54 protein-coding genes, 4 pseudogenes and 2 riboswitches (1 of these 60 running past the window's edge) are annotated in these 57671 nt (G+C 35.2%); of the genes and pseudogenes, 35 read left to right on the plus strand and 23 right to left on the minus strand.

The window, feature by feature from the left end; all coding sequences use genetic code 11:
• Window positions 1–207: 207 nt before the first annotated feature.
• A complete protein-coding gene (gene pepF / locus ACTQ5K_RS00005; protein ID WP_441993115.1) occupies window positions 208–2016 on the minus strand; it encodes an oligoendopeptidase F in 1809 nt (602 codons plus the stop codon).
• Between the two features lie 263 nt (window positions 2017–2279).
• Between pepF and ACTQ5K_RS00010 the strand changes: the two genes are divergently transcribed.
• The 5 genes from ACTQ5K_RS00010 to ACTQ5K_RS00030 all read left to right on the plus strand — a co-directional run bounded on the left by ACTQ5K_RS00010 (window position 2280) and on the right by ACTQ5K_RS00030 (window position 5907).
• The gene (locus tag ACTQ5K_RS00010; protein WP_349204639.1) at window positions 2280–2801 is read left to right on the plus strand and encodes a VanZ family protein; all 522 of its coding nucleotides are present in this window, start codon (window positions 2280–2282) and stop codon (window positions 2799–2801) included.
• A 181-nt stretch (window positions 2802–2982) separates the two neighbouring features.
• The gene (locus ACTQ5K_RS00015; protein ID WP_031537246.1) at window positions 2983–3525 is read left to right on the plus strand and encodes a GNAT family N-acetyltransferase; all 543 of its coding nucleotides are present in this window, start codon (window positions 2983–2985) and stop codon (window positions 3523–3525) included.
• 588 nt (window positions 3526–4113) lie between these two features.
• Entirely contained in the window at window positions 4114–4686 is a 573-nt protein-coding gene (locus ACTQ5K_RS00020; RefSeq protein WP_031537245.1) for a hypothetical protein, read from the plus strand.
• A gap of 156 nt (window positions 4687–4842) precedes the next feature.
• Complete coding sequence (locus tag ACTQ5K_RS00025; RefSeq protein ID WP_235251604.1) at window positions 4843–5694, plus strand: Cof-type HAD-IIB family hydrolase; 852 nt, start codon at window positions 4843–4845, stop codon at window positions 5692–5694.
• A gap of 84 nt (window positions 5695–5778) precedes the next feature.
• Complete coding sequence (locus tag ACTQ5K_RS00030; protein WP_441993118.1) at window positions 5779–5907, plus strand: hypothetical protein; 129 nt, start codon at window positions 5779–5781, stop codon at window positions 5905–5907.
• Between the two features lie 353 nt (window positions 5908–6260).
• On the opposite strand, the gene ACTQ5K_RS00035 is transcribed toward ACTQ5K_RS00030, so the two are convergent.
• The gene (locus tag ACTQ5K_RS00035) at window positions 6261–6680 is read right to left on the minus strand and encodes a VOC family protein (RefSeq protein WP_031540474.1); all 420 of its coding nucleotides are present in this window, start codon (window positions 6678–6680) and stop codon (window positions 6261–6263) included.
• Between the two features lie 241 nt (window positions 6681–6921).
• Between ACTQ5K_RS00035 and ACTQ5K_RS00040 the strand changes: the two genes are divergently transcribed.
• On the plus strand, window positions 6922–8178 hold the full coding sequence (locus ACTQ5K_RS00040) for an ATP-binding protein (RefSeq protein ID WP_441993120.1): 1257 nt from the start codon (window positions 6922–6924) through the stop codon (window positions 8176–8178).
• An 18-nt stretch (window positions 8179–8196) separates the two neighbouring features.
• Here the strand turns inward: ACTQ5K_RS00040 and ACTQ5K_RS00045 are convergent, their stop codons facing one another.
• Window positions 8197–8490, minus strand: a complete 294-nt coding sequence (locus tag ACTQ5K_RS00045) for a hypothetical protein (protein WP_349205500.1) — start codon at window positions 8488–8490, stop codon at window positions 8197–8199.
• Between the two features lie 218 nt (window positions 8491–8708).
• Between ACTQ5K_RS00045 and ACTQ5K_RS00050 the strand changes: the two genes are divergently transcribed.
• The 3 genes from ACTQ5K_RS00050 (at window position 8709) to ACTQ5K_RS00060 (ending at window position 11239) form a co-directional block, all read left to right on the plus strand.
• The gene (locus ACTQ5K_RS00050; RefSeq protein ID WP_154708667.1) at window positions 8709–10058 is read left to right on the plus strand and encodes a UDP-glucose dehydrogenase family protein; all 1350 of its coding nucleotides are present in this window, start codon (window positions 8709–8711) and stop codon (window positions 10056–10058) included.
• A gap of 187 nt (window positions 10059–10245) precedes the next feature.
• Window positions 10246–10872, plus strand: a complete 627-nt coding sequence (locus tag ACTQ5K_RS00055; RefSeq protein ID WP_441993123.1) for an N-acetylmuramoyl-L-alanine amidase — start codon at window positions 10246–10248, stop codon at window positions 10870–10872.
• Window positions 10865–11239 (plus strand): hypothetical protein, encoded by a 375-nt coding sequence (locus tag ACTQ5K_RS00060; RefSeq protein WP_268817862.1) that lies wholly within the window; start codon window positions 10865–10867, stop codon window positions 11237–11239. The genes ACTQ5K_RS00055 and ACTQ5K_RS00060 overlap by 8 nt, the downstream gene beginning before the upstream one ends.
• Window positions 11240–11352: 113 nt before the next feature.
• On the opposite strand, the pseudogene ACTQ5K_RS00065 reads toward ACTQ5K_RS00060, so the two are convergent.
• Window positions 11353–11490, minus strand: a pseudogene (locus ACTQ5K_RS00065) (ATP-binding protein); the annotation flags it as partial.
• 112 nt (window positions 11491–11602) lie between these two features.
• Here ACTQ5K_RS00065 and ACTQ5K_RS00070 point away from each other — a divergent pair.
• Window positions 11603–14728 (plus strand): alpha-mannosidase, encoded by a 3126-nt coding sequence (locus tag ACTQ5K_RS00070; RefSeq protein WP_441131962.1) that lies wholly within the window; start codon window positions 11603–11605, stop codon window positions 14726–14728.
• 352 nt (window positions 14729–15080) lie between these two features.
• Here the strand turns inward: ACTQ5K_RS00070 and ACTQ5K_RS00075 are convergent, their stop codons facing one another.
• Window positions 15081–15212 (minus strand): hypothetical protein, encoded by a 132-nt coding sequence (locus ACTQ5K_RS00075; protein ID WP_268817857.1) that lies wholly within the window; start codon window positions 15210–15212, stop codon window positions 15081–15083.
• Between the two features lie 352 nt (window positions 15213–15564).
• Complete coding sequence (locus tag ACTQ5K_RS00080) at window positions 15565–16995, minus strand: alanine/glycine:cation symporter family protein (RefSeq protein WP_441131963.1); 1431 nt, start codon at window positions 16993–16995, stop codon at window positions 15565–15567.
• Window positions 16996–17399: 404 nt separating this feature from the next.
• On the opposite strand from ACTQ5K_RS00080, the gene ACTQ5K_RS00085 reads away from it, so the two are divergent.
• Together ACTQ5K_RS00085 and ACTQ5K_RS00090 are read left to right on the plus strand one after the other, a co-directional pair.
• Window positions 17400–18014, plus strand: a complete 615-nt coding sequence (locus tag ACTQ5K_RS00085; RefSeq protein ID WP_154708671.1) for a nitroreductase family protein — start codon at window positions 17400–17402, stop codon at window positions 18012–18014.
• 122 nt (window positions 18015–18136) lie between these two features.
• Window positions 18137–18961, plus strand: coding sequence for an aldo/keto reductase (locus ACTQ5K_RS00090; RefSeq protein WP_235251602.1), 825 nt, complete (start codon window positions 18137–18139; stop codon window positions 18959–18961).
• Between the two features lie 149 nt (window positions 18962–19110).
• On the opposite strand, the gene ACTQ5K_RS00095 is transcribed toward ACTQ5K_RS00090, so the two are convergent.
• Window positions 19111–19833 (minus strand): 3-ketoacyl-ACP reductase, encoded by a 723-nt coding sequence (locus ACTQ5K_RS00095; protein ID WP_235251601.1) that lies wholly within the window; start codon window positions 19831–19833, stop codon window positions 19111–19113.
• 183 nt (window positions 19834–20016) lie between these two features.
• On the opposite strand from ACTQ5K_RS00095, the gene ACTQ5K_RS00100 reads away from it, so the two are divergent.
• The 3 genes from ACTQ5K_RS00100 (at window position 20017) to ACTQ5K_RS00110 (ending at window position 21608) form a co-directional block, all read left to right on the plus strand.
• Window positions 20017–20469: a hypothetical protein gene (locus ACTQ5K_RS00100; RefSeq protein ID WP_251627664.1), complete on the plus strand. Its 453-nt coding sequence runs from the start codon at window positions 20017–20019 to the stop codon at window positions 20467–20469.
• Between the two features lie 46 nt (window positions 20470–20515).
• Window positions 20516–21196, plus strand: coding sequence for a YdeI/OmpD-associated family protein (locus ACTQ5K_RS00105; protein ID WP_251627662.1), 681 nt, complete (start codon window positions 20516–20518; stop codon window positions 21194–21196).
• A gap of 211 nt (window positions 21197–21407) precedes the next feature.
• Window positions 21408–21608, plus strand: coding sequence for an ABC transporter permease subunit (locus tag ACTQ5K_RS00110; protein WP_441131979.1), 201 nt, complete (start codon window positions 21408–21410; stop codon window positions 21606–21608).
• An 84-nt stretch (window positions 21609–21692) separates the two neighbouring features.
• On the opposite strand, the gene ACTQ5K_RS00115 is transcribed toward ACTQ5K_RS00110, so the two are convergent.
• The 6 genes and pseudogenes from ACTQ5K_RS00115 to ACTQ5K_RS00140 all read right to left on the minus strand — a co-directional run bounded on the left by ACTQ5K_RS00115 (window position 21693) and on the right by ACTQ5K_RS00140 (window position 24117).
• Window positions 21693–21875 carry a hypothetical protein gene (locus tag ACTQ5K_RS00115; protein WP_154708676.1) on the minus strand — a complete coding sequence of 61 codons (183 nt, stop codon included), beginning with the start codon at window positions 21873–21875 and terminating at the stop codon, window positions 21693–21695.
• On the minus strand, window positions 21872–22018 hold the full coding sequence (locus tag ACTQ5K_RS00120) for a hypothetical protein (RefSeq protein WP_235252792.1): 147 nt from the start codon (window positions 22016–22018) through the stop codon (window positions 21872–21874). The genes ACTQ5K_RS00115 and ACTQ5K_RS00120 overlap by 4 nt, the downstream gene beginning before the upstream one ends.
• A gap of 136 nt (window positions 22019–22154) precedes the next feature.
• A pseudogene (locus tag ACTQ5K_RS00125) lies at window positions 22155–22684 on the minus strand (UbiA family prenyltransferase).
• On the minus strand, window positions 22671–23165 hold the full coding sequence (locus ACTQ5K_RS00130; protein WP_328284038.1) for a hypothetical protein: 495 nt from the start codon (window positions 23163–23165) through the stop codon (window positions 22671–22673). Before ACTQ5K_RS00130 ends, ACTQ5K_RS00125 begins: the two are co-directional and overlap by 14 nt.
• Before the next feature lie 63 nt (window positions 23166–23228).
• Window positions 23229–23591, minus strand: a pseudogene (locus ACTQ5K_RS00135) (UbiD family decarboxylase domain-containing protein); the annotation flags it as partial.
• A complete protein-coding gene (locus ACTQ5K_RS00140) occupies window positions 23476–24117 on the minus strand; it encodes a UbiD family decarboxylase domain-containing protein (protein WP_235252794.1) in 642 nt (213 codons plus the stop codon). The pseudogene ACTQ5K_RS00135 and the gene ACTQ5K_RS00140, both read right to left, overlap by 116 nt.
• A gap of 216 nt (window positions 24118–24333) precedes the next feature.
• Here ACTQ5K_RS00140 and ACTQ5K_RS00145 point away from each other — a divergent pair, with 216 nt between their 5' ends.
• A complete protein-coding gene (locus ACTQ5K_RS00145) occupies window positions 24334–24627 on the plus strand; it encodes a hypothetical protein (RefSeq protein WP_251627658.1) in 294 nt (97 codons plus the stop codon).
• Here ACTQ5K_RS00145 and ACTQ5K_RS00150 read toward each other — a convergent pair.
• Complete coding sequence (locus tag ACTQ5K_RS00150; protein ID WP_251627656.1) at window positions 24620–25861, minus strand: MFS transporter; 1242 nt, start codon at window positions 25859–25861, stop codon at window positions 24620–24622. The genes ACTQ5K_RS00145 and ACTQ5K_RS00150 overlap by 8 nt on opposite strands.
• 53 nt (window positions 25862–25914) lie before the next feature.
• A complete protein-coding gene (locus tag ACTQ5K_RS00155; RefSeq protein WP_251627654.1) occupies window positions 25915–26388 on the minus strand; it encodes a hypothetical protein in 474 nt (157 codons plus the stop codon).
• A gap of 187 nt (window positions 26389–26575) precedes the next feature.
• Here ACTQ5K_RS00155 and ACTQ5K_RS00160 point away from each other — a divergent pair, with 187 nt between their 5' ends.
• The 4 genes from ACTQ5K_RS00160 (at window position 26576) to ACTQ5K_RS00175 (ending at window position 32233) form a co-directional block, all read left to right on the plus strand.
• Window positions 26576–27766 (plus strand): MalY/PatB family protein, encoded by a 1191-nt coding sequence (locus ACTQ5K_RS00160; protein WP_441993130.1) that lies wholly within the window; start codon window positions 26576–26578, stop codon window positions 27764–27766.
• Between the two features lie 421 nt (window positions 27767–28187).
• Window positions 28188–29543: a polysaccharide pyruvyl transferase family protein gene (locus ACTQ5K_RS00165; RefSeq protein ID WP_441993132.1), complete on the plus strand. Its 1356-nt coding sequence runs from the start codon at window positions 28188–28190 to the stop codon at window positions 29541–29543.
• Window positions 29544–29812: 269 nt separating this feature from the next.
• Window positions 29813–31165, plus strand: a complete 1353-nt coding sequence (locus ACTQ5K_RS00170) for a polysaccharide pyruvyl transferase family protein (RefSeq protein WP_441993275.1) — start codon at window positions 29813–29815, stop codon at window positions 31163–31165.
• Window positions 31166–31372: 207 nt separating this feature from the next.
• On the plus strand, window positions 31373–32233 hold the full coding sequence (locus tag ACTQ5K_RS00175) for a hypothetical protein (protein WP_031540444.1): 861 nt from the start codon (window positions 31373–31375) through the stop codon (window positions 32231–32233).
• A 134-nt stretch (window positions 32234–32367) separates the two neighbouring features.
• On the opposite strand, the gene ACTQ5K_RS00180 is transcribed toward ACTQ5K_RS00175, so the two are convergent.
• The 4 genes from ACTQ5K_RS00180 to ACTQ5K_RS00195 all read right to left on the minus strand — a co-directional run bounded on the left by ACTQ5K_RS00180 (window position 32368) and on the right by ACTQ5K_RS00195 (window position 36876).
• Entirely contained in the window at window positions 32368–34311 is a 1944-nt protein-coding gene (locus ACTQ5K_RS00180; protein WP_441993134.1) for an FtsX-like permease family protein, read from the minus strand.
• Window positions 34298–35062 (minus strand): ABC transporter ATP-binding protein, encoded by a 765-nt coding sequence (locus tag ACTQ5K_RS00185; RefSeq protein WP_441993136.1) that lies wholly within the window; start codon window positions 35060–35062, stop codon window positions 34298–34300. The genes ACTQ5K_RS00180 and ACTQ5K_RS00185 overlap by 14 nt, the downstream gene beginning before the upstream one ends.
• 126 nt (window positions 35063–35188) lie before the next feature.
• The gene (locus ACTQ5K_RS00190; protein ID WP_441993138.1) at window positions 35189–36190 is read right to left on the minus strand and encodes a sensor histidine kinase; all 1002 of its coding nucleotides are present in this window, start codon (window positions 36188–36190) and stop codon (window positions 35189–35191) included.
• Complete coding sequence (locus tag ACTQ5K_RS00195) at window positions 36187–36876, minus strand: response regulator transcription factor (RefSeq protein WP_441993277.1); 690 nt, start codon at window positions 36874–36876, stop codon at window positions 36187–36189. The genes ACTQ5K_RS00190 and ACTQ5K_RS00195 overlap by 4 nt, the downstream gene beginning before the upstream one ends.
• Before the next feature lie 693 nt (window positions 36877–37569).
• On the opposite strand from ACTQ5K_RS00195, the pseudogene ACTQ5K_RS00200 reads away from it, so the two are divergent.
• From ACTQ5K_RS00200 to ACTQ5K_RS00230, 7 genes and pseudogenes are all read left to right on the plus strand, one after another.
• Window positions 37570–37890: pseudogene (locus ACTQ5K_RS00200) on the plus strand (methyl-accepting chemotaxis protein); the annotation flags it as partial.
• A 145-nt stretch (window positions 37891–38035) separates the two neighbouring features.
• Window positions 38036–38137, plus strand: a riboswitch (purine riboswitch).
• A gap of 165 nt (window positions 38138–38302) precedes the next feature.
• Entirely contained in the window at window positions 38303–38911 is a 609-nt protein-coding gene (locus ACTQ5K_RS00205) for a xanthine phosphoribosyltransferase (protein WP_031540438.1), read from the plus strand.
• Window position 38912: 1 nt separating this feature from the next.
• Entirely contained in the window at window positions 38913–40220 is a 1308-nt protein-coding gene (locus tag ACTQ5K_RS00210) for a nucleobase:cation symporter-2 family protein (RefSeq protein WP_031540437.1), read from the plus strand.
• Window positions 40221–40513: 293 nt separating this feature from the next.
• Window positions 40514–41341: a 3-deoxy-8-phosphooctulonate synthase gene (gene kdsA, locus ACTQ5K_RS00215; RefSeq protein WP_031540436.1), complete on the plus strand. Its 828-nt coding sequence runs from the start codon at window positions 40514–40516 to the stop codon at window positions 41339–41341.
• 17 nt (window positions 41342–41358) lie between these two features.
• Window positions 41359–42342, plus strand: coding sequence for a KpsF/GutQ family sugar-phosphate isomerase (locus tag ACTQ5K_RS00220; protein WP_031540435.1), 984 nt, complete (start codon window positions 41359–41361; stop codon window positions 42340–42342).
• Window positions 42343–42350: 8 nt separating this feature from the next.
• The gene (locus ACTQ5K_RS00225) at window positions 42351–42872 is read left to right on the plus strand and encodes a KdsC family phosphatase (RefSeq protein ID WP_031540434.1); all 522 of its coding nucleotides are present in this window, start codon (window positions 42351–42353) and stop codon (window positions 42870–42872) included.
• Window positions 42873–43310: 438 nt separating this feature from the next.
• Window positions 43311–44492 carry a NupC/NupG family nucleoside CNT transporter gene (locus tag ACTQ5K_RS00230; protein ID WP_441993142.1) on the plus strand — a complete coding sequence of 394 codons (1182 nt, stop codon included), beginning with the start codon at window positions 43311–43313 and terminating at the stop codon, window positions 44490–44492.
• Window positions 44493–44548: 56 nt separating this feature from the next.
• Here the strand turns inward: ACTQ5K_RS00230 and ACTQ5K_RS00235 are convergent, their stop codons facing one another.
• The 3 genes from ACTQ5K_RS00235 to ACTQ5K_RS00245 all read right to left on the minus strand — a co-directional run bounded on the left by ACTQ5K_RS00235 (window position 44549) and on the right by ACTQ5K_RS00245 (window position 46007).
• Window positions 44549–45139, minus strand: a complete 591-nt coding sequence (locus ACTQ5K_RS00235; protein WP_109767432.1) for a DUF421 domain-containing protein — start codon at window positions 45137–45139, stop codon at window positions 44549–44551.
• Window positions 45140–45322: 183 nt separating this feature from the next.
• The gene (locus ACTQ5K_RS00240; protein ID WP_031540431.1) at window positions 45323–45727 is read right to left on the minus strand and encodes a YkvA family protein; all 405 of its coding nucleotides are present in this window, start codon (window positions 45725–45727) and stop codon (window positions 45323–45325) included.
• Window positions 45728–45824: 97 nt separating this feature from the next.
• A complete protein-coding gene (locus tag ACTQ5K_RS00245) occupies window positions 45825–46007 on the minus strand; it encodes a hypothetical protein (protein ID WP_235250406.1) in 183 nt (60 codons plus the stop codon).
• Window positions 46008–46044: 37 nt separating this feature from the next.
• Window positions 46045–46161: riboswitch (cyclic di-GMP riboswitch) on the minus strand.
• A gap of 503 nt (window positions 46162–46664) precedes the next feature.
• Between ACTQ5K_RS00245 and ACTQ5K_RS00250 the strand changes: the two genes are divergently transcribed.
• The 5 genes from ACTQ5K_RS00250 to ACTQ5K_RS00270 all read left to right on the plus strand — a co-directional run bounded on the left by ACTQ5K_RS00250 (window position 46665) and on the right by ACTQ5K_RS00270 (window position 51523).
• Window positions 46665–48359, plus strand: a complete 1695-nt coding sequence (locus tag ACTQ5K_RS00250; RefSeq protein WP_031540429.1) for a spore germination protein — start codon at window positions 46665–46667, stop codon at window positions 48357–48359.
• On the plus strand, window positions 48356–49567 hold the full coding sequence (locus tag ACTQ5K_RS00255) for a Ger(x)C family spore germination protein (protein WP_251627645.1): 1212 nt from the start codon (window positions 48356–48358) through the stop codon (window positions 49565–49567). Before ACTQ5K_RS00250 ends, ACTQ5K_RS00255 begins: the two co-directional genes overlap by 4 nt.
• Window positions 49567–50676 (plus strand): GerAB/ArcD/ProY family transporter, encoded by a 1110-nt coding sequence (locus ACTQ5K_RS00260; RefSeq protein ID WP_031540427.1) that lies wholly within the window; start codon window positions 49567–49569, stop codon window positions 50674–50676. Before ACTQ5K_RS00255 ends, ACTQ5K_RS00260 begins: the two co-directional genes overlap by 1 nt.
• Window positions 50677–50775: 99 nt before the next feature.
• Window positions 50776–51252, plus strand: a complete 477-nt coding sequence (locus tag ACTQ5K_RS00265) for a hypothetical protein (protein WP_031540426.1) — start codon at window positions 50776–50778, stop codon at window positions 51250–51252.
• A gap of 118 nt (window positions 51253–51370) precedes the next feature.
• Entirely contained in the window at window positions 51371–51523 is a 153-nt protein-coding gene (locus ACTQ5K_RS00270; protein ID WP_155986809.1) for a hypothetical protein, read from the plus strand.
• A 194-nt stretch (window positions 51524–51717) separates the two neighbouring features.
• Here ACTQ5K_RS00270 and ACTQ5K_RS00275 read toward each other — a convergent pair whose 3' ends face one another.
• Window positions 51718–53352 (minus strand): PucR family transcriptional regulator, encoded by a 1635-nt coding sequence (locus ACTQ5K_RS00275; protein WP_251627643.1) that lies wholly within the window; start codon window positions 53350–53352, stop codon window positions 51718–51720.
• 185 nt (window positions 53353–53537) lie between these two features.
• Between ACTQ5K_RS00275 and ACTQ5K_RS00280 the strand changes: the two genes are divergently transcribed.
• From ACTQ5K_RS00280 to preA, 3 genes are all read left to right on the plus strand, one after another.
• Window positions 53538–54914, plus strand: a complete 1377-nt coding sequence (locus tag ACTQ5K_RS00280) for an aspartate aminotransferase family protein (protein WP_031540423.1) — start codon at window positions 53538–53540, stop codon at window positions 54912–54914.
• Between the two features lie 407 nt (window positions 54915–55321).
• Window positions 55322–56695 carry an NAD(P)-dependent oxidoreductase gene (locus tag ACTQ5K_RS00285; RefSeq protein WP_109767400.1) on the plus strand — a complete coding sequence of 458 codons (1374 nt, stop codon included), beginning with the start codon at window positions 55322–55324 and terminating at the stop codon, window positions 56693–56695.
• Window positions 56696–56710: 15 nt separating this feature from the next.
• Window positions 56711–57671 carry the 5' portion of an NAD-dependent dihydropyrimidine dehydrogenase subunit PreA gene (gene preA / locus ACTQ5K_RS00290; RefSeq protein WP_441993148.1) on the plus strand. Its footprint extends 326 nt past the window's final position, so the window shows 961 of its 1287 coding nt (coding positions 1–961); its start codon is at window positions 56711–56713; its stop codon lies beyond the right edge, outside the window.

Below are 57671 nucleotides of genomic sequence, written 5' to 3' on the forward strand. Positions count from 1 at the left end.
AAGTGCCTGAACTATTTCCAGTAAAGAACCAATATCAAATTAATGAAAAAGTGTTAAATTTAATATGGATAGGTGTTTTATATATGTCTCATTTGGCTAGGTCAGTTCATTTCTCCTCCTTTTTTTTATGTTCGCCTGTTGCTCCTTCATGAAGTGAAATGTAAGAACAGGCTCGTTATATTAAATATAGCTCAATATTCGAAAGTATTAATAACTAGCCTCTAATTCATCTATTAAGCTTCCAACATAGGCAATTGCTTTTTGGATTGGTTCTGGTGTGGACATGTCGACATTCGCTAATTTCATTAGTTCAAATGGTTTTAAGGTGCCTCCAGCTTTTAGAACCGTTAACCAGCGATCAACTGCTGGTTTTCCTTCCTCTTCAATCATTTGAGAGACAGCAGTTGATGCTGTTAGGCCCGCAGAGTAAGTATATGGATAAAGCCCCATATAATAATGTGGTTGGCGCATCCACGTTAGCCCAGCACCTTCATCTATTTCCACGCTATCTCCCCAGAATGACTTTAAGACTGCGAGGTTTTGCTCACATAAAACTTTTGCTGTGATTGGCATTCCTTGCTCTGCTAACTCATAGATTCTTCTTTGTAATGCACCCTCAAGTATATGGGTAACGAAATTATGATAATATGTGCCTAGCGATTGAAGGATTACCCATCTTCTGATTTGGGCATTAGTAGATTTTTTTATAATATGCTTACTCAAAAGCATTTCATTCATTGTAGATGGTGCCTCGACAAAGTAACGGGATGGTCGAGTATTGGAGATAATTTGATTTCTTCCAGCAAGAACGAAATGTCCTGCATGTCCAAGTTCATGGGCAAGTGTAAAAGTATTTCGCATGGAATTATGCCATGTCATTAATATATATGGATGTGCACCATACGGGCTGGAGCAGAAGGCGCCAGAACGTTTCCCATGGTTATCGGCTAAATCTACCCAACGATCCTTTAAACCTTTTTCCATAATCTCCATATACTCTGGACCCATCACATCAAGTGCCTCTAAAATAAGCTTAGATGCTTCTTCATAGGTGATTTCAGGATCATAGGTTGTATCAAGCGGTGCCTTTAGGTCACAATAATGAATTTTATCTAAACCTAAAATGCGTTCTTTTAATCTCGCATATCTCTGCATATGTGGTGCTAATTCTGTGAGAATGGTGTCCAGCTGGTTATGGTACATTTCTTTTGTCACTTGCTGTTCTTGTAAAAGCATATCGGTTACAGATTCATAGTTACGTAGACGAGATTCGATTACTTGTTTTTTCACTTCTGTTCCATAGGTAGCTGCATACGTATTTTTATAGCGATTTAGCCCTGCGGTAAAAGAGTCGTATGCTTTTCTTCTAATCTCTTTATCAGCAGATTCTTCATACTTTTCAAAGGAATTGAATGTTAACGGATATTCAGTCCCATTATTTGTAACAAAAGAAGAGAATTCCATATCGGATGTTTTGCTTCTTTGATATATCATATAAGGGGAACCATGGATTTCGCCAAAGGCCGCTAATACTTCTTCTGCTTCTGGTGATAACATATGAGGCTTTGCTTCCATTAGGTCATTTAGTGTTTTGGAGAAAACCTGCAATTCTTCTTCAGATTGCATATATGTATTTATTTCATCATTTGATAGTGTAAGAATTTCAGAATCAATAAACGAAAGGCTTGAACTCACTTTTGCATAGAGTGAAGAAACAATCGCATCGTTCTCTTGATATACAGGATTTAATCCATCTGTAGATTGATTAAGATTTGCATAGGTAATAGCTCTCGTTAATCTTTCATTTAGTGCATCTCGCGCTTTTAAGCATTCCAATAACATTGTAGCATTCTGATGAAACTTGCCTTTAAATTGAGTAACAGTAGGAATACTCTCTTCAATCGATGCTATTTCTTCTTTCCATCCTTCTTCTGTTTCAAATAAATCACGTAGGTCCCAAGTATGTTCTAAAGGAACTTCTGAACGGTAAAGCGTCTTTTCCATCTCTGTATTCATTTTTCATTCTCCTTCTCTAACAAACTATTTCGTTATTCGAAACGATTAGTTTGATTATACAATAAACCTATTAAAAGTGGGAATATTTTGTTTATTTAATCATTACATTGTTATTAAATAAGAAAGGAAGGAAAAAAATGCTACTCTTTACTAGAAGAATAATTGTATAATGGAAAAAACATCTTACTATTTCACTAAATTTTACAATTTTTTAATAAAGTGAATGGCTGAAAATTGATTATATAAAAAGGAATGAATGTAAATTGCCCCTGAAAATTTCCCGTAAAAAAAGATTTTATCTATTAGTGTTTATTTGTATTGCTTCTATGCTCGTTATTTTTTTCATCTCCCATATGCCATATCAGGAACAAGATATTAAGCCATTTTTACGAGATAAAGTGGATCTTTCTAATATCCCATTACCATCTATTCAATTTGAGTACGATGGTCAGATTGTTTCCACTGATGCAGATCCATATGGCTTTATAGAATTTCTATTTCGTAAAGCAGGACATGTTATCGGCTATTGTTTATTAAGCCTTCTTCTTTTTATAACACTCATGCATACAAGGGTAGAACGAAAATGGGTATATGTAATAAGTGGCGCCCTTGCCCTCCTTTATGCAATCTCAGATGAATGGCATCAAAGCTTTGTGCCTGGTAGAACAGGACATTGGCAGGACGCCATTATTATTGATGGAATGGGAGTAGTTTTGGGATTACTTGTTGGATACATTTGTACATCTTTAATAAAACGTAAGGGTACAAACGGACGGTTCTTTTAGATGGTAGCAACTAGAACGACCTTAAATCCTGAAGTGGTATAGAATTCAAATTTAGTTTTTGGAAAGAAAATAATAAGATGGCGTGGAAAAAAAGTCGACATTCAAGTAATCATCATAATCTGGAGTTTGTCATCGATTGAGCGATCCATTGGAGGTAATGAAGAGAGAGGAGCTGGTAACATTGTATCAAGATAAAGAATTGATAGTAAGACCAATTAAAGAGGAGGATCTCCATCGTCTTTGGACATTGGCATTCAAAGAGGAGTCACCTGAATGGAAAAAATGGGATGCTCCGTATTATGCACATAAAGCGATAACCTACGAAGAATTCTTAACAAAAAAGGACCGCTACCTAGAGAGAGAAGATTACTGGGCCATTGTTGTAGAAGGAGAGTTGATTGGCACTGTCGGCTATTATTGGGAACATGAGCCATCCAAATGGCTAGAGATGGGAATTGTTATTTATGCTCCGAATTATTGGAGCGGTGGATATGGAACAAGAGTAATAAAGCTTTGGATCGACCATTTATTTAAGAAAATGCCTTTAGTCCGGGTCGGGTATACAACATGGTCTGGCAATGAGCGGATGATTAAGATTGGAGAAAAGCTTGGTATGACGATGGAAGGACGAATGAGAAAGTGCCGTTATTATAATGGAGTATACTATGATTCAATTCGTATGGGAATTTTAAGGGAAGAATGGGAAGAGAATCAAGTAATATAATTCTAATATAGGGAAAAGATGCATAAAATTATGTACTGCTAATCATGTACTACATTCATTTTAGGAGTATAATGGAAGTAAATAATAATGGATAAAGGCAAATTGTTTAAAAGTATAGGCAGCAATGGAATCGAATAAGCATGGAAAATGAATGAATGGAGTGAGGTCCATGAAGAAAAAGGGTGAGTACGTATTTTTCTGCCAGCATTGTGGATTGCCTCAACGTATTCCAGCATTTGTGTTAAAAACGTACTTATGTGATGACATGGTAAAGCAATACTATTGTCACAATTGTAGCCGTGAAAATGTAATTCCTCCCTATATAAAAAAACTTAAATCTGAGCTCTAAGGGTATTTTTTTAAAAGCCAAGTGTATTAAACGCTTGGCTTTTGCTTTTTAAGACAAACTTGCAAGTTATATAAGCAATTCCATTATTTATGAGTATTTGTCGATATATTGTACAAACTATTTAAGGAGGAACATTATAATTTGTTGGTTAGTGAAGGAAACAATTTTTTTAACCTTATTATGAAGATGGTTACTAACCCCCCTCTTATAATGGAAACTTTAAGTAGGAGATGAATGAAGTGAACTACAAAGAAATTTGGGAAAAAATTAATGAACAGAATGACATATTACATTCTTTATACATTTCTTATTGGGATAAATTTTCGGATTATACGACATGGCAATTTTGGCTCATTGTTATTTCTTTAATTTTCCCATTAATCATTCTGTTTATAGCTATTGATAGAAGAAGATTATTTGAAATATTGTTCTTTGGCTATACTGTTCATTTACTTTGGGCATACATAGATCTTACTCTTAGCAGAGGGAATTTCTTAACACATACATACTTTCTATTTCCGCTTGTTCCTAATGCGTTAAATATTACAGGTTCTTTTCTTCCAGTAGGATATATATTAGTATATCAATATGCGACAAATCATCAGAAAAACTTTTATATACTAACAATACTATTAAGTGCTCTAAATGCTTTTGTTTTTGCCAATATTGAAGAAGCAATTGGATTAGTGACTTTTCATAGAGGAGTGAATGCCTTTCATTTATTCCTTTTGGATTTAGTGATAGTGTTTGTATCATTCTGGTTTACTAAATTACTGTTGAAATTTAGGATTAATAAGAGTGAAGAGATGTAATAAATGAGCATGTGTTTTACAGCACATGCTTATTTTTTTGCAAAAATTCTAGTGCAGAGAAAGGTTTTAAGCAATCGAAATGCTAAATCGATGCATTTGAGCAAAAATGTAACGAGGTGTATACTTGCGAGTAAGAGTATTAAAGGGGGATTTATTTTGTTACAAAAACCAAAGGCTATTTTTCTAGATATGGATGGTACGATTTTAAATCATCAGAATCAGGTAAGTCTGAAGACAAAAGAGATTATTGATGATTTACGAAAGGAGGGTTTCTTCGTTTTTATAGCAACAGGAAGATCCTTTGACGAAATTACATCTGTCGTACCAGAAGGATTTGAAGTAGATGGTTATGTTACTTCCAACGGCATGGCTGGATATATAGGAAAAGAGCCGATTTTTCAACATACACTACCTTTACAATTAGTTGAAACCATTATTGAAAAGGCAAGAGAGTATAAAGTATATTATGAGCTTTTCCCATATGGAGCTTCTCGTATAACATTAAATCAAGATAAGGAGTATGTTATGCACGAAATCAGGGAACCGAAGCCGGAAAGTGTTGGGATCAATGAATGGCTTTCTCGAAAAGAAGCAATTAATGGAAAAATAGATTGGAAGGATACAATAGAGGGAAGCAAATTTTCGAAGTTTTATTTCTTTGCTCGAACGAAAGAACATATTAACCAGTGGAAGCAAGTATTAGAAGAATTAAGAAAGGAAGTCGACTTTACTGCTTCTACATCCTCTGGACATAATGTAGAAGTAATGGTTGCAAATGTAAATAAAGCAACAGGCATTAAACAAATGCTAGAGAAGTTTAGTCTATCAGCGAAAGAGACGATGGGAATTGGAGATAGTGATAATGACATCCAAATGCTGCAATTCGTTTCCATGCCAGTTGCTATGCAAAATGCACCAGAACACATTAAAGAAATAGCAAAAGAAATAACAGAGTTAACTTGTGATGAAGATGGAGTTTGTCATTTCCTCACATCTAAATTTAAGTAACGAATAAATTGCTTGTTTTTACCATATTAGTCATAGCTCCATTTGGAAAACCTATTTAGAGGCAAACAGAAAGGAGTGTTAAAAATGACGAAAAAATATAACAATGGAAGTAAGAATCAATACTCACCAAAGGGAAATCAAACTAGTGTTAGTGACGATAACAGTAAAGGGAATAAACGGAATAAAGATCAAAGTGATAAAACAGAAGACTAAGAGGCTGGGACAAAAGCATCTCAACTAACAATACACACGAACACTTACAAAATTATTTGTGTAAATGTTCGTGTGTATTATTTTGAAAAAAGGTTTAGAAACGAAGTGGAATGGAGCGGAGGACACTCGACTCCTGCGGGAAATAGAGGAAAGGCTGAGACCCCGCAGGCGTGCCGAGGAGGATCAGCTTACTCCCCGGCGCATCGTGCGTCTGTAGCGCAATGGAACGACTTAGTTTTTACACTTAACTATATAAAAAAAATAAAGTAGCTTTATTTAAGAGCTGGATTAAAGATTGTTCGTCTTTAAAGATTAATTATTTAGTTTAGTCCCAGCCTCTTTTATATAATTGGTTAAAAAATAGTATTTTGTAATTTTTGAATATTTGCACTGTGAAATGGGGAATTGATTGGTTCATCCACCACACTAAATGGATTTCCATCTAGATCAAAGAAATCAAAGTATTTCATTCCACCAAAATCCTTTATTTCTGTCGTTTTCACACCGTTTTTATTCAAATACTCATATACCTCTTCAATATGATCTACAATAAAATTAAAGTAGGAATTTTTTTCTTCATTTTTTACTATAAATTCAGAGGATTGCGGTATATCCACTTGAATTAATGCAAGCTGAGTGGAACCGCTTGGAAAATAAAATCCGACCCCTTCTTCCCAGCTATCAATTTTCTTTACACCTAGCATTTTTTCATACCATTTACTTGCTTTCTCTAAGTCTGTAACGGGGATAAAAATACTTCCAATTCTAAACATAACTTTCTGTCTCCCTTCTAGATTTATGATATTTATGTTGATGGAAATTTCTTAATTATGTTAAATCGAATAAATATCTTTCATTCTATTATACAATAGGAAAAATGGAGAAATGTTTTTTGGGGAAATTTAAGAGCGCTCTGAATTTGTCGAGGATTAACTTGGTATTTTTAAAGGAATTTAGCGGAAAAGCTCGAATAATTAAGTAGCTAAATCTACTTAGAAGGGCTGGTTACTAATATTGTTAGCTTTTCCGACCGTTGAACAATTATCTTATCATTTGTTAGTGATTATCTTACCAATCGTTTGGTATCTATTAGTTAGTAAAGAAGAAATTTCACAGCGAAAAAAAATAATGTCAAATTTTTCTTTCAGCCTTTTTTTGATGCTTGTTCTCAGTATGGTGCATCCAATTGAGATTGGAGAGGGAGTTTATTATGATCTTAAAGTAGTTCCCATTCTATTAGCATTTGTCTATGGTGGCTTAAACACGAGTATCCTTTTAACCTTAATTTTAATAGGATATAAATTTTTTATGTTAGGGAATGCTTTTTATATGAATTTCTTTAATTACACTATTGCTGCTACCATTATTCTTATTTTAAAAAATAAATTGGTGACGCTTACCTTTAAAAAGAAATGGATAATAATTATGAGTGTTTACTGGCTAAGCGCCCTAACTCGAATTATAAATATATTCATTACCAATCAATTAGCCCAACTTCCTTTTACTTTGGTTTATACGTTTTCTACTTGGGGGGCATTATATATTGTTATCATCATGATCCAATATAATGAAGAGAAAATTCTTAATCAAACTAAAATTCAAATGGCGGAACGAGTAAATGCAGTAAGTCAATTGGCTGCATCTGTTGCACATGAGGTAAGAAACCCGATGACATCTGTGAAGGGATTTCTGCAACTAATACGTGGAGACAATAATTTATCTGAAAAACAAAGAAAATACATAGAAATATCGTTAGGAGAATTGGAACGTACAGAAACGATCATCAATGATTATTTATCAATGGCAAAACCTGTTTCGAGAGAAGAAGAGGACAATTTAAATATTACAGCTGAACTGAGGAGCATTATTGAAGTAATAACTTCTTATACAAATAATCATACTATTATCATCGATGCGGTGATCTCTAACCACCTCTATTGTAAAGGGAAAAGGAATGAATTTAGGCAGGCGATGATTAATATGATGAAAAATAGTGTAGAAGCTATGAATGGGAACGGTATATTAGCAGTCCGTGCATATGCTTTTGGAGAAAAAATTTATATTGAAATTGAAGACAATGGAATAGGAATGACGAGTAAACAGGTGAAACAATTAGGAACACCGTATTATTCTACCAAAGATAAAGGAACAGGTATTGGCCTTACCTTGGTATATCGTATTATAAGAGATATGAAGGGAGAAATAACGGTTGTCAGCAAAAAAGGACAAGGTACAATGTTTAGAATTGCCTTAGCAAAAGCAATCGCTTGATAAAGTGTGTCGATTCTTTTAATTAGAATCGACATTTTTATTATATTTTCTAATTAACTCGATGATAAAAAAGTCAATCCAAGAAATAATCGGAATGAATAGTGGCAGTACATAGATAGAAGTATGTCCTAATCCAAATAATTTAGCCTCTTCATTACATAAATAATATATCAGCGTAGATCCCACTAAAAAGACTGAATTCCAACAAAAAGCAATCAATAATGCTACCCATTTATTTTTTGTTTGTATAAAGGTAAGAATAGAGAGGATAGCAGAAATGAAGAAGGATATAAAAATGAAGATACTAACCAATAGATTCCCTCCAAATCTTTCATATTAGATGTATTTTAACATAAGTTACTTTTGATGATAGGTGAAAAATTTACATTACTTTACTAAAAATATAAAAAAGATTAAAAGAGAATAAATAGTAAAGCAATATACTAAAGATATTCTGAATAGAATTGCCTTTTTATTGATTAATATAGAGCAAGTTTGGTCTCTAATTTTTTACATAAGGAGATTGTAGAATGAATATCACAGTGGCAGGTACAGGATATGTTGGATTAGTGACAGGTGTTTGTTTAGCAGAAGTTGGTCACCAAGTTACGTGTGTGGATCCATCCCAAGAGAAAATCGTTCTATTAAACTTAGGGATTTCGCCGATTTATGAGCCGGAATTAGATGGATTAATAGAAAAAAATACGAATGCAGGGAAATTAACATTTACCACAGATTATGAACAGGCTTATGCTCAATCAGATGTTATTTTCATTGGCGTTGGAACACCAGAGAATGAAGATGGGTCAGCTAATTTACATTATGTATTCCAAGTTGTAAAGCAAATTGCCGAAAGTATAACCCGTGATTGTCTGATTGTCATTAAATCAACGGTTCCAATTGGAACAAATGACCGGTTGGAAACCTATATTAAGCATCATTTAAAACATAAAGTTGCTGTTGAAGTTGCTTCAAATCCAGAATTTCTTGCACAAGGAAGTGCGATTAAAGATACATTATATGCCTCTCGGATAGTAATTGGGGTAGAGAGTAAGCGGGCAAAAGACATATTAACTTCTATTTATGAACCATTTAAACAACCAATTTTAACGATGAATCGTCGCAGTGCTGAAATGGTTAAATATGCATCAAATGATTTCCTTGCATTAAAGATTTCTTTCATCAATGATATTGCCAATCTATGCGAGGTAGTTGGAGCAAATATCGATGACGTTACAAGTGGGATGAGCTATGATGAGCGTATAGGAAAAAAATTCTTAAATCCTGGTATTGGGTACGGTGGTTCGTGTTTTCCAAAGGATACTAAAGCTTTACATTGGCTCGCTGAAGAAGAAGGTTATGTCTTGCGTACAGTGAAGGCAGCGATAGAGGTAAATGAAAAGCAAAAATTCAAGCTAATTTCAAAAGCGAGGACCGAGTTTTCATCCTTCCATGGGCTAAAAGTGGCTGTGCTCGGACTAACTTTTAAGCCTGGAACAGATGATTTACGAGAAGCTCCTTCTATTCCTAATGTGCGGTTATTATTAAATGAAGGCGCAAAGGTACATGTATATGATCCAGTTGGAGCAGAGAACTTTAAAAAACTCTTTCCTACTGACGTAGTTTACGAAAAAATACCAGAGAAGGCACTTGAAGGGGCAGACATTTGCTTCATTTTTACCGAATGGGAAGAAATTAAGGCGATTGATTTAACCATTATTAAGGAGAAGATGAACGAACCGTTTGTTTTTGATGGGCGTAATTGTTTTCCACTGGAGGAAGCAAGAGAGGTAGGCATTAATTATTTCTCCATCGGTCGACCACATGTAAAAGGGATGAGGGCTGGAGGCAGAGATGGGGATGGCTTCCTTGTTTCATAGTCTACTTGATAAAATATATTCAATTTGCAAAGGATTCTCCAGGTTCGTTGAGAGTCCTTTTTTTTGACTAATTTAACTGTAAAATTGCTTAGCTGCACGTAGTAAGGATCCTATATATCGTCATAGGAACAGATGACAGCGTTTGTCATAAAATAAATCATAACACCAAAATAGGGAGTGAAGAAGAATGGTGAAAATCTTTATCGATCCAGGACATGGTGGGACTGATTCAGGAGCAGTAGGTAATGGGTTACAAGAAAAAGCATTAACATTAACTATTGCTAAAAAAATAGAAACTTTATTAAAAAGTTATGAAGACGTTAGTGTAAGAATGAGCCGCACTAATGATACTACTTTATCATTAACGCAACGTACGAATGCAGCAAATACATGGGGAGCTGACTTCTTTCTATCCATTCATATTAATGCTGGAGGAGGTTCTGGCTACGAGGATTACCGTTATAATACTTTATCTGCAACTAGCAATGCTGGGAAAATCCAAGCAGCTATCCATACAGCTGTAATGAATGAACTAAAAGCTTTTGGTGTCTTTGATCGCGGGGTTAAATCAGCAAATTTCCATGTGCTAAGGGAGAGTAATATGAACGCCATGCTAACGGAAAACCTCTTTATTGATACGAAAGCGGATGCTGATTTGCTTAAAAGAAATGATGTGTTAGACGCTATAGCTCGTGGACATGTAACAGGTATTGCGAAAGCATATAATCTTAAAGTGAAAGCGACTCAACCAACTCAATCAACGCAACCAGCTCCAAAGCCTGCGACTACTTCGTCTACCATCTATTATGTATGATGCACATATACAAGGAATCGGCTGGCAAGGGTGGAAAAAAGATGGTCAAACAGCTGGAACCACTGGAGAATCAAAAAGGCTAGAAGCGTTAACTGTTAGATTGGTAAATACAGATGCTGAATTAGAGATGCAAGGACATGTACAAGGGAAGGGCTGGACAACGTTAAGAGGTAATGGCGAAGTAATTGGAACAATCGGTTTGGGGTTGCGTATGGAAGCTATTCGAATAAAAGTTACAGGTTTAAATGTTCAATACAGAGTCCATGTGGAATACGAAGGATGGACAGAGTGGAAAAGAAATGGAGAGGACGCAGGTACGACAGGACAGAGTAAACGAATTGAGGCAATAGAAATCAAGTTTGTTTAGGAAATCTACAATAATGTTCATTTGAATAGGAAATCGAATGAATGAAGGATAAACCCCCTAGAAAATTTGTTTTATTTATTTTCTAGGGTGAATGTATAATGATTAGCAGCTACTTAGTAATGTGATTTTGGTAAAGTAATCGTAAATGTTGTGCCAACATCAACTTCGCTAGCTACACTAATGGTTCCTTGATGACTTTCAATTATTTGAAAGCTAATCATTAGACCAATGCCCGTTCCCTTTGCTTTGGTTTCCTTCCATTTCAAATCTCTCTCTTTTAAATATACAGGTTGACTATCCTACTGATTATAAGATAATGAGTGTAGTCGAAATTTTAGGAATTATCTTACAAGGAGGTATTCTATGTTCTGGACAGAGAAAAAATTAGAAGCAAGAATAAAGGAACTAGATAAATATCGTTATCGAGATTCCATTTTCTTAGAGTCCTTTCATATACAATTAGATGAAGAAGGAAAAATTGGTGCAAGACCACCGGAAGATGGGGAATGGACAACCATTAACGTAGGAGCTAACTGGGCAGGAAGGGATCAATATGCTTGGTTAAAGACAGAAGTTGCGATTCCTGCGAGCTGGAGGGATAGAAAAGTACTAGGATATTTTGACTTTGGTATAACAGATGGAGGGACCAATTCAGGATTTGAATCATTGTTATATGTGAACCAGGAAACGTACCAAGGAGTAGATGCTAACCATCGAGAAGTTTTTCTTAAGAAAACGCATTGTGGAACAAATGTAAGCCTGATTTTTCGGCTATGGTCTGGCTTAGAGGGAGGCGGAATTCCTCAAGTTCAAGAGAATAAGATCAAGACTGCCAAGATTGGCTGGCTTGATGAAGCAACAGATGATTTATATTATACGGCAAAAGCAGTGATTCAAACGATACAAATTTTAGATAATAACCGTGCGGAATACCAAGCCCTTCTTACTTCATTAAATCAAGCTTTTATGGAAATAGACTGGGTGGAGCCAGGTTCTGCTGTATTCTATGAATCTATCAACAAAGCAAATAATATTTTGAATAATGCCTTAGATAAAATGGAAAAGCAATCTGCTGTCACAATCCATGCCATTGGCCACACACATATTGATGTAGCATGGTTATGGCGATTGAAGCATACACGAGAAAAAGCAGCGCGTTCTTTCTCAACAGTACTGCGCTTAATGGAGCAATATCCAGAATACATATTTATGCAATCACAGCCACAGCTTTATGCCTATATCAAAGAGGATTATCCAGAAATTTATGCTCAATTAAAGGATAGAGTGGCAGAGGGCAGATGGGAGCCAGAAGGTGGAATGTGGCTTGAACCTGACTGTAATTTGCCATCTGGGGAATCTTTCGTCCGACAATTATTACACGGAACAAGGTTTTTAAAAGAAGAGTTTGGTGTAACAAGTAAGTATCTATGGTTGCCAGATGTTTTTGGTTATAGCTGGTCATTGCCGCAGATTTTAAAGCAATCAGGTATTGAGACTTTTATGACGACAAAGATTAGCTGGAATCAGTATAATCGGATGCCACATGATACATTTCAATGGCGAGGTATTGATGGAACGGAAATTTTAACTCATTTTGTAACAACTCCCTATCCGAACAGCAGAGGCTGGGCTTATGACTACAATGGAGAAATGCAAGCAGATGTCGTTCAAGGTGTTTGGGATAACTATAAAGACAAAAATATTACGCAAGATTTACTGATGTCCTATGGCTATGGAGATGGTGGGGGCGGAGTAAACCGAGATATGCTGGAAATGCGGAGAAGATTTGACCGAATTCCTGGTCTTCCTCATGTGAAATCAACAAAAGCGGGCGATTATTTTGAAGCGCTTCATGAAAAAGTGAATAGCACAGATGAGTACGTCCACACATGGGATGGCGAGCTTTATTTAGAATTTCACCGCGGAACCTATACAAGCCAAGCCTATAATAAAAGAAGTAATCGAAAAAAGGAATTATTGTACCGGGAAACAGAGTTGCTAAGTGTTTTAGCAAGTGTGTTTACAGAGGATTGGTCCTCTTATCCACAGGAATCTCTTCATAAAGGCTGGACAATTTTATTGCGAAATCAATTCCATGATATCATTCCTGGCTCATCCATTCGGGAAGTGTATGAGGATAGCATTCTAGAATATGAAGAAGCAAAGAAACTTGCATATGAAGTGCAAGAAAAAGTTTCAAACAGCATAGTAGATAAGAACGCCTTCCAATATACAGTGATGAATGATTCCTCTTGGACACGTTCTGGAATAGTAGAAATTCCGGTTAAGGACGGCTTGGAAGAGGGGCAATGGGTATCAGAACAGGAAAAAGTACTACAAGCTGAAAAAGTGAATGAGAAATGGCTTGTACAAATGAAAGATGTTCCATCCCATGGACTAGCTAATATTGCCTTTATATCTGGTAATATTGGAGGACAGGATAAACAATCCTCTTTTGTGATAAATGAATCTGGGATTGAATCATGTTTTTATAAAATTAGTTGGAATGAAAAAGGACAATTAAGTCGTATTTTTGATAAAAAGGCACATAGAGAGATCTTAAAAGCAAAGCAAACAGGGAACGTACTGCAAGTTTTTGAAGACAAACCTTTGAGATGGGAAGCCTGGGATATAGACATTTTCTATCAAGAAAAGCATAAAGAGATTTCAGCCCTTGAAAATATTGAAGTGGTAGAGAATAACTCCTTACGTGCAGTAATACGGTTTATGTGGACGTATCATCATTCTAAAATAGTGCAGGAGCTTATTCTTTATTCAGAAAATCCGAGAATGGATTTTAAGACAGAGGTTGATTGGCATGAACAACATCAGCTATTAAAGGTTGCATTTCCTGTAGAGATTCGATCTACACAAGCAACCTATGATATTCAATTTGGAAATGTCCAAAGACCTACTCATTGGAATACAAGCTGGGATTATGCTAAGTTTGAAACAGTTGGACACCAATGGGCAGATCTATCAGAACATGGCTATGGAATTAGTCTTTTGAACGATTGTAAATATGGCTATGACATTAAAGATTCTACGATGCGTCTTTCCCTAATTAAATCTGGAACTTATCCAGATTATCTACAGGACCAAGGAGCTCATACGTTTACTTATTCGATTTTGCCCCATGAAGGCGACTGGAGAGAAGGTAGAACTGTCCAAGAGGCGTGGGATTTGAATCAGCCGTTAAAAGGATTAGAAGGAAAGTTAAAAACCACTGATTTCTCTTTATTCAAGGTAGCGTCCAGTCATTGTCTAATTGATGCAGTCAAAAAAGCAGAGGATGATAATAAAATCATTGTTCGTTTACATGAATTTATGGGGAAAAGGGGAATGGTAGAGCTAACATCAGATTCCCTTATTCAATCTTGGCGAGAATGCAATATTATGGAGCAACCAATTGGCGATAAACAGGAAAATGCAAAGCTATCATTTGAAATTAAGCCATATGAAATTAAGACGTTTTTAGTGGAAATCTAAATTTTCTAGGCAGGCTCTAAAGTGTTAAATATACTTTGAAGTCTGCCTTTTGCATGTTTTAATTGAAGGAAGCTTATACTTGGCCTTTTCTTATGTAACTCACAAATAATCGCTATTTTAAAAGACTTGTCTAAAGAAGGGGCAATATAACTAAACGAAAAACAGCATTTAATATAACAATTAGAACTTTTGGAAAAATTATTTCGTGCCCAGTATATAGGGACAAAGAGAGAAGGAGGAATAAAGGATAAAGTATTTATTGTACAAAACCCTTTCCCATTAGAAATACAATGCTACAGAGGTGCAATATATATAGAAATGAGAAAACTTTTGATAGAACCACTAAAAGAAGTTAGGGTCTATTTTTCTTTGTTATTTTCAATGCTTTTTCTAAAGGGATTATATCTTTCTCGATTGCCTTTAAATCAGACTGACACTTTTTTAATAGGTTTTGAATTTCATTCCATTTTTTGTTTTGAATCATAATAGCTTCTCCTTACATAATTGTGGTAATAATAAAAATTATGTGCAGTAAAGAAGAAGTATTCGTATTAAGAGTTGTTTCTTAGTTATTTTATGATAGAGGAAGTTACTTAGCAGGAGATTTTATATAATTTATCTTAGTATAGATGAACATAGTGCAGAATTTTGCTGCGGAATGAAGATGTGATTTTGGAATGGAAGGCGAATACATGAAAAACGGATATATAATCCAAAAGGAAGTGGATATGATCCAAATCTAATTTTCAATCCCAAACCACCTGCAATATTAAAATTGAACTGGACTGCCAATAATGACAGACCAGTTCAATTTACCACAAATCATTTAATCAAATCTAAACAACCTCTTTAATCGCCTTGTTCTTCCTCAATGGCCAAGCTTCTACTCCCTTAAGACCCTTGATATCATTTCGGTAGAAAACAGGTTCTTTTCCTAGCTTTCTCTGTTTCATATAATGATCAAGTGCTTTAAAGGCAATAGGTCCGAGAATGGCGATAGCAGCTAAGTTTACAAGAGCCATTATTGCCATCGTAAAGTCAGCGAGATCCCAAACGATTTGCAGATTAGCTACTGCACCAAACATTACCATTCCAAGTGCTAATACTCGATAAAAGTTTAAGAAATTTTTGCTTTTACTAATAAACGGTAGGTTTGCTTCGCCGTAATAGTAGCACCCGATGATGGAAGTAAAGGCGAATAGGAATATGGCAATACCTAAGAAAATGCCACCCCATGTGCCAAAGTGTTCTGCCATCGCAGCTTGTGATAATTCAATGCCTGTTAAGCCTGATCCATATGCATCAGAAGTTAGGATAATAAAGGCAGTTGCAGAACAAACGAGTAAAGTATCAAAGAATACACCGAGGGCCTGAATAAATCCTTGTTTTGCCGGGTGGGATACAGATGCGGTTGCAGCCGCAATGGGATCTCCTCCAATCCCAGCTCCATTGGAGAAGAGACCTCTTTTAACTCCATTCATAATAGCTGCAGCAATTCCGCCGCCAACTACTTGTTCCATACCGAAGGCACTTTTAAAAATTAATGCTAAAACATGAGGAATCTCTGTAATATTGGTGATTACTACAAAGATTGCAAGAAGAATATAGCCTAAGGCCATAAAGGGAACGATAAGAGATGAAATATCAGCAATACGTTTAATACCACCAAAAACAACTAAACTAGTAAGAATGACCAAGGCAACTCCAGCGATAATGGGACTAAGGCCAAATGAGTTTTCTAATGCAACAGCAATCGTATTACTCTGTACTGCATTAAAGGTAGTACCATATGAAAGAATCATCATGACAGCGAAAAGGGCACTCATCCACTTTTTATTCAGCTGCTTTTTCATATAGTAGGCAGGACCACCTTTGAAACGGCCATTGTCTTTTGCTTTATAAATTTGTGCCAAAGTATTTTCCACAAATGAGCTGGCACTGCCGAGAATAGCTACCATCCACATCCAAAATACTGCTCCAGGTCCTCCAATTGCTAAGGCAATGGCTACTCCTGCAAGATTGCCTGTACCAATTCGAGTACCTGCCCCTACGAAAAATGCTTGTAGAGAAGAAATTTGTTTTTTCTCTGTGTGTTCAGGTGGCTTCTCTTTCACTTTCAATAAGCGAAACATTTCTTTTACATGCCTGATTTGTGCAAATTTTGATCCAATGGTGAAGTATATCCCAAGCCCAAGTAAAACGGCTATCAACACATACCCCCAAAGTACCGTATTTCCACTTGCGATTAACTTTTCAATAATATTCACGCAACCCCTCCCAAAAATTTTATGGTTTCGATTATCTCGAAAAATGTTGCACCTGTCAAATAAAATTGGTCGTTATCACTGTCAAAAAACCGATGTGGATATTTATGGAATCGTCTGTATCCCTTATTATTATTGGCTTTAATTGATAGTGCTAAATAATTTAATTATTTAAAAAATTATTTTAGAGTGTACGAGAAGAAAGCAGTTAATAATTACTTTTATAGACAGGGTAGAGCTTCATTTTATCTGTATGCTGCTTCATTAATTATTATTGTTAATAAACCATTCATTAGTGGGACATATGTCATGTTGGAAAAAATTCAAATCGTCCCCTTTGACAACATCTACTTACTAATGGTAAGTTAGTTGTTGTCTATAACGAAATAGAAAGTTGGAGGGGAATTATGTCACAATTAGAACAAGTTATGAAGAGTCGTAAGTCAGTTAGAGTTTATGATTCTACTCACAAAATGGATAAGCAGGAATTAGAAGAAATCATAGAGATGGCTACAAGTGCTCCATCTTCAAGTAATCTACAATCTTGGAGATTTATTGTTATACAAGATCAAGAAATCAAAAAAGAGTTACGAGCAATTGGAAACAATCAAGCGCAAATTGAAGATTCTTCCGCAATTATTGCAGTATTAGGAGATACAGAAGCTTATAGAAACGTAGAGAAAATCTATGAACAAAATGTTTCTCTTGGTTACATGGATCAAGCTATTGCAGATAGAACAATTAGCAATACACAAAGCATATACCCTAATCTTCCAAAACAAACACTAGCTCAAATTGCTAGCTATGATGCAGGATTAATTTCTATGCAAATTCTATTACTAGCCAAAGAACGGGGATATGATACGGTAGTAATGGGAGGCTTTGATAAAGCAGCATTTGCCAAACGGTTTGATTTGCCTGAAAATCAATTTCCAATTACATTAATTGCTATAGGTAAAGCCACTGCACCTGCTTTTAATACAAGTAGATTGCCGGTTGAAAAGATTACGAAATTTTATTGATTGAAGATAATTATAAGGGAAGAGATAATCTTTAAGGTTGTCTCTTTTTAAACCATTCTTTTTGTAATTTATTCCTAAGCACGCTAAACTAAAAGAGAATTCAGAAAGAGGAGTGTGAAAAGATGAACGATGTTACATTAAATAATGGCTTAAAGATGCCCCAACTAGGATTTGGCGTATGGCAGGTTCCTGATGAGGAAGCGGCTCTTGCTGTTACGAATGCCTTTAAAGTTGGCTATACCTCTATTGATACAGCGATGGTATATCGAAATGAACAAGGCGTTGGAAAAGCAATTAAAGATTCGTCTATTCCCCGTGAAGATTTATTTATCACAACAAAGGTTTGGAATAGTGATCAGGGGTATGAAAATACGCTAAGAGCTTTTGATGAAAGCTTAGAAAGATTAGGTCTTGATTATGTTGATCTCTATTTGATTCACTGGCCAACTCCACAATTTGATGAATATGTTGATACATATAAGGCATTAGAAAAGTTATATAGAGATGGCAGAGTAAAGGCCATTGGTGTTTGCAACTTTGAAATGGAACACTTAGAGCGCATTTTGAATGAATGTGAAGTAAAGCCTGTTTTGAATCAGGTTGAATGTCATCCGTACTTAGCCCAAAATGAATTAAAAGAATATTGTGCAAAGCATGATATATTTGTTGAAGCGTGGAGTCCACTTGATCAAGGAGGAGAAGTCCTTCAAGATGCAGTCATCCAACAGATAGCAGTAGCAAAAGGGAAAACACCAGCACAAGTAGTACTACGTTGGCATTTGCAAAATAATACGATCGTCATTCCAAAATCTGTTACACCATCTCGTATTGAGGAAAATTTTCAAGTATTTGATTTTGAATTAACGAATGAGGAAATGAAACAAATTAATGAGCTAAACCGCGACAGACGAAAAGGTCCACATCCAAATGATATGAATAAACGATAATAAAGAAAAGGGAATAGAGATGCTATTAAAAACTAGCAATTCTATTCCCTTTTACTTTGTTTACAGTTAGGAGAATATTTGTGAAGCCTCATTCCTCTACCGAACACTCCTAAACCGATACTCTTAATTATTTTCTTTTCACAGAACCTTTAGAAAGGATTTGTTCCTATTACAGTAGCTGCTTTTACATAGATTCTTGGATGTAATTTTAATTGAGAAACAATAAGTTCAGCGATATCTTCTGGCTGCATATACTTCTCTGCACTGCCTTTGATTAAATCAGTTTGAACAGCTAGTTCTGTTGCAACTGTGCTTGGTGTTAAGGATGTAACGCGAATATTGTTTCTGCGTACCTCTTGTGCCAATGATTCTGTCATTCCAATTAGACCGAATTTAGAAGCACTATAAGCACTAGACGTTGCTGCCCCATTTAAACCATTTGTGGAAGAAATATTGATAATATCTCCACCATTTTTTTCAATTAATTGTGGTAGAACTGCTCGAGTTACATAGTATGGCCCCATTAGGTTTACATCAATGATTTTCTTCCATTCTTCAGGATTCATGTCCAATAGAGACCCAAATGTTCCAATTCCAGCATTATTAATCAAAATATCTGCTTTTCCAAGCTCTTTTGTTAATGTCGCGACTGCTTCGTTTACTTCTTCTAAAGAAGAGACGTCAACAGTTGCATAAGCAGCTTTAACACCAAGTGCTTCAACCTCTGTTACTACTTCTTTTAACGCTTCTTCTGTACGAGCGAGTAAGCCTACATTTACTCCTTCATTTGCTAATGAAATTGCTACAGCTTTCCCAATTCCTCTTCCAGCTCCTGTAATGAATGCAATTTTTCCTTTTAAAGCTTGTGCCATAATAAGCAACTCCTTCCAAGATAAACTCCTCTTTAAATATCTTTTACTATTTTATAATTTTCTCTAACCATAAGCAAGAAAGCCGCTTAGAGAAAAAAAGACCCCTTCCCTTTTTCATTGTGTAAGAGAGGAAAAACAAGGATAATAAAGTCAAGATGTTCTTACTAAAAAGGAGGATTAGATATGTCTTTTTCCTTGTCTCCTATTGGTTTGGTTATTGCTATTGGATTACTTTTACCGAATATCCTGTTTATTATTTTTTTTCCACCAAAAAATATACCTTCTAAAACGAGAAGCACTCCTCTTATCTTTCCTTTTATGGAAAGGGTAGGACAAATAGGCTGTCTATTTCTATTATCTACTACTACTAATCCGGTAAAAGTAATAGATGGGTGGTTGATTCTATCCTTGCTTTTTCTCCTCTTGTATTATCTTCTTTGGATTATGTATGTAAAGAATGACCGAGACTACAGCTTTCTTACAAAGTCTTTTCTGTTTATTCCTATTCCATTAGCAATTTTGCCTTGCTGTATTTTTTTCGTATCAGCCATTTGGGGACATTCTATATGGTTAGGAATAGGTACTATTATTTTTGCAATTGGTCATTGGAAAGTAAGCTCGGATAGTATTGTATAATAGGTTTATTATAGTGTTCTTAAAATAAATAAGAAGGAGATAAAGAATGGCAAAAACGATTGTCGAAAAATTAAATTTAAAAAAATATAAAAAAATGGCGATTCTTAATAATCCAAAAGAAACTGATTATTTTTCAGGATTGGATGAGTATGATGATGAGCTACTATCTAAATATGATGCTATATTTGGATTTGTACTAGATATGAATGAGATGCGAGAAATGGTTGATACGATTATTCGAAAAGAATCTTTAAATAAGAAAGGCTATATTTTTTTAGCGTATCCAAAGAAAGGGAATAAAGTCTACTCAACATATATTCATCGGGATGAACTATTCTCGGGATTAAATACAGATTCAGAAGGGTACGTCGGGGAAAGTACGATAAAATTTGCGCGAATGGTTGGATTAGATGATGTATTTACTGTAATTGGTTTAAAAGAGGAAGAAAAAAAGAAGAAAGTAGCATTTTCCTCAAAAGCGAGCCAGCGTGTAGATGATTACATAGAAAAAATACCAGATATTGAAAAGGATTTAACAGATTCGCCGGAGCTATTATCCTTCTACCAATCCCTAACACCAGGGTATCGCAAGGACTGGGCGCGGTATGTATATAGTGCAAAGCAAGAAGGAACGAGAGAAAAAAGGAAAGCGGAAATGAAGATAATTCTTCAGTCTGGTTATAAAAGTAGGGATATTTATAAAAAAGAGTATGGAAGAGAAAAATAAGCATTTTTTCAAAAGGCGTGTTTCTTTCTTTTAAACACGCCATTTCCACGCCTTTACTTTTGTCGCATCAACTATTCGTATTTCTCCATTTTAAAAAAGTGCTTTCCATTAAATCAATAAGTACAAAAAGAAGAAAACCTACTAAGCTTAAGACGATAATTCCGCTATACATATCAAGGTAATTTATGCGCATCCAAGCGTCCATTATATAATAACCCATTCCATATTGATAGTTTTAATTATCGTTTTCCAAATGATTATAGCTGTTCGTGACAGTGTTAAAGATATTCCCAAAGAAACCTACTATATCCTTCGATGTCTTGGCACTCGTAAATGGCGAGAATTTAAAGAAATCACATTACCTGCTTCGCTTTCTTCTATACTTAGCTCTATTCGTATTGCATTAGGTTAATATCTTATTCCATTGTTTAGATTGACCCATCAATACACCAACTAGTAAACCGAAACATACAGAAATTGCTATCCCAACAAAAATTCAAACAAGACTATAGCCTAAATGAATGTAAATATCTTGTGATGCTAAAGAGTAAATATTAGAAAGAACCTCTATAGGTGCTGGCAATATTGGTTTGTTGATGATGAGAGAAACGGCATACCAAAGAAGGATAATGGAAATAAAGCCGAATAAGAAATCCTTCCATTTATCAATGATTTTCATTTTTTCCATTCCTTTGTCATGATATTTCGAATATCCGTTGCGATTTGTAAATACTCGATGGATGTTCGTTTGTTTTCAACCTTGTGAACAGGATTATCTAAAATGGTGATTATTCTTCCAGGAGAAGGAGACATAATCACCATTTTAGTCCCTAAATAAATGGCCTCTTCTATACTATGAGTAATAAGCAAGGTTGTAATATTTTGTTCCTTCCATATCTACAAAAATAGCTCTTGAATACTTTCCCTCGTTAAAATCTGTTTTATTTAGGAACATTGCTCAAGTAGATACAGACGCTGGCGTAAAGTCACCTAAATCGCCGGTAACCGCAATCCAAGCTCCCATTGGTGCAATGGCACAGGTCACTCCAAGAAAGAAATGGCATAGAAAGGTGAATCGTTTCGTGTAAGAATAGGCAACCAGAAAGATAAGTGCCCTGGAGAAAGTAATGCACATAATGGATTAATAAAGAAAGCGGAAAGGACCATTAGGACAAAACAGAAACAGGAGAATAGGATAACTTCTTTTTTTGACAATACTCCCTGAGGAAGCTGCCTAGATGCTGTTCGTGGATTTTTTGCATCTATTTCTGCATCTATTACTCTATTAATTGCATTTGCTCCTGTCCGTGCACTTAATAGTGAGAGAAAGATTAAGCCAATCTTCCAAGGAGGCAAAAAGCTATTTGCTGTAAGTTTGCTAGCTAGTATCATGGAAACTAGACCAAAGGAAAGAGAAAAAATCGTATACTGGAACATAACTAAGGTGCCGTATTGCTTCACTTTATGGAGGGCTTTAGTTAAGACCATATTCTTTCCATCTCCTTGATACAAACTCTTTCATCTCAGTAGTCATTTCAATGTCATCTGGCCACTCTCTTGTATGCCCTTCACTAGACCATTTTTTTGTTGCATCGACACCTAGTCGATAGCCTAAATGCGGCATATTGGAAGCATGATCTAATGCATCAAGTGGCCCTTCGCTAATGACTAAATCACGTTTTGCATCAATATTATTGAAGACCTTCCAAGCAACTGTAGAAAGATCATGTGGATTAATGTTTTCGTCTAGTACAATAATCATTTTGGTATACATCATTTGGCCAATACCCCATAAGGAGTTCATTATTTTTTCTGCATGACCAGGAAACCGTTTCTTTATTGAAACAATTACACAGTTATGAAACACTCCTTCCAGAGGAAAGTTATAGTTCACTATTTCAGGGTATTGCATCTTAATTAGAGGAAGGAAAATTCTTTCTGTTGCTTTTCCTAAATAACAATCTTCCATCGGTGGTTTCCCTACAATAGTTGTTGGGTAGATGGCATCTTTTTTATGTGTGATACATTTCACATGAAAGGTCGGATAGAAGTCTGCTAATGAATACTATCCAGTGTGATCGCCAAAAGGCCCTTCAAGACGAAGTTCTTCATTTACATCTACATAGCCTTCTAAAATAAATTCTGCATTTGTTGGAACATAGATATCATTTGTTTTACTTTTTACGAGTGTAACAGGTCGTTTACGCAAAAAGCCTGCAAACATCATTTCATCAATCATTTTTGGAAGGGGAGCAGTGGTAGCATAAGTTATTGCTGGATCACAGCCTAAAGCAACAGAAAACAGGCATTTTTCCGCCAAGCTTTTTATACTTCTCATAGATTTCTCTTCCATCTTTATGTAAGTGCCAATGCATGCCCGTTGTATTTTTATCATAGACCTGCATGCGGTACATCCCCATATTTTGTTGGCCTGTCTCAGGATCTTTCGTCATTATAAGTGGAAGTGTAATAAATTTCCCTCCGTCCTTTGGCCAACATTTTAAAATTGGTAATGTATTTAAATCAGGATCCATTTCTACGACATCCTGACAAGAACCTTTAGGGACTTTCAAAGGAAAAACATTAACTAGTCTACTAAGCTTTGGAAGTGCCTTGAATTTATTCATAAGCCCTAAATAGGTAGTCATGTCGATAAATTCGCCAATTTGATTTCCGATGATGTCCAAGTCATCAACTTCCAATGCCATATTCATTCTTTTATAGGAACCCATCGCAATTATTATGAGAGGAAATTTAGATCCTTTCACGTTATCGAATAAAAGAGCAGGACCATTTTGCTTGGAGATTTGGTCGGTTATCTCGGTTACTTCTAGTTCTGCATCCACCTCGACTTTTATCCGTTTTAGTTCTTGTTCCTGATCTAAAGCGGCGACGAAATCATGTAAATCTTTGTATGCCATAATACAACTCCTTCTAAAAAATAGCAAGTGATAAAAGTAACATAGTTTATCGGCAATTTAAAGACAGTCCATTCAAGTAAGTGTGACAAATTAAGGACAGTACCTAAAACTCTCGTAAAGGAAGAGGAGGTACTGTCCTTTCTAGGATAAGGAATGTTTTTAAAGCAGAAATCATAGTTTAGTATATATAGCAAATTTAAGAAGGAGAGGACTATATTGAAATTTGTTAAATTAGCAGATCATTTTTGGAATGGCATGACTTTGACTTTTGTAGATCATAAAGGCATTATTTATCCATATTTATTCTTTATGATTATAGCTTTTCTCTTTGAGATATTTCTTACAGTGCTAATAGGTATATCTATTTATTTCTTTTATCAATTTGGATATTCCCCAGAATTTTCTTTTTACATTGGATGTTGCCTTGTCTTCCTACTACTAGCTATGACAATCATTACAATTAAATCTATTTTTAGAAAGATTAATATGTATCAAAATGTTATTAAATGAGCTCTCTCTTCTTCCGTAAATAGTAGAATAAAATGACACAGCAAATGGAGCAAAGTAGGGATAGAAGTGCAATAAATCCATAGCCTGCCTGTTGTCCAATGACACCATTACTCGTATGGAACAAACGATTTATCCCTTCTATAATGACTCCAATCAGCAGGTTTCCGAGTACACTTGCAATTCCCATTAATGTAACTGTAAAGGTTATAGCTGTACCAGTTCCCTTTGGATACCTTTTTGCCAGCAATGCCATGACAGTCGGATAAATGGGAGCGATGCCAATTCCAGCGATTGCAAACAGAATGGCCCCTTTTTCTCCAATGATAATGGCAGCAAAACTGCAAATGCCAGAGAAAGCAGCAAAAATCATGATGGAAAGAGTATAGCCGATTCTATCTGTTAACGGGCCAAAGATTAGTCTTGAAAGCATAAAAAATAAGAAGAACATTGATAGCATGCCAGAAGCTGTTTCTATATTCCATGAATACGCTTTAATTAAAAAGTTAACTAACCAGCCTCCTACAGCTAGTTCAGACACTACCCCAAAGGAAAGTATCATTACAATGAGCCAAGCAACTGGATCCCTAAGTAAAATTCGATAAGATACATTCTCTTCGCCATTTGTTTCTTCTTCTGGAAATTTTCCGAAAAAAGAAGGGATGATAGGCAGAAGGGCTAGTAGCAATACAATAAAATACATCCCTCGCCAGCTTAATTCTCCTCCTGCGATGGTCCATTTCATCATCCAAGATGCAATAATTGGTGCTACCATCGAACTTAAACCATAGAAAAAGTGTGCAAGATTCATCATAAATCCTGTATTTTTTGTGAAGATACGAGCAGCCATTATCCCTAGGCCAATTTCAAGCATTCCATTTCCAATATATAAAAGGAAATAGGAAGAAGAAAGGGCAAAATATTTTTCAGAGAAATATAGACATATGCCAGAGACAGCCATTGATGCAAAAGCAACAATACCTGTCCATTTAATGCCAATCCTATTTGATAAAGCAGCTGTAAATGTACAGGCAATTAAATAGCCGAGGGAGTTGATTGCAAGCAAAAATCCTATTTGCGACTCACTTAAAAGGAAATCAGTTTGAATGATTGGAATGGCAGGTCCTTTCACATTTTCTGATAATCCGAAAATAAGAAAACCGCCAAAAATGACAATAAGAAGAAGATAGTAATTAAGCTTTGACTTTTCTTTACTAGAAGCGTTTAAGTGATCCATAGGCATCCTTTCTTTTTCCTAAATGTGGTGTGATATAAGGATTATGAAGATATTTATTTATGATATCGGGATTGACGAGATGGAAGATGTTCATTATTTTCGACAGTAGGACTGTCATTACTGTCTGATTGATTGTTTTTTTTATGAAAAATCTTTTTAATTCCTTTAAAAATTAAGGTGATAACTAGATATATTCCGAAAAAAAGAAGGAAACCGTTAATACCCGCCACAGCATCTGCGAACTCCATATTCCCCCGTCCAGTAATCCCCTGCTGAATTTCAATAGCAAAAACTAATACGAGGATGAGCGTAAAAGTATAGATAAAAGAAATGCTCTTAATGCTCCAGGCTGCTAAGCGTTTAAAGATGAATTGCACAATAAAGAATGAAATAATTCCAATGATACCAATAATCCATAAATGTAAGTCTTTATCTGTAGCTTGCCAGCCAAGAATAGAGGCAACGTCCATAATAATATCGTGGAGAATATTGACAATTTCAGCTATTATTTTAAAAAACTCTACCATTTTATGCCTCCTTTAAAAAGTCATCTTTCATCAAATTATACTTGACGATGGGAAAAAATAAAATAAGTAATCTATTATTCTATCCTTGAAATATCCTTCAAGTTAAGGGATAAACATGTTACTATAGGAGAAAAGATGTTCATTACAACGAACGGTTTTGGAAATTAGGAAGAGGATGGTGGATATTATGATTAACAATTTTGATGAAGTAGTAAATCGACGAAATACTTATTCCGTTAAATGGGATGGTGGAAAGATGATTAAGGAGATGGGATTAACAGAGCGTTATGATGAGGAGACTATTCCGCTCTTTACAGCAGATATGGATTTGCCTGTACCACAAGCATTAGTTGATGCATTACATAAAACGGTTGATAATCGCATCTATGGCTATTCCGTTTTTCCAGACGAATATTATGAAGCAATTCAGTACTGGTTCAAAAAAAGACATGATTGGAATATAGAGAGAGACTCTATTGTCTATAGTCCAGGAACGGTTCATGCGATTAATATGGCTGTTCGTGCTTTTACAGAAGCTGGAGATGGGGTAATTATTCAACGTCCGGTTTATCCGCCATTCACCTCAGCAATTGAAGAAAATGGAAGGGTAGTAAGAAATAACGCATTACTTAAAGACGAAGAAGGATACTATACGATAGATTTTGCTGATTTTGAAGAAAAGGCAAAGGAAGAATCAACAAAGCTATTTATTCTTTGTAATCCCCATAATCCAACGGGGCGTATTTTTTCAGTAGAAGAACTTACTCGCTTATATGAGATTTGTATGAAAAATAATGTGTTAATTATTGCAGATGAAATCCATGGTGATTTAATAAGGTGCAATCAGAAATTCACTCCAATTGCCAAAGTGGCAGAAAATAATGACCATTTGATTACTTGTACGGCGATCAATAAAACATTTAATGTAGCAGGACTTCATTGTACAAATTTAATTATTCCGAATGTAAAGCTACGAAATAAATTTAAAAAAACGATGGGACATCAATTAGCGTCTCCTTTCACTATTTCTGCGCTTATTGCAGTGTATAAGGATGGAGAAGAATGGCTAGAGGAATTAAAAGAATATATTGACGGTACAATGGAATGGGTGAAGGCGTACATAGAGGAACATATGCCAAAGGTAAAAGTAATGATTCCGGAAGGTACCTATATTATGTGGATGGATTTTGGAGGTTATGGAATTACTCCAGAAGAAGTACATGAACGTATTTATCATCGAGCTAATGTTTTGCTGGAGGATGGTAGTATGTTTGGAGAAGAGGGAATTACTTATCAAAGAATCTGCATCCCATCTCCAAGGTCCATTATTAAAGAAGCAATTGAAAGAATTGCAAAAGAGTTTGCGGATTTGAAATAAGAGAAATATTCTTTTTTTTAGGATCTGATACTAGAAGATACTTTATTTCAGCTAGTGTAACAGGAGAAACTGTGCACTTAGTTGAAAAATGATATCTTTTACAATCAGATTCTTTTTTTGCTGCTAAATTTTCAGGTTTAGATTTAATAAATATGGGGAAAGGGAAGATGGTTGGTTTTTTAAAATTGGATCTAATACATTTTTTAGTTAAGAAAAAATTAAGCTTCTCATTTTATCCTACAGATTAAGAAGGAAATTTTATAGATTTATCATTTGCAAATATACGATTGAATATATTAGTTGTACTACTGTATAAAAAAATGAAAAGTGCTAATGATGTTACTAGGTATTTATCAAGTAGGTTAGTAGTAAATGGAATAAATGATGTTATTAATTTTGTTTTATAGAAAGGGTTAGTAAAATGAAGAATATATTGATTAGAGCAGGCATGTCACCTCTAGATATTTTTGATGCATCTTACATACTAAACAATAATTCGATTGGCGGGAATGTTGGAAACCTAATATATCAATATAGTGTTTTCCGTACATTAATGACAGAGGACACAATCATAACGCCAGATTACTATGATTATGAACCATCCAGAGCAGATGAAATTAATGAAAAATATGACTGTTATGTCATTCCATTGGCAGATGCATTTCGGAAAGAATTTGTTCCGACGTTACGTAAGTACACACAATTAATAAAAAGATTAAAGATTCCAGTTTATGTTATTGGTGTTGGGCTCCGTGCTCCATTTGAACCAAAATTAAATGAGGGGTTTCCTTTTGATGAAGATGTAAAAGAATTTATTAAAGCAGTTTTAGAAAAATCAAATATAGTTGGATTACGAGGCGAGATTACATCGAAGTATTTGACTGGTTTGGGCTTTAAGGAAGGAGTAGATCATACTGTAATTGGATGCCCTTCTATGTATACGTTTGGCAGAGAATTGACTATTAGAGAAACAAATATTACGAAAGAATCTATGGTTTGTGTGAATTCTTCTCGATTATCGCCAAAAAACGTCCTCGACTTTATTACTAGGGGAATGCAGGAATATCCAAATCATTATTTTATTCCACAATGGCTTAAAGAATTAAGACTAGTACATTTAGGTGCACCAGCAATAGCGCCAGACAGCAACAATTATCCAGTTAAGATTTCTGATGCAGCATATGCGAATAATAGAGTACGTTATCCATTGAATGCGCCAACTTGGTTTGATTTTATTAGTCAAGCCGATTTAAGCTTTGGAGCTAGACTACATGGGAACATTACTGCAACTATATCTGGAACACCAAGCATCATTATTCCAAAAGATGCTCGGATGAGGGAGTTGGCAGAATATCATCAGCTAACACATGTGATGGCAAATGAAATTAATGAGACAACAAGATTATCTGACTTAATTGATAAAGTAGATTTCCAACAGCCGACAAAACGTCAAGCGGAGAATTTTGATAACTATATTAATTTCCTGAATAAAAATAAAATCGATCATATTTATAAAGAAACGAATCACCCGGCACGAATACCATTGGAAGAAAGATTGTCTAACGTTTCATTACTTCCATTAGAAGTACCAATTAGTGCTTGCGGTATTGAAGAAACGGTTGCTAGATGGGAGAAATTCTATTCAGGGGAATCTCCACAAATTAATGCATTGAAGAAGAAAGTAAAAGACAAAGACAATAAAATTAAAAAGCTAGAAGGACAATTAAATCGGAAGTCTGTCAAACTAGTATTGAAAGCTGCAAATGTATTTAGGTAAGGTTGATGCCGTATATGATTTTATTTAAAGGACATCCTTTTCATAAGTACTTCAAACAACTGAAGCAACAATCTTTTAGAATTAATACTTAAGTAAAAAAGATAAGCACCCATGTTAAACATTGAGGTGCTTATTTAAATTTGGATTCACTTTAAACGCTAGGTTTAAAAGGATTCTATCCTGTCAAAAATATAAAAATGCATGTCTTATAAACACAGGCTAAGTAGGACAAAGGTATGATAAAAAAATGTGGTGGGGAAGAAGCGAATATGAAAAAAATATTAATAAGAGCTGGTATGTCACCCTTAGGACCATTTGATGCGGCAAAAATGATGATTGATAATACTTTTGGAGGAAATATTGGAAACTTAATCTATCAATTCAGTGTGTTTCGGACTTTGATGACAGAAGATACGATTATTACACCAGATTATTATACATATGGCCCTGAGAGAGCAGAGGAAATAAATGCAAATTATGATTGCTATGTTATCCCATTAGCGGATGCCTTTCGGAATGAATTTATTCCATCCCTTAGACGATATACGAAATTAATCAACAAGCTAAAAATCCCAGTTATTGTAATTGGCGTTGGATTAAGAGCTCCTTTTGAGCCAAAGCTAAATGAAGGTTTTCCGTTCGATAAAGATGTGAAAAATTTTGTTCAAGCTGTTTTAAAGAAATCATCTATAATTGGTGTCCGTGGAGAAATTACAGCAAAATATCTAACCCGTTTAGGTTTTCGTGAAGGCATTGACCATGTAGTAATTGGCTGTCCTTCCATGTATACCTTTGGAAGAGAATTACATATAAGAAACACGCATATAACGGAAGAGTCAAAAATCTGTGTTAATTCTTCTCGTCGTTCCCAAAAGAAGGTACTAGACTTTATTGCTAGAGGGATGGAAGAATATCCAAACCATTATTTTATTCCACAATGGTTAAAAGAGTTGAAATTAACGTATTTAGGAGCACCATCCATAGCAGAAGTAAGTAAAAAATATCCAATTAAAATGTCAGATCCTGTATATATGAACAATAGAGTTCGATTTTTCTTAAATGTACCTACATGGTTAGACTTTATGAAAGAAGCTGATTTGAGTTTTGGAGCAAGGCTACATGGGAATATTGCAGCAACGATTGCAGGAACCCCAAGTTTAATTATTCCTAAGGATGCTCGAATGAGGGAATTGGCTGAGTACCATCAACTAACAAAGTTAATGGCTAATAAAATAACGAGCAAGACAACCTTGTCTGGAATAATAGAGAAAAGTGACTTTCAAGCACCTACAAAGGTACAAGCTAAGAATTTTGATCACTTTATTGATTTTCTTAATAAGAATAAATTAGAACATATATATAAACATACAAATACACCATCGATTGTTCCATTAGATCAAAGACTGGCAGAAATTCAACTTCAACCTCCTGTACACCCAGTAAGTGGATGTAGTCTGGAGGAAATGGTAGAGCGATGGGAGCGATATTATCCATTAGAAAATAGCCAAAAAAATACAAGTACACCATCTATTACAAAAGACCAATTTAAGACAATGTTTATCGATATGATTGCAACAAAAAAGGAGAAAGCCTTCAAAAGGTTCTCGAAAAATAGGCAGTAGGTAACGAAAATCGTGGTGAAAATATATATAGCTATTAGAAAGTATTTCGGCTTCCTTTCTAATAGTTATATTTAATTATTCCACATAAAAAGATTTTTTTATAAAACACGACGTATTCTTTACCAATAGACAAAAGATAATATATAATAGAGAAGAAGGAATTCCACTTTTTTGTGGACTTGCTATATTTTTTACTAAATTGAAAGGATGATTTTTATTGTTATTCAACAGGCAGTACAAACCGAATTAATTAAAAAGTATTGGGAAATGTATGAAAGTAAGAAAGAGAGGCCGTATCTTGTAAAGCCTTCAATGCCAGTTATGTATTTTGGTAATAGTAAGAAGTATTTTGAATCCCCTATCCGCATCATTACTGTAGGTCTAAATCCGTCTAGGCGCGATTTCCCTGATCCTGACCCTTTCCAAAGGTTTCAATCAATGAAACGAGACCATCACTATCAATTCAATCAACAATATATTACTGCACTTGACCAGTATTTTGAAAAAGACCCATATAAAGCATGGTATGAGCCTTCTTTTGAACCGATTTTGAATGGATTAAATGCAAGCTTTTATGGTAATAAAGAAAATACGGCATTGCATACAGATATTTGCTCACCGCTTGCAACGAATCCTACTTGGGATAGTTTAAGCAAAGAAGCAAAGAAAGACCTTCAAGCTAGTGGCGTGAAATTATGGCATGAGCTTATCGAATACTTACAACCAGATGTTATTCTTATTTCAGCTGCAGGAGAACATCTATCAAAAATTAAATTTGAGACAGAAAGTGATTGGGAGACAGTTTATACGGTTCCTAATTCACGTTATTTAATAAATAGTAAGAAAGTAAAATTAGCGAATAAAACAGTGAATGTCTATTACGGCAGATCAGCAGAAATACCATTTGGCCAAGTTTCTCCAAGCAATAAGGTGAAGATTGGTGAATATATTAGGGTGATTGCTGAGAAGAAGGATCAGCCGATTGATTTTAGAGCATTTCACCATGCGGTTTTAGAATCGGAGCAGCGAGATAATCAACTTTTTGGCTGGAGTCAAGAAGCGAACTAATATAAAAAGGAATCAGACAGTTATGTTTGATTCCTTTTTGTATTTAGTAAAACCATTTAAAAATAAATCTTCGAAAATAGCCGGTTATTTTTTGCTCCAGTTATTGAACATTTTCTCCGCTTTCATAGCTAATACTACAAAGCATCGGCTATAATTTTTTTATAAAAAGCAACAGATAGAATCCCAAATATCGAATAGAGTACTGCATAGAGTCCCATTACGATGAACATGGGAGCCCATAATTCTGTCCCGAAGAAAAACCAGCCAGACTGAACAGCAAAATAACTATGAAGCAAGCCGACTAGTAATGGGATACCAAAGTTAAATAGCTGTTTTATTTTGATTCCATTTAATAAGTCATTCTGTGTATATCCTAATTTGCGGAGAATGGTATAAGTATATTTTTCTTCTTCTCCTTCATCCATTTGTTTAAAATAGAGAATACAACCAGACGTTATGAGAAAGGTAAGTCCAAGAAAACCGACGATAAACATTGTCAAACCCATCATTTCTTTTTGGGTTTGGATTCTATCATAGCGTGAAATAGAACTTGAATTTTCTAAAGATAGCTGTTGATAAAGTTTATTTGCAGCTGCGATTTCATGGTCCTTGTTAATATGAATTCCAATATATATATTAGATGGTGTTTGGATACTTTCATCCATATTCTTTTCTAGTAAATGAAAAACAGATGAGTCGACAATAACGGTTGGAAGTCCGCCACTAGTAAAGGTATAAGGGATAAGGAATAGATCCTTTTGTCCTACATAATTTAATGAGAGTGAGCTTCCATTGACCAAAATGGAAATAGTTCCTTTTGACTTTAGGTTTATAAACTTTTCTAATGCAGAACTATACCTAGTGAAAGCTACTTCCTCTTTTGATAAGCTAACACCCTTTACATATTCTTCGCTAATGACAGGCAATTGCATCTTGGTAGAATCTAGGGTGGATTCGCCTGGAATGTCGTTCAAGATGTCTTTTACATTGAAATCTGCTTGAATAACAGGAATTCTTTCTTCCTTATAAGCGATTTCTTGTTTATTCAGTAGCTTAGAGAATGCTTCGGCATCTTCTGAATGAGCAAAGGTGAAATCTGCTGGAACAGTTTCCTTCGCTGTTTTTTCAGCAGAATAGTAGGATATATAGCTTAAGCATAATAAGCCTATTGCTAGCGCCGATACAGATGTGATTATCGTTAATAAAATAGAGTTCGATTTCATACGAAACATAATACTAGATAAGGAAAGAACTTGATTAATATTAATGTAACCATTTTTCTTTTTGCGAATAAGGTTGAATAGAAAACTAACGGATCCCTTATAAAACAAATAGGTTCCAATTATTACAAGGGATAGAATCGAAATCATTGCCATAAATAGCATATTCATTGTTTGAAAAGAACCACTAAATAGTTTTGAAGAGATAAAATAGCCGCTAATAATAAAGACAATGCCAACAATACCAATGATTATTTCCCATACTGACATTTTCTTCACTCGTGCTTGTGTAGAAGAAGTAATACGGAATAAGGAAAGAATGGTTTGTCTTTTAATGAAAATATAATTCATTAACATAATGAAAACGTATATGACACAAAAAACAATGACTGTTTGCACTAGAGCCTCAGTAGAAAAGTGAAGCTTTGTAATGGCCGTTATACCGGTTACTTTAAATAGAATCATAACGGTTACTTTTGAAAAAGAAAAACCGATAAAAATACCAATAACAATTGATAGAAAGTATAAAATAAAATTTTCCAATGTTAACAAACGAAAGATTCTGCTTTTCGTCATCCCAATCAATTGGAACAGGCCAATTTCTTTTCCACGACGTTTAATGAAAATCGTATTGGCGTAAAGGAGAAAAATCGAAACGATAGCAACTAATAATACGCTGGCAGCTTTAATGGCAGCGGCACCTTTCATTGTGTTTCCGGCAGCATCCATGGATGGATCATACTGTAAGGTCACAAAGGAAAAATACAGTGCAACACTAAATACTAAGGCAAAAATATAAAGATAGTAGTATTTTATGTTTTTCTTGAGATTACGTATAACAAGATTACTTAAGGTCATTTTGCACACCACCCAAAATTCCTTGTGTTTTGATAATATCTTGGAAAAAGCTTTGTCTATCCTGATCTCCTTTATAAAGCTGTGTATATATTTGCCCATCTTTAATGAAAACAACTTTGTTACAATAGCTTGCAGCAACTGGATCATGTGTAACCATAAGGATTGTTGCACTTCTTGTCTGGTTCAAATGGCTTAATTTATTTAATAAATCAGAAGCTGATTTCGAATCAAGAGCTCCAGTTGGTTCATCAGCAAAAATAATACTTGGCTCATGGATGAACGCTCTTGCTGCTGAAGTTCGTTGCTTTTGCCCTCCTGATATTTCATTTGGATACTTATCCTTAATTTCATAAATACCCAGTTCTTTCGCTAATGTATCAAAACGTTGATGAGCTTCCTTGGTTGGTGTCTTTGTAATCGATAATGGCAAAAGTATGTTTTCTTTAACGGTTAACGTATCGAGTAAATTATAATCTTGAAAGATAAATCCTAAATGTTTTTTTCGGAATTCTGCTAACTGCTTTTCTTTTAGACGTGTAATTTCTTTCTCCACAATGCGAATGGTTCCTCCAGTAGCTTGATCAATGGAAGAAAGTACATTTAGAAGCGTAGTCTTTCCAGAACCCGATGCTCCCATAATACTGACAAATTCCCCTTTTTGGACGTTTAAGTCTACACCTTTAAGTACTTCCTGGCGATTTGCCTTATTCCCATAACTTTTATGCACTTTTGAAGCGACTAATATATCCATTTTTCCCACACTCCTTTAAATGATAGGTTCATTATATAAAAGGAATTTTAATCATTCCTTCTAATTGGCGAACAAATAAAAGAGGCATGTGACATTTTTGTCATATGCCTCACACAAACTCTGTTTTTAGTGAAGAAGTTGATCAAATGCATTATTTTTCGGAAAGGTTAGAGTAATGGTTGTACCTATGTTTATTGTTGACTCCACCTTGATGGTGATTTTTAGTGCATCTGCAATTTTTTTAGATAGATATAATCCCATCCCGGTTGCATGAGTATTTTGATGTTTAGAGGTAGACGTAAATCCTTTTTCAAAAATTCTAGGTAAATCCTGAAGTGTGATTCCAATTCCATTATCTGTTATATTCAAACAAGTATAACCATGATTGTCATAGCTCATTATTATAATATCTGAATTGTTACTATATTTTACCGCATTACTTAATAGCTGTCTGATTATAAAGGATAGCCATTTTCCATCCGTTAGGACAGTATTCTCTTGTAAGTCTACATCAAATCCAATTCCCTTTTGTATACACCAGGACTGCAATGTTTTAATTTCGTCAAAGAGGATATTCTCTAGATTTATATTTTCTATGTATAAATCATTTTGAATAAAAGAAAATCGTTTTTGGTGCAACTGTTGATCTAGAAGATGATGAATTCTTAACCATTCAAACGTTAATGCAGCTTTCATTTCATGATTATCAATGGAGTCAATTAATAAACGTAATGCTGTTAATGGTGTTTTTACTTCGTGAATCCATGAAAGAAGTTCATCTTTTTCAAGTTCAAGCTGCTGAAGATTTTGATTCCGCTCTTTCTTTAGAGTGGTAGTCTGTTTACTAAAGCTTTCGACGATTATTTTTTCATAAGGTGTTTTTGCTTTTGGTAAGGTTGTATGGTCTAAATCATCCTCACGAGTAGATAACCCTTTATAAAAGGTTGTTTCCTTTTGGTATTGGAAGATAGCGAAGAGAAGAAACAAAAGCATGCTAATAAAGCAAATATAGCCCATTGAATAAAAAGAGATGGTCTCATCGATACTTGCCATAAATAATTGAAACAGTTGTAGAAATAGAATAAAGATAATCCAGCTTTTTTTTTCAATTAAATATTGTTTAATCATTTTATGTCCTCTTCAATCGCCATATATCCTTGGCCAACTTTTGTTTCTATATTGCTACCAAGATGGAGCTCATCGAGTTTTTTTCGTAAGCGATTTACATTTACTGTTAACGTATTGTCTCTAACGAACCGTTTATCATTCCAAAGTTCATTTATAAGATGATCTCTAGAGACGATTTTATTTTTCTGCTCTAGTAGGATTTTTAAGATGAACATTTCATTTTTCGTTAGTTCAATTTCTCCTACAGCAGAAGTTACCGTATTTTTTTCGAAATCTATTGTGGCATCGCACCATGTTTTAAGTAGCGACTGCTCTAAGCTGTAATTATAAACACGGCGGAGAATTGCCTGTATTTTTGCAATTAAGACATCAAAATGAAACGGTTTTTGCACAAAGTCATCTGCTCCGAGCTGCATCGACATAACCATGTCAGTTGGGTGATCTCTTGAGGATAGGAATATAATTGGCACGTTTGAATGGCCCCTTATCATTCGACACCAATGAAATCCATCATATTTAGGAAGCTGGATATCGATAAGCACTAAATCAGGTTTTATCTCCGTAAATTCCTGCATGACTCTATTGAAATCATTTATTCCAAAAGCTTCATAGGACCATTGCTCTAAGCGTTCCTTTATGGCATGAAATAATGTTTGATCATCTTCGATTAAAAGTATTTTAAACAGGGAAATCACCACATAATAGTTAGGTATTAATCCTCTTTTTTGTCAATAATAAGAAGAGAACTAATATCATTATAACATGTTGCAATATATTCCAATACGAAAGAGTCGAAATCAAAAGTAAAATATTGTGAAAAAATGGTATGTTTATGGTAGTATATTGAAGTGATTTAGAAAGATTGGAGTGCGACAACTGTGATTAAACAAGTAGAATCCTTAGAAGATATTATTCCTATAGTTCCCATTATTAAAGCAGCAATTCCTGCTGATCTCTCTATTGCAATTTGCGATAGGGACAAATTTATTGCTTATTTTCCTGGAAAGGTTATTGATTTACATATTAAACCGAATCAAGCTCTGCAGCCTGATGAACCATTGAAAGAGGCAATACGTGAAAAGAAAACGCTAAAGCAAGAGGTGCCAGCAGATTTTTACGGTTTTGAATTTATTGGAACAGCTTCTCCGATTATCAATACAAAAGGAGAAGTGATTGGCGGAATAGCTGTTCAGTTAAAAAGGCAAACAGAGATACGAAATATCGTAGATGAAATAACAAGATCTTTATCACAATCACAAGAACATATTGATAACATAGCCGATGGATCGCATTCCTTAGTGGATTTTTCCAAACTACTTTTAGAGCAATCAAATGTTGCAGAAGAAAATATAAGGAAAACGAGTGAAGTAGTTTCGATTATAAAAAAAGTGGCCGATCAGACGAATCTATTAGGATTAAATGCTGCTATTGAAGCAGCAAGAGCTGGAGAGAAGGGGAAGGGCTTTGAGGTAGTAGCGAATGAAATACGTAAATTCTCAAAAGAAACAGTCAACTTTACACAAACTATTTCTCAAACGATGGAAGAAATTAGAAACACTACTAATGCAATCAATGAATCAATTGAAAAAATTGCGGCAATTGGTGAAAAACAAGCAGACTCGATTCAGCATACATCCGTCTTTATGGAACAAATATTAGAAATGGCTAAAAAATTAAATGACTACTCAAATAAGCTATAAATAGTGTTTTGAGATTGTTGAAAAATTGTCAGAATATTAGTGCCTAAGTAGATGTTATAATAAAAATAGATGGAAACTTTTCCCCTTTATAAAATTATGGTTTTCATTTCAAAGAAAATCCGTTATAATCCATTATGTTGTCAAATAATCTAACAAAATAACCACTCGTATAATAGCAGGAATATGGCCTGCAAGTTTCTACCAGATGACCGTTAATCATCTGACTACGGGTAAGCGCATAAAAATGGAGATATACTGATCTATTGCCTAAATAGAGCAGTTTATTTTGCTCGAAAAAGCACATTCGCTTACTCATAGAGTAAGCGAATGTGCTTTTTTTCGTATTAAGAGAGGACAGTCATTACGAATACTTTGGTAACACTGTTCTCTAAAAAAGGAGAGAGTCTAGTTAATGGATTTATTGAAGAAGAAAATTGAAGAAGAAGGTATTGTTTTAAGTGATCATGTATTAAAAGTAGATTCATTCATTAATCACCAAATGGACCCTCATCTGATGAAAGAGATTGGCCTTGAATTTGCTAGATTATTTAAAGAAGCAGGAATTACTAGAATCTTAACAATAGAGTCATCTGGTATCGCACCAGCTATAATGGCAGGGCTGGCATTAGATGTTCCTGTAATTTTTGCAAGAAAAAGAAAATCCCTGACATTAACAAGTGATTTGTATACAGCAACGGTTTATTCCTTTACTAAACGAGAGTCAAATGAAATTACTGTTTCTAAAAAGTATATTCATCCAGAAGACCATGTTCTAGTAATTGATGACTTTTTGGCTAATGGACAGGCTGCTCTTGGCTTAGCGAACATTGTCGAGCAAGCTGGTGCGACTGTAAGTGGGATTGGGATATTGATCGAAAAATCATTCCAGCAAGGAGCAGAAGAGTTAATCGCAAAAGGCTATCGATTAGAGTCTTTAGCAAGAATTGCATCTTTAAAGGGTGGAAAAGTTACATTTGCTGAACAACGAATACACGAAGGCATTTATGCAGGAGGATATTAAAATGGAAAAAATGACAGCAAAAACTTGGTCTGTAGGTCTACAACATGTACTAGCGATGTATGCAGGTGCTGTGCTCGTGCCTTTAATCGTTGGTGGGGCTCTAAACTTAACATCAGAACAATTAGCATACCTTATTTCAATCGACCTATTAACTTGTGGGGTAGCGACATTATTACAGGTTTGGAAAAACAAATTCTTTGGAATCGGTCTTCCTGTTATGTTAGGTTGTACATTTACAGCTGTTGGTCCAATGATTGCAATTGGAACTAAGCATGGAATATCCGCTATTTATGGAGCAATTATTGTTTCTGGTATTATTGTCGTTCTTATTTCATCTATTTTCAGCAAACTAGTAAAATTCTTTCCGCCAGTTGTTACTGGCTCTGTTGTTACAATCATAGGTCTTACTTTAATTCCTGTAGCTTTTAATGATATGGCTGGTGGAGAAGGTAGTGCAGATTTTGGTAACCTAAAAAATTTAGTTCTTGCTTTTGGTGTGTTAGCAATCATTATTTTACTTAATAAGTTTACAACTGGATTTATCAAAACAATCTCTATTTTACTTGGTATTATTATTGGAACCATTATTGCATCATTTATGGGGATGGTTCATTTTTCAGAGGTAGGAGAAGCAAAGTGGCTTCATGGAATTACTCCGTTTTATTTCGGGGCTCCAACCTTCGATCTTACTTCTATCATTACGATGACACTTGTTGCTATTGTGAGTTTAATTGAATCAACAGGCGTTTATCTAGCACTCGGAGATATTACAAACAAAGAGGTATCTGAAAAGGATCTAGCGAAGGGCTATCGTTCAGAAGGAGTGGCATCTGTTATTGGTGGAATATTTAATTCATTCCCTTACACTGCGTATTCGCAAAATGTTGGGCTTGTTCAGCTAACAGGTGTAAAAACGAAAAATGTCATTTATGCAGCTGGTACGATTTTAATTATTTTAGGCTTTATTCCTAAAATTGCAGCTATTACAACATTGATTCCAACTCCAGTCCTTGGGGGAGCTTCTCTTGCGATGTTTGGAATGGTAGTGTCCTATGGTATTAAAATGCTTGGAAAAGTAGACTTTAATCAACAAGGTAACTTATTAATTCTTGCATGCTCAATAGGGATGGGACTTGGTGTAACTGTCGTTCCTGATATTTTTATGAAATTCCCAGAAAGCATCCGCATTCTTTTCCAAAGTGGTATCGTGGCAGGTGGAATAACCGCGATTATATTAAATATTTTATTTAATATTATTCCAGGTTCTCGAGTCAAAACAACTCAAATGGAAGAAAAGACAATAGCTTAATTCATTTCCTAAGGCAAAGCTTTATGAAGAGAGACTTTCCTAATATAACGGAAAGTCTTTTTTTGTCAGAAAAATAACGATGTTTTAGGGGGAAATAAAAAAAGTGTGTCAGATAATGTAACAAAATCCTTTTCAAAACATCTTCTTTCATATATTATGTAAACTACACGGTATATAATTAGAAAATTCCAAAAAATATCCTTTCCCTTATCCATCTCATCTACCACATTTTGCTTATAAAACATCATTCAGAATAATTTTAAGGAAATTCATTTATAGAGGAGGTATGTACCATTACACAAAAAGTTATATTAAACGATACTATTGTCTTTGGAGGCATGGAACCCTTTGTTCTAATTGCTGGTCCCTGTGTTATGGAGGATGAGAAACTTGTTATGGAAACGGCTGAACACCTAAAGGAATTAACAACAAAGCTAAACATCCCTTTTATCTTCAAGGCATCCTATGACAAAGCAAATCGCTCTTCCATTCATTCTTTTCGAGGACCAGGTTTGGAGAAAGGTCTTGAAATGTTAGCTAAGGTAAAAGAAACATTTGATGTGCCAGTTACATCAGATATTCATGAGCGAGCCCAAGCGATTGTTGCAGCAGAAGTATTGGATGTATTGCAAATACCAGCTTTTTTATGCAGACAAACTGATTTATTGGTTGCTGCCGCAGAAACAGGAAAGATTGTGAATGTGAAAAAGGGACAGTTTTTGGCACCGTGGGATATGAAAAATGTTGTTACTAAGTTAAGAGAGAGCGGAAATGAACAGATTTTATTAACGGAACGTGGTTCCACATTTGGCTATAATAATTTAGTTGTGGATATGCGATCTCTTATAACGATGCAGGAATTAGGGGTACCAGTCGTTTTTGATGCCACACATAGTGTTCAAATACCAGGCGGCAATGGAACAACAACTGGTGGAAAAAGAGAATTTGTTCCCTATTTATCAAGAGCTGCAGCTGCAGTAGGGATTTCTTCCATATTTATGGAGGTTCATCCGAATCCTGATGAAGCAATGTCTGATGGACCAAACATGGTGAAATTAGCCGAGTTAGAGGAAGTGTTAAAGCCAATAGTGGAGATTGATGCACTGGTGAAAAATCTGTAAGAATGGGAGTGATTTATATGCAAGAAATTAATTTACCGAAATTCGATTACACAGATACATTAGCAAACGTTTTAGAAAAAGAAGCACAAGCAATATTGGATTTAAGAGATATGTTGGATAATTCAGTAGAAGATGCCATTCAACTAATTTTATCCTGTGAAGGGAAGGTAGTGGTAACGGGTATAGGAAAGTCAGGTATTATTGGTAGAAAGATACAGGCGACTTTCTCAAGCACAGGAACACCATCCTGCTATTTGCATCCATCTGAAGGGTTGCATGGAGATTTAGGGATGGTGACTTCAGATGATGTTGTACTCGCTATTTCAAATAGTGGAGAAAGTGATGAAGTACTACGATTACTTCCTTCCATAGAAACGATTGGAGCGAAGTTAATTGCTATTACGAAAAATGTATTTTCCACTTTAGCAATGAAGGCTGATGTAGCTCTATGTCTAGGGGAGTTTGAAGAAGCATGTCCGTTAGGCTTAGCACCAACAACAAGCACAACTGTAACCCTTGCCTTAGGCGATGCTATTGCTATTGCGTTATTAGAAGCACGAAAGTTTAGACCAGAGGATTTTGCACTTTATCATCCAAATGGTTCTTTGGGTAGGAAATTATTATTAAAGGTCGACGATATTATTTTTCATACGAGGAAAAACCCTATTGTCCGAGAAGGAGACAAAGTGAAAGATGCCTTATTTGCGATGACAGATCAAGGTTTAGGAGCAGCATCGATTGTGAATGAAAACGATCAATTAATAGGGGTTCTTACAGATGGAGATATCCGTAGAGCCTTTGCCCTCTCGATGGATGTCATGAATGAAAATGTCGAAAATTTAATCTCTGCTCCGTCGATTGTAATTGAAAGAGGTGCTTTAGCTGCTGAAGCCCTGCAATTAATGGAGGAGAAAGAAATAACCGTACTCCCAATTGTGGATCCCTATAATAAACCAGTTGGAATGCTCCATCTCCATGATTTAATGAAGTTAGGCATTTAAGTAATTACATGGCGATTAAGTTAATTGTATTAGACGTGGATGGAGTATTAACAGATGGGAGACTGTATATTGGTTCAGACGGAACGGAGTATAAAGCTTTTCATACCCAGGACGGAATGGGGATTAGTCTAGCTAAACAAGTAGGGATAAAGACTGCTATTATAACGGGCAGGAAGTCTGAAGCAGTTAGAAAAAGAGCAGAAGAGTTAAAATTTGACTATGTTTTTGAAGGAATTCATGATAAGTTGATAACACTTCAGAAGATAATCGATGAAATAGGAATAGGGTTTGAGGAAGTATGCTATATGGGTGATGATCTCAACGATATTCCTATTTTAACAAAGGTAGGATGGCCATGTGCTCCCAAAAATGCGATTGATTTTGTGAAAAATCAAGTCGCATTTGTAGCTGAATCAAATGGAGGAGATGGTGCAGTTCGAGAAATGATCGATTCTCTTCTCCTGCAAAAGTATAGTCAAGAAGAAATAGTTCAGCTTTTTTTATCAAAAAAAGCAAAGATAACACAATAGTAAGGATTGGAAAGTGCGAAAGTACTTTAAAATAGTGTCCTTTTACACAGTGTGAATAATGCATATGAAACTGCAAAGCAAGAAAAGGAAAATATTCATTAAAGAATAAGAAGTAGAATATATAATAGGATAAAAGGAAGCAATTTTAGGGAGTACTTTCTAAAATTGCTTCCTTTTATTTCTGTGATTTTTGGAAAAGAATTTTGAATCGTAGAAATTAAATATATTTAGATAATTTTTTGAAAGGTTTTAATTTTATTAATTTAACCTGATATTCAATTAAAGGATGACAATGGCCTAAATATAAGGTAACATCTAAAACTGTATATCGTTTTTAATGTATTAACAATGCTTATCGAAAACATATTAACTATATTGAGATAGTTTTATGTTAAGGAGAAAGGCTTGTTTTTGTTTCTTATTTAGGAGGAATTTTCTATGTCGATTTTAGTTGGGATATTAGGTATCATCGTAACGATAGCAATTGCCTTTTTACTATCAAATGATAAAAAAAGGATTAATTTCAGAGCTATCCTCGTATTATTTGTGCTTGAATTTATTGTTGCACTAATAATGTTTAAAACTACTGTAGGACTAAAAATAGTTGAAGCTACATCCAATGGAGTTTCCAAAGTTCTTAACTATGGGAATGAAGGTGTTAGTTTTGTTACAGGTGGATTAGTTCCAGAAGGTGGAAGTGTATTTTTTATAAATGTACTGATGCTTATCATTTTCACTTCTACTTTATTATCTTTATTAACCCACATAAAAGTTTTGCCGCTAGCGATTAAATATATTGGTGGGGCATTGGCGAAAATTACTGGGTTATCAAAGGTAGTTACATTTAATAGCATTAACTCTATCTTCTTTGGTCAATCTGAATCACTTATTGCGATTAAAACACATTTAGATTCTATGAATGCCAATAAGCTATTCATTGTTTGTACATCTGCTATGGCATCTGTATCTGCATCCATTATGGGAGCATATATGGAAATGATTCCTCCGCAATATGTACTTGCTGCTATGATTTTAAATGCATTATCTGCATTAATAATTGCAACATTAGTTGCTCCTATTTCAAAAGATGAAGATGAGACAATTAACATTAAAGATGTTTCCAACACCAATTCTGTATTTGGAGCAATCTCAGCAGGCGCTTTAGATGGTGGACGCGTTGCTTTAATTGTTGCCGCTATGCTAGTTGCTTATGTAGGTTTACTTGCTTTAATTGATGGTTTCTTTACAAGTATTTTCGAAATCGGATTTACTGGATTATTAGGATATGTATTTGCGCCGGTTGCTTGGATAATGGGGATACCTGTCAGTGAAATTGTAACTGCTGGATCTGTAATGGGTACGAAATTAGCTGCAAATGAATTTGTAGCAATGCTGCAATTCCAGCCATTGATTGGGGAGTTATCAGAGAAAACAGTAGGAATTGTCTCTACATTCCTTGTATCTTTTGCAAACTTCTCTAGTATTGGGATTATTGCTGGATCGATACAAGCGATTAATGCGAAAAAAGCAGATATCGTTGCAAAATTCGGTTTGAAAATGTTATTAACAGCAACACTTGCTTCTACTTTAACAGCGACAATTGTTGGGTTGTTTTTATAATAACAAAAAAGGGACTGTCCGAAAGTCATGTTACAGACTTTTGGAGTCCCTTTTATTTATTGAAGCCACTTAGGATTATGCTGATCCTGCTCATTTATTTCGCTGAAGATATTGTTTCCATTACTCATGGTCTGAGTAGGATTAGGATTTTGTGGATTCGAAAAATACGTATGCATTATTTTTTGAAATTCTCCAACTGTTAGAGGCTTGGCGTTCTCCATATATTCAAACCCTAATTGACCATTAGGCTCGATTGTCGCATGTTTTATGTCCTCTATTTTACTGATACCATTGTTTCTTAAACGCATTTCTAATTGATCTACTGTCAATCTTAACTTTTTTAGCACTTTACTATTTATTTGTCCGTTATTAATCACTACTTTTGATTTACCTGTTATAAACTTTTCAAATCGATTTGATCTAAGCTGTAAGAACTCTAAAAGGAGTATAGTGACAACAAAAATACCCGCACTAATAATAGCTTTAAAAGTACTTTTTTCGACAATCGGTTGAACAATAATGGTTCCTAAAGAAATCATAATAACCGTTTGAGCTAGTGTCATTTGAGAAATGGATTTTCTACCAGCCAAACGGAGTAGCAATATTCCGGAAAGTATAAGTATGATTGACTGCCATATATAAGACAAAGATAACACCATCCTATTTTTAAGATAAAGATAGTTTAGCCTTGACTTCAATAATTATCCTAGAAATACTTAGGTTGTTTGCTTTCGGTTACTTTGATTTTTGGGAATAAAAAAGCAAGCGAAGAAAATAGTTGATATTTTTTCACCTGCTTTATTTTTAGGACATTAGAGATCTTTTTTTCGTTAATGCAATTTTTTATCTATATCCGTGGTATCCACTTTGTTACCAAACCACTCTGCAAGCTTTGTTCTTGCTTTAGATTTAATATCATCATCAATATACATGGCTACTTGGAGTAATGCAATCCCTAAAGCACCTAAATCATCGGTGTAGCCTATCCCAACTAGAAAATCAGGTATTAAATCAATTGGTAAGATAAAATAGCCTAAAGCTCCAATAATAGTTGCTTTTACTTTTTTAGGTACATTTGGTTTTTGTAAGGTGTAATATAAAAGTAAAACCGCATAAACAACAGAGGAACCTGCTTTTTTACCAAACCTTGCAAGTTTCTTCCAGAATTTTTCCTCGGAATAATGCTTTCCTGCTACCGATATTTCTTGTTCTAATTTTTCTTTTGAATCTTCCATTATGAAAGCTCCTTTCCTAATGGTTTCCATGCCTATTCTTATCATGATTATATGCCCTTATTCCGTATAAGTAAAATATTTTCATGTTGGTTAGGTTTTACTTCTCCAATAAAAAAAGGAAAATACGAAGCCATCCAAAAAAAGAAATCCATAATGGAGTGCTTATGAGCATGCCGAAAAATAAGCCTCTTCCTATATGGCCAGTTTCAATAGAATCAATTTGTTCCTTCACAATTCTTGCTCGTTTTATTATTAATTCATCGTTATTTTCCTGTCTCAATTTTCTAGTCCCCTTCATCTGAATCGTCGAAGGTATATTCGGTAGCTGGCTGGCAAGAATATGAAATGATTGGAAATAATTCCGTCTACCTTTATACTCTGAAGCCCCTATAGCTTTGCGTCATCATTTTTCAATGATTTTGCCCTTTCGTCGATTAGTTAAATTATATACTTAGACTAGTACAAAGTAGTCCATTATACCAGTATCCAAAGACCTACAAATCTTAGTCAACAGTAAAAATAATTAATAAAAAAGTGATTAGAGGTAAATGATATAGGAGAACACTCTTCTTTTGGAAATTATCTCAAATAGAATAAAAGAATTAGAACTTCTTCTCCTCTTTCGAATTTTTCTTTTTTTTCTTTCCTTTTCCCCATTTTAGGATGGATTTTCCATTCATTAAGCACCATATAATGATGGGGGACAAAATATTAAATGTTAGAACAAAAATAACAATCATCCACAAAAGCCATTCTGTATTTATAACATTTTTATATAGCCATGTATGGTAAAAATTCAAAATATCTCCGCCTTTAAATATGTTTCTTGTCACTTGTTTATACGAAAAAAAAACCTTTTATACATTTTCTTGTTTAACGAATAGAAATTCCTTCACTTGGTTAGGAAGAATAATAGTAAATAGTAAGGGTGGACGAAATGGAGACAACAAGCAAAGACAAAAGGTTCACAGCGGAATTAGAAAAAAATATAGCGATAATTAGAAGGGAATTAGGAGATAGTATCGACCTTGTTAAAAGGAATATTTTCTTTCTAGGGAATAGACAAGTTTCCTCCGTTCTTTTTTATATTGACGGTCTCGCTAGTGTAGAGCATGTGGAAAAAGTAATAGATGCGATGATGTTTGAAGGAAATGAATTTATTAAAAGAAATCAATTATTAATTTCCGATCTTCAAACTTTGATTGAACAACATGTTTTAATGAATACTTCTTTTTCCTTGATTGAAGAAGTGGAAAAGGCCCTTATAGCAATCCTTTCTGGTGATAGTATTCTTTTTGTAGATGGGTGCCAAAAGGCTTTTCATATCCAAACAAAAGGATGGGACACAAGAAGTGTGGATGAGCCGCAAACAGAGCAGGTTGTCCGCGGATCAAGAGATGGCTTCACCGAAAGTATACGTACTAATACTGCGCTAGTTAGAAGAAGAATCCGTGATCCAGAGCTAAGGTTAGAAACAATGAGTATTGGTTTACGGACAAGAACAGATGTAAATATTGCATACATTAACGGAGTAGTAAAAAAAGGATTAGTAGATGAGGTAAAGAAGCGATTAAATCGAATTCAGATTGATGGAATTCTGGAAAGTGGATATATAGAAGAAATGATCGCTGATTCTCCTTTTTCCCCGTTTACTACCATAATGAGTACAGAAAGACCAGATAAAGTGGCTTCAGCTTTGTTAGAGGGACGAGTAGCTATTTTTGTCGATAATACACCGTTTGTTTTAGTAGTTCCTACATATTTTTGGCAGTTCTTGCAGGCGAGTGATGACTATTATATGGGATTTATGGCAGGGAGTTTTTTTCGAATCATTCGCTATATTGCCTTTATTATTAGTCTCACGCTTACTTCAATTTATGTCATGCTAGTCAGTTTCCATCAGGAGATGATTCCTACTCCATTAGCATTAACCATTGCATCTGGGAGAGAAATAGTACCATTTCCCGTCCTTTTAGAGGCGCTATTAATGGAGATTACCTTCGAATTAATGAGGGAAGCGGGGCTCCGGATGCCAAAGCCGGTTGGGCAGGCTGTTAGTATTGTGGGCTCTCTTGTTATTGGACAGGCAGCTGTTCAGGCAGGGATTGTTTCCCCTTTTATGGTTATTGTAGTAGCGGTCACTGGGATATCGTCTTTTGCAATACCAAATTATTCTGCCTCTTACTCCATACGGTTAATTCGCTTTCCTTTATTAATTGCATCAGGAACGCTAGGATTACTTGGCTTTTCGGTTATGTTTACTTTATTGGCAATTCATGCGCTGAGTATTCGTTCTTTTGGGGAATCTTATTTAGCCCCAGCAACTCCTTTTCAACCAAATGATCAGAAGGATACACTTATTCGCTTTCCTTGGTGGGGGATGAAAAAAAGACCTCAGCTTGCAGATGGTGACACGATAAAATTAGGTAGCCATCAGAAGCCAAAACCACCAAATAAAGTGAAGGATCCAATAGAGAAGAATAAGGACAATCAATCAGAATCAGGAGGGGAAGAAAATCAAAAACAAGAGACTAAATCAAATATGGAAAGCAGAGATAATAGCGATATAACAGGCTTAAGAAGATGGAAAAAGAAAACCGGGGATAATAAAGGAGAGAAAAGAAAGGAATGAAGCTAGCTAAGTTTTTTATTTTCATTATTTTTAGTTCATTATTATTGACTGGTTGTGCTGGCAAAAGAGAAATCAATGATCTTGCCCTAGTAATGGCAGTTGGGATTGATAAGGGGTCAAAGGATGGAATGGTAAAGGTTACGGCACAAGTTTCTAGACCGGGAGACGCCAGGGGACAGACTGGTGCTCCTATAGGTCAATCAGGAGAAACATCATGGAATGTTGAAGCAGAGGGAGAGACTATTTTTGAAGCGATTCGAAATTTGACTGGCATTTCGTCGCGAAGAGTATTTTGGGCACATAATTTTATTATAGTAATAAATGAAGAAGTAGCAAAAGAAGGCATCGGAGATATTATTGATTTTTTTACAAGAAACCCAGAACTTCGAATGAAAACATTGGTTGCCCTTACCCCAGATAAAGCAAGTGAAATTACATCTACAATAACAAGTTTAGAAGTAGTTCCTGGAGAAGCATTAAGTAAATTATTTCGATATGCCAATATTTCAACCCTTGCACCCCATACGGAAATAAAAGACTTGCTAGCAGCATATTTAAGTGAGTCTACAGAGCCCATACTTGCAAGGCTAACCCTTGAAGAAAGAAAAATTGATAGTCTTAAACCAGAGGAAGGCGCAAAAGTGAACCAAGTTGAGTTATCTGGAGCAGGTGTTTTTAAAAACGATAAATTGGTAGGGATATTACAAGCAGATGAATTGCAAGGAATTATTCTTTTTAGAGACAAGATTGATTCAGAAGTAGTAGTTATTGATTGTCCTAAAGAACCAAAGAATGAGATTAGTGTCGAGTTAAATAAGCAAAAGTTTGATGTGGAACCAACTTATAAAAATGATAAAGTTAGTTTCAATGCTAAGCTAGATGCTACTGTCACTGTAGTAGAAGCAGGCTGTCCATTCTCTATTAGTGATAAAGAAGCTGTAAAACAATTAGAAAAGTCTGTAGAAGCTAAATTAAATGATGACATCAATAAGTCTATTGAGAAAATCCAAAAGGAATATCAATCCGATGTATTAGAATTAGGAAAAGTATTTCAAAATAAATACCCATATGAGTGGAAGAAGATGAAAAAGGATTGGGCAGATACATTTGCAAATGCAGAGATAACTCTTAGCATTCAAGCAAATGTAGAAAGTGGTTCATTATTATTCCAGCCTACAATATCTGGGAAAGAAAGGGAGGGAGAATAATGAAGGTGCAGATATCCAATGGTATGCTAATGGCATTAATTATCAATATGCTTTATGCAAAATCCATTGGCATGACACAAGGAATAATGGCACGTGAAGTGAAAGGAGATATTTGGATATCAACTTTCTTCTCCACTTTTCAGGGAGTTCTTCTAATTGCTCTAATCGTTATAGTAATGAAACGTATACCTGAAGGAGATTTAATTGATCAATTTCACCGCATTTTAGGGAAATTTCCCGGGAAACTTGTCGCTATTTCTGTGTTTGTATTTTTTGTGGGCGCATATGGGAGTATTATGGCAACATTTGTTTATCATTTAAAAGATTATTTCTTGCCAGAGGCTCCCACCTTATTATTTGTTTTAGCTGCCTTCTTAATCGGTATTTATGCTATTCATTTTGGAATTGAAGTGGTTGCAAGAATGGCATTGATTGGAGTATTCTCTATAATTGCTTTGAACATCTTGCTAATGCTTGGATCTCTTAGTAATTTTGATATAAGAGAGCTTCAGCCAGTTTTTCAATCAGGATTTAAAGAAACGGTTTGGGCGAGCCGTCATCATAATACAGATTATGCGATGGCTGCCATGATGATTTGTATGATTCTTCCTTTAGTAAGGGACAAAGAGACATGGATAAAATCTTCCACAGCAGGTATTTTTTATGGTGGAATAATCATCGTTATGTGGCCAATTCTCGAAACAGGAGTGCTTACAGCAGACGTCGCAGCCCAGTATATTGTTTCCTGTATGCAAATGGCAAGGAGTGCGGAAATTGGTCTTTTTATCCATCGTTATGAAATGATTATGATTGCATTTTTTGCGTTATCGATTTTAACTCAAATTATTATGGCATTTCTCTGCTCATCCATAGCTGTTCAAAAGCTATTGGGATTAAAAGATTACCGTCCAGTTATTATTCCTGTAGGTCTTATTTTAAGTGGCTCTTGCTATTGGCTAGTAAAGGATCATCATCGAGCAATGCATTTTATAGAAGGTCCATGGGTATATTTGAGCATTGGAACGGTGGTTGGATTAATTGGTATATTATGGATTTCGGGTCTTGTTTTTCGTAAAAAATGGAAAGCAAATTATGAGGTAAAGCAATAGCTTAGTCGTTTTCTCTTAAGGGTGGAGGTTACTATAACCTTGCACCTTGACTGGGTGAATTGCATAGATTAATACATCAAAAAAGAAAGGGGAAAAATGATGTATTTTCAGCCTTATTATCCTTACTATGTTCAACAAGTATCTCCACAACAAAATAGAATAATCTTCCCGCCGATTGGTGGAGGGACTGTTCCACATATACCTCCAATCGGAGGAGGCGTTTTGCCGCCATTTCCTGGAGGTGAAATGCCACCAGCAGGTCCAGGAGGACATCCTGCTCATCCGGATGCTCCAAATATTGGGGGTGGAGCAGATCACGGACCACCAACAACACCGCCACCATCCTTTACACCACAATTAAATCAGTCGTCTGTAAGTACTTTTGCAGTCGATTCTGGTTCAATGAGACCTTGTCTGTTCCGTTTTACTTATGTTTGGCTAGAGAATGGTCGAGGATTTTGGTTCTATCCAACTTTTGTTGGACGACATTCCATTGCAGGATATCGTTGGCGAATGAATCATTGGTCTTATTACGGCACAGATACTAACCGCATTCGTTCTTTTCAGTGTAATTAATAATAATAGAAAGGGAGGTGAATTTAAAAATGTTCACCTCCCTATTCTGTTGATGAATAAATAATAATGAAAACCAAAAGAAGCAGATGCTTGAGGGAAAGTGGTGTTCATAGGGAAGATGAAAACCAAAAAGTGCAGGCAACAGAGAAAAAGTGGTGTTCATCCGGAAGATGAAAACCAAAAAGCAGAGGCAACAGCAGAAAAGTGGCGTTTATCCCAAAAACGAAAGCCGAAATTCATAAAAAATAAGGGGAAACCGGCGTTGCCTTAAACATAAAAGCCAGAATTCCCCATTGAATAGGAGACAAACAGCGGAATGTACCATTCTTCTCTCCAATCAGGACGGCTACCTAAATAATATTCGCCTTACCATAAAAGTAACAACCTAACTTGCCTCTTCCCCACGCAAAATAGGTCCCCACCCAAAATATGAAATAACAAAATCGAAGCATAGTAGAAGTCGAATTATTTTGCATCAGCAATTAGTTGATCTTTAACGTACATCTCGTCTTCTTCTAAGGAAAAGGCCTTTATGGCAACTTCAATTGCTAATCGATTAGACGAATGCATAAAGTCGGGGCCGAGAATTCCTTCAAGCTTCTCTATGCGGTGATAAAGGGTCTGTCGTACGATAAATAAGCGCTCAGAAGCTTCTTTTTTATTGCCGTTACAGTCTAAATAGATAGTAAGCGTTTTAAGGAGTTCGCTATTATTCACTCGATCATAATCGATCACTTTTCCTAGATGAACGTCGATATACGCTTTAATAATATTCGTTTTTAATAATGGAAGAACTAAATGGTAGATTCCTATTTGCTCATAAGTATGGGAATCAATTAATTTTTTCTGTTTTAAGAGGATGATTTGCTTTGCTTCTTCATAGGCAGTTCTTGCTTTAATTGGTTCTTGATGAATGGAACTGATACCAAAAAATGTTTGTGCAGGAAAATAAGTCTCAGTAAGTTTTGATATTTTATCAGTGATTTGTTGCCAATTTACTTTTTTTTCTTTGGAGAGATTCATATATATCATTACTATTAATTCTTGGTGTCGGAAGGAGATGATGGGATGAAATCCTAATTTGTTGAAAAAAGGGCGTAATAATGTTAAGAGATAGAGTTTAAATTCTTCCCCTTTACTGGAATTAACTTGTTCATCTTCAAGTAGTGGCCAGCAAATAAGTCGGAAAGAATGGGAAAAACAATACATTGGTAAGATGTTCTTTAGCTGGTTACTTTCCAAGTTTTCCATGTTAAGGAGTGAATGAATCAGCTCTGCCTCGTCGCTTTGCTTTCGTTCTTCTATCGTTCGATTGCGAAGGAGAATATGAGAAAGTGCAATTGATGCTCGATCTAACATAAGAGCAGTAAGCTCAGAGGAAGGGAATTTGCTAGTTTCTATTAATAGATAGCCCCAAACTTGTTCGAATACTTGCACTGCATTCACGCTAAATGATTTGTTATTTAAACAAAATGTTGATAATGTTTTTGGTTCATTTGAATGGTTATTTATTAATTTTCTAATGGCAGCTTCCGTTTCCCCTTGATTAGTAGGGTAGTAGTATTTTTCATTACTTGTAATGAAAAAGCATGGACTTTGGAAATATAGAGATAGCTCCTGAAGGATTTTTAGTATTCCGTTAGGTTGCAACGAAAGCTTATTAAAATTCTGAGATAAGCGGTCAAGATCCAACATATTTTGATGATGTCGATTAATCAACAGGGAATGAATATCTTGGGTTATATCAATGAATCTCACCGTTTTCTCAAAAATTATGATTGGATAATTTTGTTGTTCTGCTAAAGATAAAAGGTTCCTAGGAATTTCATGCATAAAAGAGCCTAATTCAATACATAATCCAGCTGTTTGCTTTTTTATCAATGTTTCTACATAGTTTCTTTGATTATCAGAATCTAATAATCCGATGCCAGTAGTTAAAATTAATTCTCCTCCATTGATAAATAAATCGATATCCTTCACTTCTAATATATGACACCAATTAATTACTCTATTTAATCCATTTACACCTGTCAATACTTTCGCGTGCTGAAACGTATGTCGTTTTAATGCTTCTTCAACCGTTAATTTGCCAAGAACCATTTTGAGCACCCTCCTATATGTAAAATAAAATATTAAAACATTTGACACCATGTAAAATGAAAATAGTGAGAATAATCTGTAAATTATATAGTATCTTAGTTAACAAGCATCGTCAATTAATTGTCCTTTCTTTTATGGCAATTAAAAAAGTACGAATGCTTAACCTGTTTTTAAGGAGTGGTTCCATGGAAAAAACAAAGACAGATTCATTAATTGAACGGGATCAAAGTAATGTTTGGCATCATATCTCTCCATATGTTGAAGAAAACCCAGCAATGATTGCTGTTAAGGGGGAGGGATCATGGATTATCGATTATGATGGGAATCGCTACCTAGATGGAATGTCTGGACTCTGGTGTGTCAATATCGGATATGGAAGAGAGGAATTGGCAAAAGCAGCATATGAACAAATGAAAGAATTATGCTATATGCCCTTAACCCAAAGCCATATTCCGGCTATAAAGCTTGCAGAGAAAATTAATGAATGGCTAGAAGGAGAATATATGATTTTCTATTCAAATAGCGGTTCAGACGCGAATGAGGTCGCCTTTAAATTAATTCGTCAGTATCATCAGCAAAATGGAGAGCATGGTCGATTTAAATTCATTTCAAGACACCGTGCCTATCATGGAAGTTCAATGGGAGCCTTATCGGCAACGGGACAGGCACTTCGAAAATATAAATATGAGCCCCTTGCAAGTGGATTTCTTCACATCTCACCTCCAGATTCCTATCGGAGACCCGACAATATGTCAATAGAGGCATTTCATTCTATGTTGATGGAAGAATTGGAGAGAAAAATAATTTGGGAGCAAAAGGAGACAATTGCAGGGGTTATTATGGAGCCGTTGATAACGGGAGGAGGAGTATTAATTCCGCATCCTTCTTATCTAGAAAAGGTACAGGAGCTTTGTAAAAAATATGGAATCTTACTTATTATGGATGAAGTAATTTGTGGCTTTGGAAGAACTGGCAAGAAATTTGGTCACCAACATTTTAATATCAAACCAGATATTGTAACGATGGCTAAAGGGTTAACAAGTGCTTATTTACCTTTATCTGTAACAGCTGTTAAAAAAGAAATTTTTGAGAAGTTTAAAGGAACAGAAGAAAATGTCCATTTTCGCCATATCAATACCTTTGGTGGGAATCCATCTTCTTGTGCTGTTGCCTTAAAAAATCTCGAAATATTAGAAAAGGAAAATTTAGTAGAAAAATCTGCTCAGAGTGGGATATATCTTTTAGAACATCTAAAAAATGGCTTACATAGTCATCCAAATGTGGGAGATATAAGAGGATTAGGACTAGTTTTGGGTATAGAGCTAGTCGAAGATAAATTTACAAAGGTGCCTGTATCATCTAAATATATGGCTAAGATTGTTGCAGAATGTAAAAAAGAAGGACTTATAATAGGGAAAAATGGGGACACAGTTGATGGATACAATAATATTTTAACACTTAGCCCGCCATTATCATCTACAGAAGATGACCTAAACTTTATTATTTCTGTCTTAATGAAAGTGCTACAAAATAATCAATCGACTCAGAAAGTTCTTTCTTAGATAAAAATCGAAGTACCAAGAATATTAATTACGAAAGAAAATCTAACATGTTTAGCAACAATTTTAAGAAAATAGTAGGATATTGTTAATTTTCTATAAAATCCATTTACTAAATATGTCAATCAGCTTATAATAGGGAAATCTTATCCTATAAATGTTATGAAAACTAACATCATCAATCGTAACTTCTTCTTCGTCGTTTAACATTAAAACAACTATTCTACTTATTCTACAACAACACTTACTTAAACAGATTTAATTCCATACAAGACTCCGACACGGTAGAGAATTTTTTTCATGTCCAATAGGCTGTGATTTATTTAATACTAATTAAAGAGTTTGTTGTATAAACAGCCTATTAATTTTTCTTAATCGCAATTTAATAACCAATTTAAAGGAGGTCGATTATGAGAAAATCTAATGCTACGCTTTCTTATGAACAGTTATTGGCTAATTTCTCTGAAGTAGAAGAAGCACTTTCCAATCAGGAGGCATTAGAAGAAGCAAATCGTTGTCTATATTGTTATGATGCGCCTTGTATAACGGCTTGTCCAACTGGTATTGATATCCCTAGTTTTATTAAAAAAATTGCTTCAGGAAACTTGAAGGGATCTGCGAAGACAATTATGTCAGCAAATCCTGTCGGGGCAAGTTGTTCTAGAGTCTGTCCAACAGAAGAATTGTGTGAGGGAGCTTGTGTGCTGAACAATTCAACAAAACCAATTATGATTGGAAACCTTCAGCGATATGCAACGGATTGGGCGAGGTATAACAACCAGGTACTATTTAAGCGAAATGTCCCTCCAATAAATAAAAGCATCGCAATTGTAGGCGGTGGTCCAGCAGGACTTTCAGCAGCAAGAGAACTGGCGCTACTCGGGTATAATGTCACTATTTTTGAAGCGGAAAGTAATGCGGGAGGTTTAAATACATATGGGATTGTCTCCTTCCGTCTTCCAAAAGAAGTTTCTTATTGGGAAGTAGAACAAGTAAGAGATTTAGAAGTTGAAATCCGGACGAATACAAGGGTTGGAGAGGATATTTCTGTACAAGAGATTCTTGAAAACTATGATTCGGTATTGCTTGCGATTGGAATGGCTAATGTACCTAATATAGGTATTCCAGGTGAAACATTAACTGGCGTTTATGATGCGATTGAGTTTGTAAAAGAAACAAAGACAAAGCCATTATCGACAGATTTAATTGGAAAAAGGGTTGCAGTAATTGGCGCTGGAAATACAGCGATAGATGCTGCAACTTGTTCCATTCGCTTAGGCGCCGAGAATGTCAAAATAGTATATCGGCGTACAGAAGCCGAAATGTCTGCATATGATTTTGAGTACGAATTTGCAAAACAGGATGGCATTGAATTCAGATGGCTAACTGCTCCGAAAAAAATTATTGGGAATGAAAAGGGAGAAGTTATTGGCTTAGAATGTGTCAAAATGATGCTTGGAGAACCAGATGCAGATGGTCGAAGAAGACCTATTGAACAAGAAAACTCAGAATTTATATTGGAAGTAGATGCTGTAATTAAGGCAATTGGGCAATCTAGATATATAGATTTAATCGAGGAATTCGGATTAGAACATGATCAAGGAATTGTCAACATTCACTCTGCAACCTATCAAACTAGTAATAGTAAAGTATTCGCATGTGGTGATGTTATATTTGGAAAAGGGCAAGGTGAGGCTATGGTTGTATCAGCTGCACAGCAAGGGAAGGAAAGTGCCTATCATATTCATCAATCTTTTCTTTCGAAAAAGATGGAAACCGCATAACAAAGGAGGAATAGCATGGCAGACTTACGTGTTGATTTAGCAGGTATTAAATCACCAAACCCGTTTTGGCTAGCTTCTGCTCCGCCAACAAATTCTGGTTATCAAGTGCAACGCGCCTTTGAAGCGGGTTGGGGAGGTGCTGTGTGGAAGACACTAGGAGATCCGATTTTAAATGTATCCTCAAGGTTTGCAGCTGTAAGCTTTAATGGGCAAAGGGTTGCGGGTTTTAATAATATTGAATTAATTACCGACAGACCATTAGATGTAAATTTAAAAGAAATATATGAAACAAAGAAAAGATTTCCCAATCATGCCATAGTTGCTTCTTTAATGGTGGAACCAAAGCAGGAAAAATGGCATGAAATTGTTAAAAAAGTAGAGGCAGTAGGTGTTGATGGATTAGAACTTAATTTTGGCTGTCCACACGGAATGGCAGAAAGAGGAATGGGGGCTGCATCTGGGCAAGTTCCAGAGTTGGTTGAAAAGCAGACATATTGGGTGAAGGAAGTAGCACAGACACCTGTAATTGTAAAATTAACCCCTAATATAACGGATATAACTGCAACTGCAGAAGCAGCAGTGAATGGAGGAGCAGACTCCATTAGTATGATAAATACAATTAATAGTTTAGCAGGGGTAGATATTGATACTTGGGATACGATTCCTCATGTTGCTGGAAAAGGGGCCCATGGTGGCTATTGTGGACCAGCAGTCAAGCCAATCGCATTGCATATGGTAGGAGAATGTGCTAGAAATCCATTAATTAATGTTCCTATTTCAGGAATTGGCGGCATCTCCAATTGGCAAAATGCTGTGGAATTTATGCTAATGGGAGCAACAAATGTGCAAATCTGTACAGCTGCTATGCACCATGGTTTTCGAATCGTCGAAGATATGATAGATGGGTTGAATAATTATTTAGATGATAAAATTCTTTCATCTGTTATGGAATTAGTAGGGAAATCTGTACCGAAAT

Source organism: Niallia sp. Sow4_A1 (assembly GCF_052116745.1).
Taxonomy (GTDB): domain Bacteria; phylum Bacillota; class Bacilli; order Bacillales; family Cytobacillaceae; genus Niallia; species Niallia hominis.

Excerpts from the sequence above, each read along its gene's own strand:
- ACTQ5K_RS00055 (WP_441993123.1), top strand. The coding sequence starts at position 10,246 with ATGGTGAAAATCTTTATCGATCCAGGACATGGTGGGACTGATTCAGGA.
- ACTQ5K_RS00070 (WP_441131962.1), top strand. The coding sequence starts at position 11,603 with ATGTTCTGGACAGAGAAAAAATTAGAAGCAAGAATAAAGGAACTAGAT.
- ACTQ5K_RS00100 (WP_251627664.1), top strand. The coding sequence starts at position 20,017 with ATGTCTTTTTCCTTGTCTCCTATTGGTTTGGTTATTGCTATTGGATTA.
- ACTQ5K_RS00180 (WP_441993134.1), bottom strand. The coding sequence starts at position 34,311 with ATGACCTTAAGTAATCTTGTTATACGTAATCTCAAGAAAAACATAAAA.
- ACTQ5K_RS00030 (WP_441993118.1), top strand. The coding sequence starts at position 5,779 with ATGACGAAAAAATATAACAATGGAAGTAAGAATCAATACTCACCAAAG.
- ACTQ5K_RS00190 (WP_441993138.1), bottom strand. The coding sequence starts at position 36,190 with ATGATTAAACAATATTTAATTGAAAAAAAAAGCTGGATTATCTTTATT.
- ACTQ5K_RS00050 (WP_154708667.1), top strand. The coding sequence starts at position 8,709 with ATGAATATCACAGTGGCAGGTACAGGATATGTTGGATTAGTGACAGGT.
- ACTQ5K_RS00205 (WP_031540438.1), top strand. The coding sequence starts at position 38,303 with ATGGATTTATTGAAGAAGAAAATTGAAGAAGAAGGTATTGTTTTAAGT.
- ACTQ5K_RS00260 (WP_031540427.1), top strand. The coding sequence starts at position 49,567 with ATGAAGGTGCAGATATCCAATGGTATGCTAATGGCATTAATTATCAAT.
- ACTQ5K_RS00230 (WP_441993142.1), top strand. The coding sequence starts at position 43,311 with ATGTCGATTTTAGTTGGGATATTAGGTATCATCGTAACGATAGCAATT.
- ACTQ5K_RS00240 (WP_031540431.1), bottom strand. The coding sequence starts at position 45,727 with ATGGAAGATTCAAAAGAAAAATTAGAACAAGAAATATCGGTAGCAGGA.
- ACTQ5K_RS00105 (WP_251627662.1), top strand. The coding sequence starts at position 20,516 with ATGGCAAAAACGATTGTCGAAAAATTAAATTTAAAAAAATATAAAAAA.
- ACTQ5K_RS00035 (WP_031540474.1), bottom strand. The coding sequence starts at position 6,680 with ATGTTTAGAATTGGAAGTATTTTTATCCCCGTTACAGACTTAGAGAAA.
- ACTQ5K_RS00275 (WP_251627643.1), bottom strand. The coding sequence starts at position 53,352 with ATGGTTCTTGGCAAATTAACGGTTGAAGAAGCATTAAAACGACATACG.
- ACTQ5K_RS00150 (WP_251627656.1), bottom strand. The coding sequence starts at position 25,861 with ATGGATCACTTAAACGCTTCTAGTAAAGAAAAGTCAAAGCTTAATTAC.
- ACTQ5K_RS00255 (WP_251627645.1), top strand. The coding sequence starts at position 48,356 with ATGAAGCTAGCTAAGTTTTTTATTTTCATTATTTTTAGTTCATTATTA.
- ACTQ5K_RS00160 (WP_441993130.1), top strand. The coding sequence starts at position 26,576 with ATGATTAACAATTTTGATGAAGTAGTAAATCGACGAAATACTTATTCC.
- ACTQ5K_RS00130 (WP_328284038.1), bottom strand. The coding sequence starts at position 23,165 with ATGGAAGATTGTTATTTAGGAAAAGCAACAGAAAGAATTTTCCTTCCT.
- ACTQ5K_RS00285 (WP_109767400.1), top strand. The coding sequence starts at position 55,322 with ATGAGAAAATCTAATGCTACGCTTTCTTATGAACAGTTATTGGCTAAT.
- ACTQ5K_RS00120 (WP_235252792.1), bottom strand. The coding sequence starts at position 22,018 with ATGGTGATTATGTCTCCTTCTCCTGGAAGAATAATCACCATTTTAGAT.
- ACTQ5K_RS00075 (WP_268817857.1), bottom strand. The coding sequence starts at position 15,212 with ATGATTCAAAACAAAAAATGGAATGAAATTCAAAACCTATTAAAAAAG.
- ACTQ5K_RS00220 (WP_031540435.1), top strand. The coding sequence starts at position 41,359 with ATGCAAGAAATTAATTTACCGAAATTCGATTACACAGATACATTAGCA.
- ACTQ5K_RS00165 (WP_441993132.1), top strand. The coding sequence starts at position 28,188 with ATGAAGAATATATTGATTAGAGCAGGCATGTCACCTCTAGATATTTTT.
- ACTQ5K_RS00090 (WP_235251602.1), top strand. The coding sequence starts at position 18,137 with ATGAACGATGTTACATTAAATAATGGCTTAAAGATGCCCCAACTAGGA.
- ACTQ5K_RS00060 (WP_268817862.1), top strand. The coding sequence starts at position 10,865 with ATGTATGATGCACATATACAAGGAATCGGCTGGCAAGGGTGGAAAAAA.
- ACTQ5K_RS00095 (WP_235251601.1), bottom strand. The coding sequence starts at position 19,833 with ATGGCACAAGCTTTAAAAGGAAAAATTGCATTCATTACAGGAGCTGGA.
- ACTQ5K_RS00175 (WP_031540444.1), top strand. The coding sequence starts at position 31,373 with ATGATTTTTATTGTTATTCAACAGGCAGTACAAACCGAATTAATTAAA.
- ACTQ5K_RS00185 (WP_441993136.1), bottom strand. The coding sequence starts at position 35,062 with ATGGATATATTAGTCGCTTCAAAAGTGCATAAAAGTTATGGGAATAAG.
- ACTQ5K_RS00225 (WP_031540434.1), top strand. The coding sequence starts at position 42,351 with ATGGCGATTAAGTTAATTGTATTAGACGTGGATGGAGTATTAACAGAT.
- ACTQ5K_RS00115 (WP_154708676.1), bottom strand. The coding sequence starts at position 21,875 with ATGAAAATCATTGATAAATGGAAGGATTTCTTATTCGGCTTTATTTCC.
- ACTQ5K_RS00280 (WP_031540423.1), top strand. The coding sequence starts at position 53,538 with ATGGAAAAAACAAAGACAGATTCATTAATTGAACGGGATCAAAGTAAT.
- ACTQ5K_RS00170 (WP_441993275.1), top strand. The coding sequence starts at position 29,813 with ATGAAAAAAATATTAATAAGAGCTGGTATGTCACCCTTAGGACCATTT.
- ACTQ5K_RS00210 (WP_031540437.1), top strand. The coding sequence starts at position 38,913 with ATGGAAAAAATGACAGCAAAAACTTGGTCTGTAGGTCTACAACATGTA.
- pepF (WP_441993115.1), bottom strand. The coding sequence starts at position 2,016 with ATGAATACAGAGATGGAAAAGACGCTTTACCGTTCAGAAGTTCCTTTA.
- ACTQ5K_RS00155 (WP_251627654.1), bottom strand. The coding sequence starts at position 26,388 with ATGGTAGAGTTTTTTAAAATAATAGCTGAAATTGTCAATATTCTCCAC.
- ACTQ5K_RS00250 (WP_031540429.1), top strand. The coding sequence starts at position 46,665 with ATGGAGACAACAAGCAAAGACAAAAGGTTCACAGCGGAATTAGAAAAA.
- ACTQ5K_RS00265 (WP_031540426.1), top strand. The coding sequence starts at position 50,776 with ATGTATTTTCAGCCTTATTATCCTTACTATGTTCAACAAGTATCTCCA.
- ACTQ5K_RS00085 (WP_154708671.1), top strand. The coding sequence starts at position 17,400 with ATGTCACAATTAGAACAAGTTATGAAGAGTCGTAAGTCAGTTAGAGTT.
- ACTQ5K_RS00140 (WP_235252794.1), bottom strand. The coding sequence starts at position 24,117 with ATGGCATACAAAGATTTACATGATTTCGTCGCCGCTTTAGATCAGGAA.
- ACTQ5K_RS00270 (WP_155986809.1), top strand. The coding sequence starts at position 51,371 with ATGAAAACCAAAAAGTGCAGGCAACAGAGAAAAAGTGGTGTTCATCCG.